We start from the raw sequence: 55,538 nt of genomic DNA, 5'->3' as shown, positions 1-55,538 counted from the left end.
GGTCCCGCCGTCCCGCAGGGCGGGCAGCAGCGGGGCGCCGATGAGCGCGGCGTCCAGGACGGCCGCGACCCCCTCCGGGACGTGGGCCCGCACCTTGGCGACGACGTCCGCCGGGTCGCCGCGCGGGACGAGTTCCTCGGCGCCGAGCTTCAGCAGCTCGTACCGGTCGTCCTCGTCGGCGAGGACGATCACCCGGTACCCCGCGGCGGCGGCGTGCTGGACGGCGAACCGGCCCACCACCCCGCCGGCCCCGCTGACCAGCACCGGGGAGCCTCCGGGAAGGTCCAGGAGGTCGACGGCCTGGTAGGCCGCGAGGGCGGAGAGCGGCACCGAGGCGGCCGTGGTGAACTCCATGTCCTCGGGGATCGGCGCCAGCCACTCGGGGTCGGCGCGGATCACCTCCGCGTACGAGCCCTCACCCGTCCCCTCCGTCACCCAGGGGATGAACCCGGCCACCCGGGTCCCCTCGGGGAGGCCGGGCGCGGCGTCCAGGAGCACGCCCGCGAAGTCGAAACCGAGGACGAAGGGCGGGGCCAGCTCGCCCAGGAAGGCGGCCCACCGCCCGGAGCGGATCCGCAGGTCCGCCTGGTGCACGGCGGCGGCCTTGAGCCGTACGCGCACCCGGCCCGGGACGTCACCGGCCTCCGGCTCGGGACGGTTGGCGATCCTGAGGACCTCGGGTCCGCCGTAGGAGATCACTTCGACGACGCGCATGGGGTGCTCCTGCACTGCTCGGTCCTGCCAGGTGGTGCCTGGTCCTGCTCGGCACTGCTCGTGTACTCCTCGTACGGAAGCCCCCTCGTGGCCATTACACAGAGGCTCCCCGGCCCCGGCAACCGCTGATGACCCGCCCGCGCGACACCTGAGGAGGGAGGCGCTCGCAGTCCGGCTTGCGGAAGGGAGAACTCCTGGTGACGGGCGGCGACGTCCCCCACCGACCCGCACACGCGTGCGTACCGTCGCGCGCGTGGAATGGCTCACCGCTGAGAACCTCATCGCCGTGTTCACCGCCCTCCTCGGCGTCCTCGTCTCGGCCGGCGCCGTCTGGTACGAGCGGCGGGTGCCGCACCAGCGGCGGATCGGCTACCGCGTCCAGCTCGACACGGCCATCGGCGGCGGCACGGCGCACAGCGCCGTCACGGGCGCGGGCCCCGGCGTGGCCGTGCGGCGCGGCTTCTTCAACGCGAGTCCCGACCTGGCGGACGCCACCCTCGTCCTGCTCAGGATCGAGAACGACGGGGCCCTGTCCGTCACCTCCGACCACTACACGGACGGCGACGACCACGGTCTGACCGTCGAGTTCGAGGGGCGGCACGTGAAGGCGGTCGTCGTCACCGCCCCCGACCACCCCCGCCTCCTCAGCCACTTCCCCGACACCTGGACGGGCCCCGCCGAGGGCGCCACCAGCGTCCTGCTGCCGAAGGTCCCGCTCAACCGGGGCGCCCACTACAAGCTGCTCGTCCTGCTCGGCGGCGGCCCGATCGGCAGCCCCGTCACGGTCGACGGGAACATCGCCGAGGGCCACGTCCACGTCAACCACAGCACCACCCCCGACGACGAGGCGCCCGTCTTCAGCGGGGTCGCGCGGACCGTCACCGTCGTCCTCACCGCCTGCGTGGTCGCCCTCGCCGCGATCATCGTCCGGGAGGAGGTCCCGCCGCCGATGGGCTGCGCCCGGGGCACCCTCACGGTCACCGGCTCGACGGCCTTCGCCCCCGTCGTACGGGAGCTGGCGAAGAAGTACGAGAAGGACTGCGCGGGCGCGACGGTGATCGTGGACGCGCACGGCTCGACCGCCGGGATACGGGAGCTGGCCGCCGCCGGCGCGAAGGGCGGGAAGGGCGGCAAGGGGTCCCCCGCCGTCGTCGCCCTCTCCGACGGGCGCAAGCCCGGCGGCTATCCGAAGCTGCGGGAGAGCATGGTCGCCGTCTCCCTCTTCACCCTCGTCGTCCACGCCGACGTCCCCGTGGACGACCTGAGCCTGGACCGGATCCGCCGGATCTACCGGGGCGAGATCACCGACTGGAGCGCGGTCGGCGGCCCCCGGCTGCCGATCCTGCTGGTGAGCCGGGACGCCAACTCCGGCACCAGGGAGGTCTTCCAGCGCCGGGTCCTCGGCCGCAACGAACCGGCCCACTCCTCCCGCGACTGCGAGCACCGCGACGACGCCGAGGCGAGGGTGATCCGGTGCGAACTCGACTCCACCGAACAGGTCCTGGACACCGTCGCCCGCCTCCCCGGCGCCCTCGGCTACAGCGAACTGCGCGCGGCCAGCGCCCTGAAGGGCGTGCGCCGGATCGCGATCGACGGACGCGCGGCGAACGTGGACGAGCTGGGCGCGTCCGGCTACCCGTACCGGGAGATCGAGTACGCCTACACCTGGGGCGAGCCGCCGATCGACTCCCTGACGGCCGGCTTCCTCGCCTACCTCACCCGGGGCGCCGGCCAGGACGTGGTCCGCGTCCACGGACACCTGCCCTGCGCCACCCCCAGGGGGCTGAGGATCTGCGGGGACGGGTGAGGGCCCGCACCCCGGTGGTGACCGGGGGCGGGCCCTCACCCGTACTCCCGTGACCGGAGGAAGGCCCCCGTGCCTACAGGAAGGAGTTGATCTCGATCGTCTCGGTGCGGCCGGGGCCGACGCCGATGGCGGAGATCGGGGCGCCCGACATCTCCTCCAGGGCCTTCACGTAGGCCTGCGCGTTCTTCGGCAGGTCGGCGAAGGTCTTGGCCTTGGTGATGTCCTCGGACCAGCCCGGCAGCATCTCGTAGACCGGCTTCGCGTGGTGGAAGTCGGTCTGCGAGTAGGGCAGCTCCTCGACGCGCTTGCCGTCGATCTCGTACGCGACGCAGACCGGGATCTGCTCCCAGCCGGTGAGCACGTCCAGCTTGGTGAGGAAGAAGTCGGTCAGGCCGTTGACGCGGGTGGCGTAGCGGGCGATGACCGCGTCGAACCAGCCGCAGCGGCGGTCGCGGCCGGTGGTGACGCCGCGCTCGCCGCCGATGCGGCGCAGGTCCTCGCCGTCCTGGTCGAACAGCTCGGTCGGGAACGGACCGGCGCCGACACGGGTCGTGTACGCCTTGAGGATGCCGATGACCCGGCTGATCTTCGTCGGGCCCACGCCGGTGCCGGTGCAGGCGCCGCCGGCGGTCGGGTTCGAGGAGGTGACGAAGGGGTACGTGCCGTGGTCGACGTCGAGCAGGGTGCCCTGGCCGCCCTCGAAGAGCACGACCTTGTCCTCGTCCAGCGCGTTGTTGAGGATCAGGGTGGTGTCGGCCACGAACGGCTTGATCTGCTCCGCGTACTGGAGCATCTCCTCGACGATCTGCTCGGCCTCGATGGCCCGCCGGTTGTACAGCTTGGCGAGGAGCTGGTTCTTCCCCTCCAGGGCCGCTTCGACCTTCTGGGTGAGGATCGACTCGTCGTACAGGTCCTGGACCCGGATGCCGACGCGGTTGATCTTGTCGGCGTAGGTCGGGCCGATGCCCCGGCCCGTGGTGCCGATCTTGCGCTTGCCGAGGAACCGTTCCGTCACCTTGTCGAGGGTGACGTTGTACGGGGTGATCAGGTGGGCGTTGCCGCTGATCAGGAGCTTCGACGTGTCGACGCCGCGCTCGTTCAGCCCACTCAGCTCGGAGAGCAGGACCGCCGGGTCGACGACGACACCGTTTCCGATCACCGGGGTGCACCCCGGCGAGAGGATTCCGGAAGGGAGAAGATGCAGCGCGTACTTCTGGTCGCCGACGACGACCGTGTGGCCGGCGTTGTTGCCGCCCTGGTAGCGCACCACATAGTCGACGGATCCACCGAGCAGGTCGGTGGCCTTTCCCTTGCCCTCGTCACCCCACTGAGCACCGAGCAGCACAAGTGCGGGCACAGGCGTACACCCCTTCCGGGTGGGGCATGTCCAAGGTCAGGGGGCGTACGCCGCCTCACCGGTGGTGCCCCGGAATAGACGAAGCCCCTGGCGCAATAGCGCAAGGGGCTCTTGCACAAAGATGCTACCCGAGGAAGGACCGAGGTGTCGGATCACGACCAGCTGCTGGTCATCGTCGACCCGGTCGCCCGCCGAAGCGACGGCGAGTCCGTACGGATCGCGAAGGATGTCCTGTCCGCCGGAGCGGAGGCGAAGATATGCCTGCCGGACGGCCCGGAGGAATTCTCCCGGGCCCTGGCCCGGCGCGGCTCCCGGCGCCCCGTGCTGCTCGGGGACGACCGCGCCCTGCTGCGCGCGGTGACGCTGCTGCACCGCGAGCGGGAGCTGGCGGAGGGGGCCCTCGCCCTGGTGCCGATCGGGGCTCCGGAGGCCGTGGAGGTGGCCCACGCGCTCGGCGTGCCGCGCTCCACGCCGGCGGCGGCGCGGGCGGCCCTGGGCGGGGCGGTGCGCCGCCTGGACCTGCTGGTGGACGACAGCGACGGCGTCGTCCTCGGGGACCTCCTGGTCCCGGCCGTCCCGGTCCCGGCCCCGGCGGCCCCGTCGGTCTGGGGCACCTGCCGCTCCCTGGTCCGCACCCTGGTGCCCCCGGCGGTCCGGCTCCACCCCCTGCGGGTGGAGGCCGACGGCGTCCTCCTCGCGGACGTGGACGCCCCCCTGGAGGCCCTGACGGCCCGCTCGGTCGCCGGCGCGGCCGAGGTGACCGTCCACCCTCCGTCGTCCCCGCCCCGCCGCGCGACCGCCCACACCCTCACCGTCTCGGGCCCCGACTTCCGCTACCGCGCGGACGGCCGCCTGTCGGGCCCGGTGCGACGGCGGACGTGGACGGTACGGGAGGGGGCGTGGGGGTTGAGGCTGCCGGGGGTGTGAGCACCGCTCTCCCAGAGCGGGTGCCGTCCGGTCCCGACGGTCGGGCTGCGGCGTTCGAGCAGGAGGACGTCGCGCCAGGTGCCGTGGTGACGGCCGAGGCGTTCGCGGGTGCCGACGGTGCGGAAGCCCGCCCGGTGGTGCAGGGCCAGGCCGGCGGTGTTCTCGGGGAAGATCCCGGACTGGACGGTCCAGACGCCGGCCGCGTCGGTGGAGGCGAGCAGGGCGGTGAGCAGGGTGAGGCCGACGCCCCGGCCGCGGGCGTCGGGGTGCACGTAGACGGAGTGCTCGACGACGCCCGCGTAGGCGCGGCGGTCCGAGACGGGGGTGACGGCGGTCCAGCCGACGACGTCGCCCGCCCGGTCCACGGCGACGATGCGGTGGTCCGGCAGGCGGGAGGCGTCGAACTCGGGCCAGGCGGGCGCGGCGGTCTCGAAGGTGGCGTGCCCGGTCGCGATGCCGAGCCGGTAGATCTCCAGGACCCGGTCGGCGTGCTCGCAGCCCATCGTGACGACCACGTCGGAGGTCCGTAAGTACGGCCGGCCTCCGGAGTACGGCCGAAGAGGGCGGTGGCCAGGACGACCGCGGCTCCGGCGCCCAGGAGCTGAGCCGTGACGAAGGGCGGTACGGAGGCGGGGGCGATGCCCGCGAAGGTGTCGGAGAAGGCGCGGCCGACGGTGACGGCCGGGTTGGCGAAACTGGTGGACGAGGTGAACCAGTAGGCCGCCCCGATGTAGGAGGCGACCAGCACCGGGCCGAGGTGCCGCTGTCCGGTGCGCCCGAGCCCGAGGACCAGGAGGACGAGCCCTCCGGTCGCGACGGTCTCGGCGAGCCACAGGTGGCCGGCGGACCGGTCGTGGGCGGAGAGGGAGACGAGGGGGCCGGCGAACATGGCGTTCGCCAGGACCACGCCGCCGACGGCTCCGGCCGTCTGCGCGGGCAGGTAGGCCGCGACGTCGCGCGGTGTCGGCCCGGTCCCGTCGCGGCGGCCGGCCCACCAGACGGCCAGGGTCACCGCCGGGTTGAAGTGGGCGCCGGACACCGGGCCGAGCAGGGCGATGAGCACGCCGAGGCCGAAGACGGTGGCGAGGGCGTTGGCGAGCAGCCGGACGGCGACGTCCTGGGTCAGCTCGGCAGCCTGGATCCCGGAGCCCACGACGACGGCCACGAGGGCGGCCGTGCCCACCAGTTCGGCGAGCGCGCGGCGCCGCAGCGGCGCTTCCATCAGGGCGTCCCGGCGGCGGCGGGCACGGCGTCGGAGGGGGCCCGCAGGAGCGAGGAGAGCCGGGCGAGGGCGGTGGGCAGGACCCAGTAGTAGACCCAGGTGCCCCGGCGCTCGGAGCCGACCAGGCCGGCGTCGCGCAGCACCTTCAGGTGGTGGGAGATCGTCGGCTGCGAGACGTCGAACGGGCCGGTGAGGTCGCAGACGCACGCCTCGCCGCCCTCGTGCGAGGCGATCAGCGAGAGCAGGCGCAGTCGCACCGGGTCGGACAGCGCCTTGAACGTCTTCGCCAGATCGACGGCGGACGCCTCGTCCAGCGGCTCCCGGACCATCGGCGAACAGCAGGCCGCCGTCTCGTCCTGCTCGGCCAGGGGCAGTTCCCATTTCGACATGCATCGATATTGACAGCCATCTATCCCGGTGACAACCTCGAACTCGCCCAGCTGCATCGATGAGAATCGAATCAAGGAGACAGCCATGTCCCGTGTCCAGCTCGCCCTGCGCGTCGCCGACCTGGAGGCCTCGGTCGCCTTCTACACGAAGCTCTTCGGCGTGGAACCCGCCAAGCGCCGCCCCGGATACGCGAACTTCGCCGTCGCCGAACCGCCGCTCAAGCTCGTCCTGATCGAGGGCGCCACCGGCGAGGACACCCGGCTCGACCACCTCGGCGTCGAGGTCGAGGACGCGGCCCGGGTCGCCGCGGCCGCCACCCGCCTGAAGGACGCCGGCCTGACCACCGCCGAGGAGAACGACACGTCCTGCTGCTACGCGCTCCAGGACAAGGTCTGGGTCACGGGCCCCGGCAAGGAGCCCTGGGAGGTCTACGTGGTGAAGGCCGACGCCGGCACCCTCACCAGGTCCACGGACGCGGCTCCCGCCTGCTGCGCCCCGAGCCAGGTGTCACCTCACACCTCCACCACCAGCTCCTCGAACCCCCTGATCGCATATCCCGGCTTCCGCGCCGGCTCCGAGACCAGTCGCATTCCCGGGGCCCGGCGCAGGAGTTCGTCGAAGAGCGTCGTCAGTTCCAGGCGGGCCAGGGGGGCGCCCAGGCAGTAGTGGATGCCCGCGCCGAAGGTGAGGTGGGGGTTGTCGGGGCGGGTGAGGTCGAGGGTGTCGGCGGTGGGGCCGAAGCGGGACGGGTCGCGGTTGGCCGAGCCGAGGAGGAGGGCGACCTCCGAGCCCCGGGGGACGGTCAGGCCGTCGAGTTCGATGTCGTCCAGGACCCAGCGCTCGAACATCTGGAGCGGGGTGTCGTGGCGCAGGATTTCTTCCACAGCTGTGGACAAGTTTTCGAGGCACGGACGGACGCCTTCCCGGAGGAGGATCCGCCAGCCGTTGACCGTGGTGTTCACCGTCGCCTCGTGGCCCGCGTTCAGGAGGAGGACGCAGGTCGAGATCATCTCCTGTTCCGTCAGTTCCGGGACGGCGAGGAGGGCCGTGATCAGGTGCTCCCCGGGCGTCCTGCGGCGCCTCGCGATCAGGTCGCGGAGGTAGGCCGAGAATTCGAGCGACGCCTCCACCGCCCGCCCCGCCGTCTCCTCCGACGGGTTCAGCTCGAACATCCCGCAGATCGCCGCCGACCAGGGCCGCAGCCGGTCCCGCCCCTCGTCCTCCTCCGGGATCCCCAGCATCTCCGCGATCACCGCGACCGGCAGGGGTTCCGCCACCAGCGCCTGGAGGTCGCCGCCGCCCGCCGCCACCAGGTCCCCGACCAGGCCGGCGGCCAGGCGCCGTACCGTCGGGGCCAGGTTCTCCACCGTCCTCGGCGTGAACGCCTTCGAGACCAGGCGGCGGATCCGGGCGTGGTCCGCGCCCTCCAGGTCCAGGAGCCCGTGGTCGTTCAGGGTGTGGAAGGGCTCGTGCGCCGGGTCCGGGGCCTCCCGGCCGAACTCCTCGTGCGTGAAGCGGTGCGTGTACGTACGGCCCAGGCGCCGGTCCCGGAGGAGGGCCGAGACGTCCTCGTGGCGCGGGATCAGCCACTGGCCCGTCGGCTCGTGCCAGTGGGCCCGGCCCGCCGCCCGCAGTGCGGCGTAGGCGGGGTAGGGGTCGGCGACGAACTCCGGGGACCGGGGGTCGTACGCGGCGGCATCCACGGGAGCGTCCATGAACGGACGCTACCCGCCGACCCGTACCAGCCCCGCCTCGTACGCGAACACCGCCGCCTGCGTCCGGTCCCGCAGCCCCAGTTTCACCAGGATCCGGCTCACATGCGTCTTGATCGTGGACTCCGCGACGACCAGGTGGTCCGCGATCTCCGAGTTCGACAGGCCCTGCGCGATCAGCACCAGGACCTCCGTCTCGCGCTCGGTCAGCTCCCCGATCCGCGCCATCGCCGGCGGGCGCGGGGAGGACCCCGGCGCCTTCGCGAACTCGGTGATCAGGCGCTTGGTGACGGTCGGCGCGAGCAGCGCCTCGCCCGCCGCGACGACCCGGACGCCGTCCGCGAGCTGCCGGGCCGAGGCGTCCTTGAGCAGGAAGCCGGAGGCCCCGGCCCGCAGTGCCTGGTACACGTACTCGTCCAGGTCGAACGTGGTCAGGACCAGCACCTTCGCGTCCGCGTCGGCCGCGACGATCTCCCGCGTGGCCTCGATGCCGTTCAGCTCCGGCATCCGGATGTCCATCAGGACCACGTCCGGGCGCAGGACCGCCACCTGGGCGATCGCCTCCCGGCCGTTGACCGCCTCCCCCACGACCTCGATGTCCGGCATCGCGCCGAGCAGGACCGAGAAGCCCTCCCGGACCATCATCTGGTCGTCGACGATCAGCACCCGGATCACGACACCGCCTCCTCACGGCTCACGGGGACGAAGGCCGCCACCTCGTAGCCACCGTCGTCGGTCGCCCCGGCCGTCATCTCACCGCCCAGCATCGTCACACGCTCCCGCATGCCCGTGATCCCGTGGCCCGCCCCCGGCGACGGCTTCGCCAGGCCGCGCGCCGGGCCGTTGGCGATGCGCAGGCCCAGACCGCCGAGGACGTACGACACCTCGACCTTCGCCGCCGCGCCCGGCGCGTGCCGCAGCACGTTCGACAGGGCCTCCTGGACGATCCGGTACGCGGACAGCTCCACGCCCTGCGGCAGCTCGCGCACCGCGCCGGTCACCGTCTTCTCCACGTCCAGGCCGGCCTCGCGCACGTTGGCGACCAGCGCGTCCAGGTCGGCCAGGGTCGGCTGCGGGGCGTCGGGCGCCTCGTAGTCCTCGGCCCGGACGACCCCGAGGATGCGGCGCAGCTCGGTCAGGGCGGCGACCGCGTTCTCCCGGATGGTGAGGAAGGCCTGCTCCAGCTCCGGCGGCGGGTTCTCGACCCGGTACGGCGCGGCCTCCGCCTGGATCGCGACCACCGACATGTGGTGGGCGACGACGTCGTGCAGCTCGCGGGCGATCGTGGTCCGCTCCTCCAGGAGCGTCCGCTTCGAGCGCTCCTGCGCGGTGACCGTCTGCTGGGCGGTGACCTCGCGGCGGGCCTGGCGGCGGATCTGGAAGACGGTGACGGTGAGCAGGACGAGGGCCGAGACGAAGAGCATCGGGAAGGAGTTGGAGCCGCGTCCGATGCCGAGGAACACCTCGGTGAAGAGGCAGAAGCCCGCCGTCACCACCCACATCCACGCCGCCGCGCGGGGCCGGGTGCGGGCGGCGACCACGGCGAGGACCACCAGATGGGTGAAGAACGTCGCCACCGACCAGGGCCAGCCGCCGTCGTAGTCGGTGGCGGCGCCGAGGAAGGGCGCGGAGCCGAGCGAGACCCAGAAGGCGAGGACCGGCCGGACCAGGGTGAGCAGGACGATCGCGGCCGGGGCGAAGGTGACCGCGAGTTGCAGCGGTATGAAGGAGGTCCCGGCCCGGTCGACCCCGCCGGCGAAGGCGATCAGGGCGCAGAACGCGACGACCGCGTGCGGGAAGTACCCCGCACGCGCCCGTATCCGCTTCGGCAGGAAGCGGGCGATCCTGGCGTTCACCTGTACGGGTGACAGCGGGCGGTAGGCGAGGGCGTCGTCGAGGAGTTCCCGCCGCAGCCCGCCGAGAGCCTCCTGGGCGAAGCGGAACTCGGGGGCCCGGCTCGTCCCGGGGGTCTGTGTCTGAGTCACGCCGTTCACGGTACGGGGGCCGCCGGAGCGGGTCGTCCCGCTCCGTACGGATCCTTCCCCGTCCGTCCTGAGTACTACGAAGGGTCCCGTCACCAGGCCAGCTGGGCGATCTCCTCCGCCGCCACCGCGCACGCGTCCGTCGCCGGGTCGATCGGCGGGAAGTGGCCGGTCTCCTCCAGGAGCGTCAGGCCGACCGTCTCGCCCGCCTGCGCCGCCGCCTCCGCGTACGCGTCGGCCACCGCGTACGGCACGACCACGTCCTCGCGGCCCTGCACGACGGTGGTCGCGATCCCGGTCGGAAGGAGGGCGGCCGGGTCGGCGGAGGCCGCCCGCTCCCCGTACGCCTCCGGCCCGCCGAGGAGTTCGGTGACCGCGCCGCCGCACACCCCCAGCTCGACCGCCCGCGCGAAGTGGGCGATCGGGGCGAGGGCGACGACCCCGCGCAGCGGCGGCGGTCCGGGCAGCCGCCAGGGCGAGCCGGCGGGCAGGACGTGCCGGGCGGCGGCCCACAGGGCCAGGTGCCCGCCGGCCGAGTGCCCGGTGAGCACGATCCGGTCCGTGTCGGCCTGCGGCAGGTGCGCGGCGGCGAGCTCCGGTACGGCGTCCAGGGCGGCGGCCACGTCGTCGAAGGTCTCGGGCCAGCGCCCGGCGACCGGGGCCGCGCCGCCCCGGTGGGGCAGGCCGCCGCCGCGCCGGTACTCGACGCTGGCGACGGCGAAGCCGCGCCGGGCCAGGAAGTCCGCGAACGGCGACAGGTGCGCCCGGTCGTACGGCGCCCGCCAGGCGCCGCCGTGCAGGGCGACGACCAGCGGGGCCCGGACGCGCCCGTCGCGCGGGGCGAAGAAGTCGACCACCTGGTCGGGGTGGTCGCCGTACGCCGCGGTGGCGTCCGGGGCGACGGCCGGGTGCGAGAAGGCCGACGCCTCTTCGGCGGCGTCGCGCGCGGCGGGATCCATGGCTGTTCCAACCTCTCGGGTACGGGGCCGAATTGGCCTGACCTGCGGGGACGGTACCAGGACCGGAACCCCGCGGATCAGGTGATCGTCGGACCGTACGACCGACCGGAGGCCGCGCACCCCCTACTCGGCGGGAACGCCGGCGGGCACGTCCGCGAGGACCTCCGCCAGGACCCGCGCCGCGCGCTCCGCGTCCGCGAACCCGACGTACAGCGGCGTGAAGCCGAACCGCAGGACGTCCGGGCGGCGCAGGTCGCCCACGATCCCGCGCCGGATCAGCTCGGCCATCACCGCCGGGGCCTCCGCGCAGCGCAGCGCGACCTGGCTGCCGCGCTCGCCGTGCGCCTCCGGCGTGACCGGCTCGACCCGGCCCCCGGGGGCGTACGCCCGGACGCACTCCAGGAAGAAGTCCGTCAGGGCGAGGGACTTGGCCCGCACGTCCTCGATCGCGACCCCGTCCCACACGTCCAGCGCCGCTTCGAGCGCGAGGAGGGAGAGGATGTCGGGGGTGCCGACCCGGCCCCGCACGGCGCCCGCCGCCGCCTCGTACCCGGGGGTCATGGCGAACGGGTCGGCGTGCGAGGTCCAGCCGGGCAGCGGTGAGTCGAAGGCGGCCTGGTGGCGCCCGGCGACGTACAGGTAGGCGGGCGAACCGGGGCCGCCGTTCAGGTACTTGTACGTGCAGCCGACGGCCAGGTCGACCCCGTGGGCGTCCAGGCCGACGGGCAGGGCGCCCGCGCTGTGGCACAGGTCCCAGACGGCGAGCGCGCCCGCCGCGTGCAGGGCGGCCGTGATGCCGGGCAGGTCGTGGAGCCGGCCGCTGCGGAAGTCCACGTGGTTGACGAGGGCGGCGGCCGTGCGCGGGCCCGCCGCCTCCGCCATCGCGGCCGGGGCGAGGGGCACGATCCGGTGACCCGTCATCCGCGCGGCCGACTCCGCGATGTACCCGTCCGTGGGAAAGGTCGTGGCGTCCACCAGGATCTCGTCGCGTCCGTCGCCCGCCAGCCGGGCGGCGGCGACGACCGCCTTGAAGACGTTGACGCTGGTCGAGTCGCCGACCACGATCTGCCCGGGACCGGCGCCGACGATCGGTGCGATCCGCTCGCCGACCCGCTCGGGGGCGGTCCACCAGCCGGACTCGTCCCAGGAGCGGATGCGCAGCTCGCCCCACTCGCGGGTGATGACGTCGGCCATGCGGGCCGGGACGTGGGCGGGCAGCGCGCCGAGCGAGTTGCCGTCGAGGTAGACGGTGTCCGGGTCGAGGGCGAACCTCTCGCGGTGCCCGGCCAGTTCGTCGGCCGCGTCGAGGTCCCGGGCCCGGGTTTCGAGGTGGTTCTCGCGACGGCTCTTGAGGCGGTCCTTGAGCTGGTCCTTGAGACGGCCCTTGAGGAGATCAGACATGGCTGCGGGCCGTCCAGAGCTCGGGGAACACGTTCTTCCGGGCCCGCTTCTCCAGCCAGGCCACGCCGGCCGAACCGCCGGTGCCGGTCTTGGCGCCCATCGCGCGCCGGGTCGCCACCAGGTGGTCGTTGCGCCAGCGCCAGACCAGCTCGGCCACGTCGCTGAGGGCCTCGCCGAGCCGGACCAGCTCGGCGTTCTGGTCGGGGTCCGCGTAGATCCCGGCCCAGACCGCCTCGACCTCGGGCGAGGGCTCGTACCGCCCCGAGAGGTCGCGGTTCAGGACGGCGGCCGGGACGGGCAGGCCGCGCCGGGCGAGCAGGCCGAGGACCTCGTCGTACAGGCTCGGCTCGTGGAGCGCTTTCTCCAGCTCGGCGTGGACGCGGGGCGCGCCCCGGTGCGGGACGAGCATGGACGCGGACTTGTCGCCGAGCAGGAACTCCATCCGCCGGTACATCGCGGACTGGAAGCCGGAGCCCTCGCCCAGGGAGCCCCGGTAGGAGTTGAACTGGGCGGGGGTGAGCTGGGCGAGCGGGTGCCAGGAGTGGTTCAGGGCCTCCAGCTCGCGCACGGAGCGCTTGAGCGCGTCCATCGCGATGGGGATCCGGTCCTCGCGCAGGGCGCGGCTCGCGGTCTCCCACTCGTGGACGATCACCGTGAACCACAGCTCCATGACCTGGGTGGTGACCAGGAAGACCATCTCTCCGGGGTCGTCCGAACGGAGTTCCTGGAGATGGGTGAGGACGTCCGCCCGGACGTAGTCCTCGTACGGCGTCGTGCCCGCGAAGTCGAGGTTCGGGTCGTCGGCGACCGAACCGCCTCCGGAGGTGTCGGAGGCATCGGGAGAACCCGGGAAGGTGGACATTTCTGTCTCCTCGGTACGTTCTACCGGGTAGCGGTCCGCTCGCACCGTGCGGCACCTCGTGCGGCACGGGAGCTCCGGTCCCCTCGGGAGGCGCGCTCCGTCGCGCACCGTCCCACACGCATCATGGCACGATCGGCCCCGTGATGTAGCTCCCGTCTTCGGCGTACGGATAAGCGTTCGAAAGGCAGCCGTCCAGGCCCTTGATCTGCTGCATCATCGCGGGCGCGAGCTTTCCCGGCCCCGGGCAGGCCATGTGCTGCCGGATGCCGATCTCGTGGCCGACCTCGTGGTTGATGATCAGGTGCCGGTACTCGGCGGGCTCCCCCGTGAAGGTCGGCGAGCCGAGCATCCACCGCCGGAGGTTCACGACGACGCCGTCGGTCGTCTCGCAGTTCAGCTCGCCGCCGGTGTCGAGGCCCTCGCGCAGGCAGAGCGCGTCCGCCGTGTCGGGGGTGGCGATCCGGACGACGAAGTCGGCCTCCTCCTGGGCGGAGACCAGCTGGAAGCGGCCCCGGCCGTGCGCGGCCCAGCCGCGCGGATGGGCCAGGATCCGCTGGATCTCGGCGGCCGCCCCGTCCGCCTCCACGCCGATGCCGTCCTCGACCTGGACACGGTAGAGGCGCAGGACGCCGCTCGCGCCGGTGGGGGCGCCGGAGGCCTGCGCGGTGGTGAAGGTCCCGGGGCCGGACTTCGGCACGACGGGCCTCTCCGAGAGGGCACCGGGCTTCGGCGTCGGCGTCGGCGTCGGCGTCGGCACCGGTTTCGGCACCGCCTTCGGCGTCGGCGTCGGTGTCCGTGTCGGCGCGGGCGTCCGCTCCGGTCCCGGCGTCCGCGTCGTCGGCGGGGCCGGTCTCGCCGTGGCGGGCCGGGGCGCGGGCGGAGCGGTCGCGGGTTCCGCGTCGGCGGCCTCGGGGTCGGGCACGGGCAGCGCCGGGGCGGCCCTGCCGTCGGTCGCCGCCCCGCCGTTGAAGTGGGCGAGGGCCGCGCCGCCGCCGAGCGCGAGGGACGCCAGGAGCAGGGCGGGGAGGACGAGCCGGCGCACGGGACCGCGTCCGCCCCCGTCCCGCCGGCGGCTCCGCGCTCGTCGCCGTCCTGCGGATGCGGCACGTTTGCCCACGACGGACTTCTCCCCTGGTGCGGCCGGTGTGGGGGGAAGAGGAAGCGAGACCTCGTACCGGCGTGGTCGGTGCTGCGGTTCCGGGGATCGTACCGGTCCCGTTCGAACAGACTCGAAAGGCGCGGGGACGGTTCCCCGAAAAGTCACCGGGGAACGGTCGGGGAACGGTTCCGGAAGAACATCCGGGGCCGTACGGCTCCGGAAGAGCGGCGGGGGGGGGGGGGGGGGCCCCCCCCCCCCCCCCCCCCCCGCCCGGGGGACCCGAGGGATCCGCCGGTGTCGACCGGTGTCAGCCGAGCGTCTCCGCCGCCGTCTCCGAGGAGTCGCGCAGGAAGGTCGTGCAGCGCTCGTACTCCTCCTTCTCGCCGATCTCGCCGGCCGCCCGGGCCAGGGCGTGCAGCGCGCGCAGGAAGCCGCGGTTCGGCTCGTGCTCCCACGGGACCGGGCCGTGGCCCTTCCAGCCGCTGCGGCGCAGGGCGTCCAGGCCCCGGTGGTAGCCGGTGCGGGCGTAGGCGTACGACTCGACGACCCGGCCGCCCTCGAAGGCGTCGTCGGCGAGGCGCGCCCAGGCGAGCGAGGAGGTCGGGTACTTCGCGGCGACCTCCGCCGGAGCCGTGCCGCTCGCGAGCAGCTCGCGCGGACCCGGTTCGTCGGGCAGGTGGGTGGGGGCGGGTCCCCCCAGGAGGTTCTCGTGGATGGCCATGGGCCCAGTCTGCCTCAGTGCGGGTGCCCCGAACCGCCCCCGGGTCGGTGCTCCGCGGCGTTCCGGCCGCCCGGGTCGAGGGGCGGGGCCTGCACCCCGCAGTGCACCCGGCACTCCGGATGGCAGCGGGCCTCCGCACCGGTCTCCGCTCCGGTCCCGGAACCCGCGCCCCCACCGGCCCCGGCCCCGGCCCCCGGGCCCCGCATCGTCGTCCAGGCCAGGACCGCGCCCGCCACCAGGATCCCCGCGCACATCGGCATCGCGCGCCGGAAGGTCTCGCCGAACTCGGCCGCCGAGCGGTACGCCTCCGGGCCCATCCCGGCCAGCAACGGCAGCGCGGCCACGGCGAGCAGCCCGGCCGCCCGCGCCGCCGCGTTGTTGATCCCGCTCGCCAGGCCCGCCCGGGCCACGTCCACCGAGGCGAGGACGGTCGCGGTCAGCGGGGCGACCAGGGCCGTCATGCCGAGCCCGAGCACGAGCAGGGCGGGCAGCACGTCCCGTACGTACGAGGCGTCCTCCCCCACCCGCAGCATCAGCAGCATCCCGGCGGCGCAGAGGAGCGGCCCGACCGTGAGCGGGATCCGGGGGCCGATCCGCTCCCCCAGCTCCCCGGACCTCGCCGAGAGGAGCAGCATGAGCACGGTCGTCGGCAGCAGGGCCGTGCCGGCGGCGAGCGCCGAGTAGCCGGCGACCACCTGGAGCTGGAGGGCCGCCAGGAAGAAGAACCCGCCGAAGGCCGCGTACACGCAGAGGGTGACGAGGTTGACGGCCGTGAAGGTCTTCGAGCGGAAGATCGACGGCGGCACCATCGCCGCTTCCCCTCGCCGCCGCTCCACCCCCACGAAGCAGGCCCCGGCCACGATCCCGGCCGCCCCCGCCCACCAGGCCGCCCCGATCAGCGCGTACGTCACGAGCGCGAGCGCCGCCGCGCCCAGGGCCGCACCGAGCACGTCGAAGCGGCCGTGCGCCGCCTCGTCCCGCGACTCCGGCACGTGCCGGAGGGCGACCGGCACGCAGACGAGGGCGAGCGGCACGTTCAGGAGGAACACCCACCGCCAGCCCGGCCCGTCCACCAGCCAGCCGCCGACGAACGGCCCGATCGCCGCGCCCACCCCGCCGAAGCCCGACCAGAGCCCGACGGCCCTGGCCCGGTCGTCCTCGTGGAAGCTCGCCTGGATCAGCGCGAGCGACCCGGGCGTGAGCAGCGCCCCGCCCACGCCCTGGAGGGCGCGGGCCGCGATCAGCACCCCGGCGTCCGGGGCGAGGCCGCAGAGCAGCGAGGCGGCGGCGAACCACACCACCCCGGTCACGAAGACCCGGCGCCGTCCGAACCGGTCGCCGAGCGATCCGCCGAGCAGGATGAGCCCGGCCAGGGTCAGCATGTAGGCGTTGACCGTCCACTGGAGGACGGCCAGGTCGGCACCGAGGTCCGCGCCGATGTGCGGCAGGGCGACGTTGACGACGGTGGAGTCGAGCAGCGCCATCCCCGAGCCCAGGACGGTGGTGAAGACGATCCAGCGACCGGTCCCGGAGGACATCCGTACGTTCCGCTCGCCCGTGCCCGCCGTACCCGTCATGTCCGCATGGTCCCGCGAAACGCGCCGCCCCGCGCGACGGTCTCAGGCGGTCCGCAGCCGCCCGGCCGCCCTGACCAGGGCCTCCACGCCCCGTTCCGCCTTCTTCCGGGGGCAGCCCACGTTCAGCCGGACGAAGCCCGGCGTGCCGTACGTCCCGCCCGGCATGATCGCGACCTTCTCCGCCGTCACCAGCTCCTCCTGGAGCCGGGTCTCCTCGATCCCGAGGGGCCGCAGGTCGATCCAGGCCAGGTAACCGGCCTGCGGGGGCTCCCAGACCACCCCGGGAAGCCCCTCGGCCAGCCGCTCCCGGACCAGCTCCATCGTGCCCGCGACATAGCCGCGCAGCTCGTCCAGCCAGGCCGCGCCGTGCCGGTACGCGGCGATGTGGGCGGTCAGCGAGAGCACGGCGGGCGAGGCGAGCCCCTCGCCGGTCTCCATGCGCCGCACGAACGCCTCGCGCTCGTCGGGGTCGCCCACGATCCCGTACGAGCCGGAGAGCGCGGGGAAGTTGAAGGCCTTGGTGCCCGAGGTGACCAGCGCCCAGCGGCGCCCCCGGCCCCGCTCCGCGATCCGGGTCCACGGCACGTGCCGGTGACCCTCGCCGGTCAGGTCCGCGTGGATCTCGTCGCTGACGACGCTCGCGCCGTGCCGCTCGGCCAGCTCCGCGAAGGCGGTCAGCTCCGCCTCCGTCCACACCCGGCCGGTCGGGTTGTGCGGGGAGCAGAGCAGCAGCATCCGGCTGTCCGGCCGGGCCAGCTCGCGCTCCAGGGCCTCCGCGTCCCCGGCCGGCACCCCGCGCAGCTCGCGCCCGAGCCCGGTCACGGCCTTGCGGAAGCCGTCGTACGTGGGGGTGTGGACGACGACGCCGTCCCCGGGCGCGGTCCACATCCGCAGGAGCTGCGAGAGCTGGTTGAGCACGGAGGGCGCGTACACCAGGGAGTCCGGGTCGATCGCGGTGTCGTACCGGCTCGCGTACCAGTGGCGTACCGCCTCGCGGAAGTCGCCGAGCCGCCAGTCCGTGTAGCCGAAGACCCCGTGGCCGACGCGCTCGCGGAGGGCGGCGAGGACCTCCGGAGGGGAGGCGAAGTCCATGTCGGAGATGGTGAAGGGCAGCAGGTCGGGCACGCCGAAGCGGTCCGCGATCCCGTCCCACTGGACGGACCAGGTGCCGCGCCGGTCGATCTCCCGGTCGAAGTCGTACATCGGGCCCTCTCACCCCTCTCGTCGGCATGCGAAGGGCCCGGCACCCCGCTCCCGGGGTGCCGGGCCCTTCGCCCCTGACGTGCTTACTTCAGCTTGGTGCCGGTCGAGCGCAGCGCGGCGCACGCCTCGGTCACGCGGACGGCCATGCCCGCCTCGGCCAGCTTGCCCCAGGTGCGCGGGTCGTAGGTGGACTTCTTGCCGACCTCGCCGTCGACCTTCAGGACGCCGTCGTAGTTGCGGAACATGTGGTCCACGACCGGACGGGTGAAGGCGTACTGGGTGTCGGTGTCGAGGTTCATCTTCACGACGCCGTTCTCCAGCGCGGTGGCGATCTCCTCGGCCGTGGAGCCCGAGCCGCCGTGGAAGACGAAGTCGAACGGGTCGGCCTTGCCGAACTTCGCGGCGACACCGGCCTGGAGGTCCTTGAGCAGCTCGGGGCGGAGCACGACGTTGCCCGGCTTGTAGACGCCGTGCACGTTGCCGAAGGACGCGGCGAGCAGGTAGCGGCCCTTCTCGCCCAGGCCCAGGGCCTCGGCGGTGCGGATCGCGTCGTCGACGGTGGTGTACAGCTCGTCGTTGATCTCGTGGGTGACGCCGTCCTCCTCGCCGCCGGTCGGGGTGATCTCGACCTCAAGGATGATCTTGGCGGCGGCGGCCTTCGCGAGCAGCTCCTGACCGATGGCCAGGTTGTCCGCGAGGGTCTCGGCGGAGCCGTCCCACATGTGCGACTGGAACAGCGGGTTGTCGCCCCGGGCGACGCGCTCGGCGGAGACGTCGAGCAGCGGACGGACGTAGCCGTCCAGCTTGTCCTTCGGGCAGTGGTCGGTGTGCAGGGCGACCGTGATGTCGTACTTCGCGGCGACGATGTGCGCGAACTCGGCCAGGGCGACGGCGCCCGTGACCATGTCCTTGTTGTACTGACCGCCCAGGAACTCGGCACCGCCGGTCGAGATCTGGATGATGCCGTCGCTCTCGGCCTCCGCGAAGCCGCGCAGAGCAGCGTGCAGGGTCTGGGACGAGGTCACGTTGATGGCCGGGTAGGCGAACTTGCCTGCCTTCGCCCGGTCGAGCATCTCGTTGTAGACCTCGGGGGTTGCGATGGGCATTCGTCCGCTCCTTGTGATGTGCGGGGTGTGTGCTGTTGCTGTCCCTGACCTGGGGGCGACGTCATCGTCGCCCCCATCCTTCCAGACTCTTGTCCGGGCTCCCATGGGCCCGGCACACCGAGGGGCGGGGTGTTTCACGTGAAACACCCCGCCCCTGGGGAAAAGCGCAGGTCAGAGCGGTTCTGCCCCCGACCCGGGTCCTACGTCACGACTTCGCGGCAGTTACGCCAGGCCGAGGTCGCCCAGCTGGTAGCCGGTGAGGTACGGCAGCCCCGCCTCGGCGATGGCACCGGAGGCGCCCCGGTCCACGATCGTCGCCACGGCGACGACCTCGCCGCCCGCCTCGCGGACGGCCTCGACGGCGGTCAACGGCGAGCCGCCGGTGGTCGAGGTGTCCTCGACGACGAGGCAGCGGCGGCCCTTGACGTCCGTGCCCTCGATGCGGCGCTGCATGCCGTGCGCCTTCTGCGCCTTCCGCACGACGAAGGCGTCCAGACGCTGTCCGCGCGCGGCGGAGGCGTGCAGCATCGAGGTGGCGACCGGGTCGGCGCCCAGGGTCAGACCGCCGACGCAGTCGAAGTCCAGGTCGGCCGTGAGGTCGAGCATGACCTGCCCCACCAGCGGGGCGGCCTCGCCGTCCAGCGTGATCCGGCGCAGGTCGATGTAGTAGTCGGCTTCCAGACCCGAGGAGAGGGTCACCTTGCCGTGCACCACGGCCTTGTCCTTGATCTGCTGGAGCAGCTCAGCGCGTACGTCAGTCATGGTCCTGAGCTTAGGGCCTGACCCGCCGGCCAGGCCCTGGGGTCCCGCTGGTCAGAGGCGATGCCAGCTCCAGGTGCTCTCGATCTCCAGGGGGTCGATCGGGGTGACCAGGCGCGGATGGGTGTTGAGGCCGTTCGGGGGGCCGGACTGCGGCTCGACGCAGACCGCCTCCGCCTGCTCGTCGTAGAGCACGACCCACTCGGTGCGGCTGGTGACCCTCAGCTCCAGCTCCTCCGGCCAGGTGAGGGTCACGTCGACGCCGTCGGGCATGCCGAAGCAGTCGTCCCACGGGCCGGGGAGGGGGTCGATGCGGCGGCCGGTGGGGAGGTGGTTCGCGCCGCGCTCCTCCTGCCAGGCGGGCGCGAAGTCGACCCGTACGTCCTGACCGCCCCGGCCGAGGTTGCGCAGGAACCACGGGTGCCAGCCGGCCTGGGCCGGGAACGAGGCGTCGTAGGCCTCGACGCCGAAGCGGAGCGTGAGGGAGTCCTCGGCCAGCTCGAAGACCTGGGTGACCCGGCCCCCGTACGGCCAGGGATCGCCCAGCTCGCAGACGAGAACGGCCTCGGTCGCCGAGGTGCGGGCGGTCTTCCAGGCGAGGTCGCGGACGGTGCCGTGGATGGCGTGCGGAGGCGCGTTGACCGGGAGTTGGTGGGTGGTGGCGCCGTTGCGGAAGAGCCCGTTCTCGGTCCGCCCGCACCAGGGCACCATCGGGAAGCTTCCGTACCGCTCGCCCTGGCGCAGCACCTCGGTGCCGCCGATGCGCAGGCCCTCGATCCGGCAGCCGTTGTCGGGGTTGATGGTCAACTCGGCGTCGCCCGCCGTCAGTCGCGTCTGCATGCTCACGCTTCGACCCTAAGCCCGTGACGCACGGAACGCGGCCGACCGGTTCGACGGCGCTCCCGGGGGTGTCGCGGAGGGGGCCCTCGGCGGCACCGCCACGCGTTTCTCAGCGGCGTCGCCGCAGGGCCCGGCCCACGACGACGGCGGAGGCGAGTGCGAGGGCCGCCGCCGGGGCGATCCAGCGCAGGGTGTCCCCGGCGCTGCTCGTCTCCGGAGCGGGGACGGGGGCGTACCGACCGCGCGGCGGGGCGTGGTCGACCTCCTCGGCGCTCCGCCCGATCATCGTCCGGCGCGCGTGGGCGGCCTCGGCGGCGGGCTGCGGGGCGGGGAACTCGATCGGCTCGTCCCCGAGGCCCTCGCCGGGGAGGGGGCCCAGGGCGGGGGGCGGCCCCGGCGCGTCGAAGACGGAGCCGTGGCCGGCGGGCTCCTCCACACCGTCGTCGACACCGTCACCGGCACCTTCGCCGTCGATGCCCTCGATGCCCTCGATGCCTTCGAGGCCGTCGACCTCGGCACCGGCCCCGGCGCCCCCGTCACGTACGGAGTCGGCGTCGGCACCGGCGCTCTCCTCCGGGACCTCTCCCGCCGCCCCCGCCGCCACCAGCGCCTCCACGAACCGGTCGAGCAGGCGGGCGCCCGTCGCGGCGCGGGCCGCGTCCGTCTCGTCGGCCAGTCGGCCGGTCGCCGACAGGGCGCCCGTGAAGCTCAGGTTCGTTCCCTCGGCCACCGGGGTGAGGACCACGGTGAGCGACAGCTCCGCCTCGCCCTTGCCCCGGGCCTCGGCGCCCTCGCCCTCGTAGGTGATGGCGCCGTCCCGCTCGACGATCCGCAGCGCGCCCCGATAGGTGATGGTGCGGCCGCCGATCCGGACCTTGAGCCGGCCCGCGAGGGGGTCCCCCTCAGCGTCGGCGTCGCGCTGGAGACCGGGCACGCAGCGCACCACACGGGCCGGGTCCGTGAGCGTCGCGCGCAGGGCCTCGGCGGTTACCGGGACGAACACCTCATGCTCCATGGGAGCCGAGCCTACTCAGAGCGGGGCCCCGCGTCGCCTGTTCGCCCCGTGCCGGGCGCCCCCGCCTCCCCCGGACGCCCCCGCTCCCCTCCCTCAGTCGCCGTACCGCGGGTGCACCAGCGTCGAGGAGGGCGGGGCCCCTGCGCCCCGGGTCCGTTCGGCGCGGCGGGCGTCGGCCGCCAGCGTCTCCGCGTCGAGCGAGCGCGGCCGGGGCCCGTCGGGAGCGAGGCCGAGGACGGGCGGCCGGCCGCCCCGGACGGCCAGGAGGAAACCCCAGTCGCAGGGCCCCGGGCCCGTACCGGCGGCGCGGTCGGCGCGGTCGGGGCCCGCGGCGAAACCGGGGGTGCGGCCGCTCGCGCTGTAGGGCCGGGTCGCGAAACCGGCGGCGCGCAGGGTGGAGTCGACCGTCCAGTAGGTGTGGGGCCGGTCGGTGACCGAGCCGGCGTGGACGGCGAACCGCCCGGACGGGGCGAGGACCCGGGCCACGAGCCCGTGGAACTCCTCCGAGTACAGCTTGGTGCTGGAGGTGATCCCGGGGTCGGGCAGGTCGGAGATCACCACGTCGTAACGTTCCCGCACCCGGTCGGCGGCCCCCCGCAGCCAGTGGAAGGCGTCCTCGTGGACGACCCGGACGCGCGGGTCGCGGAACGCCCGCGCGTTGAGCCGGGCGAGCGCCGGGTCGGTGCGGGCGAGGCGGACGACCCCGGGGTCGAGCTCCACGACGGTCAGGGACCGGACGCCGGGGTGGCGCAGCACCTCGCGGGCGGCCATCCCGTCCCCGCCGCCGACGATCAGGACGCGCGCGTGCGGACCGTTCATCGCGGGGTGGACGAGCGCCTCGTGGTAGCGGTACTCGTCCGCCCCCGAGACCCGGAGCCGGCCGTCGAGGAACAGGTCGGGCGGCTCCTCCGGGCCCCCGGTGACCACGACCTCCTGGAGGTCGGTGTGGAGGGCGACCCGCACGTGCTCCCCGTACACGGCCCGGCGCGCGGCCTGCTCGAAGTCGTCGACGAGGACGGTCGCGGTGGCGAGGACGGCCAGGACGCCCAGGTTCACGGCGAGGAGCAGGGCCCGGGAGCGGGCGGTCAGGTCGCGGCGGAACACCCAGAGGACGAGCCCGCCGCCCGCGACGGCGTTCACCGCGCCGGTGACGAGCGCCCCGGTGAGCTGGCCGAGCCAGGGGAGCAGCAGGAACGGGAAGGCGAGGCCGCCGACCAGCGCGCCGACGTAGTCGGCGGCGAAGAGGTCGGCGACCGTCCCGGCCGCGTCGTCCGGCTCCCCGGACGCCCCCTTCCGTCCGGTCCGCTGCAACAGCGACATCAGGAGGGGGATCTCCGCGCCGATGAGCACCCCGATCGCGAGCGAGAACGCCACGACCACGTACCGCGACTCGCCGAACCAGGCGAAGGCCGCGTACAGCGTCATCGCCGAGCAGCCGCCGACCAGCGCGAGCGCGGCCTCGACCAGGCCGAAGCCGACGGCGGCGCGGCAGCGCAGCCGCTTGGCGAGGAGCGAGCCCACCCCCATCGCGAACACCATCACGGAGAGCACGACGGAGGCCTGGGTGACCGAGTCCCCGATCAAGTACGAGGAGAGGGCCACCAGTTCGAGCTCGTAGACCAGGCCGCAGGCGGCGCAGACGAAGACCACCGCCAGGACCGGGAGCCGCACCGCCTCGCGCGGCCGGACGGGCGGCCGCGCGGGCGCCCGCCGCACCCGCTCCTGGGGTCGCATGGTCACGGTCGGCTCGATCATGCGGTAACGCTACGTCACTCTCCGGGCACCCCTCGTCACTCGCACGGGTACACAGGGGGCTTTCGGGGGGGCGCATCAGAGCGTGGCGGGCATACGTACGCCGACCCTGGTCCTGGTCACCACCAACTGCCCTTCCTGCGGGTAGGCGTGCCAGGTCCGCCACCGCACCTGGCCCTCGTGGCGCTGGACCAGCAGGGCCGTGAAGGCGTGCGGGGAGCCCGGGAAGGTGCCGGCGAGTCCGTGCGGGTGGTCGGCGACGAGCGCGAGCAACTCCTGCGCGCGGCCCGCGAAGCAGCCGTCCGAGAGCGTCTCGACGCGCGCGGCGAATTCGTACTCCCGGCCGTCGACGCGCTTGGAGACGCCGAGCGGGAGGGGGGTGCTGCTGCCGGGCATGCACGCCACGGTCTCCGAACAGGTGCGTCCCTCCTCTTCGAGGAGGACCTGGTGGGAGGCGCCGAGCAGCCTCAACTGGATTTTGGCGCCGGAGAGTTCGAGGTCGAGGACGGCGAGGGCGGGCAGCGGCTCGCGCCCGAGCGCCCAGGCCAGGTCGGCCGCGCGCGTGTCGGTGTAGGAGGTCTTCAGGGTGGTGAGCATGGGTCGGCTCCGCAAACACGGTTTGACGGGTGGGCCGGGGGCGCCCCGGTGAAGGATTTCAACGGGAGTGGGGAATCGCCGGCTCGGGTCCACACACGGTCCGAGGGCTGTCTTGTCAGGAGCGAGAGAACCACGGACGCCGGACGACTCGCAGCGTTTTTACCCAACTTGCCGTGGTTTCCAACCCCTTCGGGGACCCCACAGTTCACTTGTTCAATCGGAATCGTCCGCCGGGGCGCACGCCGGCGGACGGCCCCGTGTGCCCGGGACGGCCGCCGGCCGAAAACCGGCGGCCCCCGTCCACCCGCACGCCCGTACCGGCGGGCCGCCGACACCCCCGTGGCCGGCGGCCCGCCCGCTCAGCTGCCGCCGCCGCAGCCGCCCCCGCCTCCGCAGCTGGAGCTGCTGGAGCCGCAGGAGCTGCTCGACCCGCAGGAACTGCCGGAGCCGCAGGAACTGCCGGTGCCGATCCAGCCACCACTGCTGCTGCTGTCGCCGCCGTCGCTCCTCCGCCGCCCGCTCCGCCTCGTCCCCCGGGCGGGGGCGCGGGCGGCCGCGACGCGGTACGCGGTGAGGGCCCTGCGGACGGCGGTGCGCCGGGCGGCGGCCTGGCGCCGCTTCTCGGCGGTGGCGACGAGCCCGATGACGATCACGGCCGCCACCGTGAGGAAGGTGCCGAAGAGTGCCATGAGTACTACCCCCGTTCTTCTGTGCGAGGGAGATTCCCATGCCGTTCCCGGCCCAAAGCACACTTGAGCAAGTCCAGAGCTTGGCCGCAGGATGGCGGGCATGACACGACCGCCGCTCAACCGCCGCCTCGCCGAGTTCGGCACGACGATCTTCGCCGAGATGTCCGCGCTCGCCGCGCGCACGGGAGCGATCAACCTCGGCCAGGGCTTCCCCGACACCGACGGCCCGGAGGAGATCCGGGAGGCGGCGGTGCGCGCCCTGCGGGAAGGCCGGGGCAACCAGTACCCGCCGGGCCCGGGCGTCCCCGAACTGCGGACGGCGATCACGGACCACCAGCGGGAGCGGTACGGCCTGGAGTACGACCCCGACACGGAGGTCCTCGTCACGGCGGGCGCCACCGAGGCCATCGCGGCCGCGCTCCTCGCCCTGGTCGAGCCGGGCGACGAGGTGATCGCCCTGGAGCCGTACTACGACTCGTACGCGGCCTGCGTCGCCATGGCCGGCGGCACCCGCGTCCCCGTCACGCTCCGCCCCCACGAGGGTTCCTACGTCCTCGACCTGGACGAGCTGCGGGCCGCCGTCACCGACCGGACGCGACTGCTCCTGCTCAACACCCCGCACAACCCCACCGGCACCGTCCTGACCCGGGCCGAGCTGACCGCCATCGCCGAACTGGCGGTCGAACGCGACCTGTTGGTCGTCACGGACGAGGTCTACGAGCACCTGGTCTTCGACGGCGCCGAGCACGTGCCGCTCGCGAGCCTGCCGGGCATGCGGGAGCGCACGGTCACCATCTCCTCGGCCGGCAAGACGTTCTCGTTCACCGGCTGGAAGGTCGGCTGGATCACCGCGAGCCCCGAGCTGACCTCGGCCGTCCGCGCGGCCAAGCAGTTCCTGACGTACGTCTCCGCCGGGCCGTTCCAGTACGCGGTCGCCGAGGCGCTCCGGCTCCCCGCCTCGTACTTCGACGGCCTGCGCGCCGACCTGGCGGCCAAGCGGGACCTGCTGAGCGAGGGCCTCGCGCAGGCGGGCTTCGAGGTCTACCGCCCCTCCGGCACCTACTTCGTCACCACCGACATCCGCCCCCTCGGCACCACCGACGGCTTCGCCTTCTGCCGCTCCCTGCCCGAGCGGGCCGGCGTGGTCGCCATCCCCAACGCCGTCTTCTACGACCACCGCGACGCGGGCGCCCCCTTCGTCCGGTTCGCCTTCTGCAAGAGGACCGAGGTCCTGGAGGACGCGGTCTCCCGCCTCAAGCGGCTGGCCTGAGGCCACGAAGGAAGGAGCCCGGCCCCCCGGTGACCGGGGGGCCGGGCTCCTTCACGCACGGACGGGGCTCAGGCCTCGTCGCCCTCGGCCTTGTCCTCCGGGGACTCCAGGCCGAACTGCTCCACCATCCACTTGTCGAACTCGATGGAGGCGCGGACCCAGCTCACCGTGGAGGACACGAAGTGCTCCAGGGAGACGCCGGTGCCGATCAGCATCTGGGCCTCGCCGATGAGACGGAGGGTGGCGGAGCCGTCCTCCTCCTCGTGCAGGTGGGTGTAGACCTTGGGCCACAGGGTGCGGCGGTTCCAGTCGTCGATCGCGTCGAGGACCTTCGCGCGGTCGTCGGCCGAGTGCGGGCGGTCGTAGAACGTCCGGACCGAGAAGACCTGCTGCTCGTCCTCGCCGCGGAACATGAAGTAGGTGCGGAACTCCTCCCACGGCGCCGCGAGGTCACCCTCGTCGTCGACGACGTACTTCAGCTCCATCTGGTCGAGGAGCTGCTTGACGAGGTCCTGGTCGGGGACGACGGGGCCCGCCGGTCCTGCGGCCTGAGGCTGGGGCTGGCCCCCGAAATTCGGAATCGAGGACGGGTCGATGCTCACCGTGTATTTCCCTTCGTACGGATGCTCGCCATCCTCTCCCATCCCGGGGCTGTTGTGGCAACCCCGGGCCGTCAGAAGAGGCCGAGCTTGAGCATGAGGGCCCGGTCGAGGTCCCTCAGCTCGTCGGCGTCGAGCGCGCCCTTGAAGGCACCGAAGCGGGCGGCCGGGTCGACGGAGTAGATCTGGTCGGTGAGGATCCGTGCCGTCCGGCCGTCGAACTCGATCTCCGGCCGGTAGACCGTCGGCGCGGCGCCGGTCGACGTCATCGCGACCGTCACCGTCGAGGTCGCGAACTGGTCCGACTGGATCACGACGGCGTGGCGGTTGCCCTGCCGCTCGTGCCCCCGGGCGCCGGGGAGCTGCCGGATCTCGGCGATCGCCCCCCGGAAGATCACTCGGCGACCCCCATGAAGCGCTGGATCGCCAGCATCTCGGCCTGGTCGTCGGGGTCCGCGGCCACGCGGGCCGCGTCGGACTTCGCCTGCTCGATCAGCCGCTCCTTGTAGGTGCGCAGGAGGGCGTAGCGCACGGCCTCGCTGCGCGAGCCGAACTCCTCCGCGAGCGCCCTCATGGCCGCCTCCATGGACGCGTCCGTGCGGACGTTCAGAGTTCCCACGGAGGCAGCGCAACGCAAAACGTGTTACAGGGTCTCGCCGGTGCTCGGCCCCACGATCAGACCGTCCTCGAACCGGTCCACCCGGACCGTGTCGCCGTCGCGGACCTCGCCCGCCAGGATCTCCCGGGCGAGCCGGTCGCCGATCGCCGTCTGGATCAGGCGGCGCAGCGGGCGGGCGCCGTACGCCGGGTCGTTGCCCTCGTCGGCCAGCCACTCCAGGGCCTCCGGGGTGACGTCCAGGGTGAGGCGCCGCTCGGCGAGCCGCTTGGCGAGGCGGTCGATCTGGAGCCGCGCGATCCGGCCCAGCTCGGCCCGGTCGAGGGCCGAGAAGACCACCAGGTCGTCCAGCCGGTTGAGGAACTCCGGCTTGAAACTGGCCCGCACGACCTCCAGGACCTGCTGCTTCTTCACGTCCTCCGAGGTTGCCGGATCGACCAGGTACTGGCTGCCCAGGTTCGAGGTCAGGATCAGGATGGTGTTGCGGAAGTCCACCGTCCGGCCCTGTCCGTCGGTCAGCCGGCCGTCGTCCAGGACCTGGAGCAGGACGTCGAAGACCTCCGGGTGCGCCTTCTCCACCTCGTCGAGCAGGACCACGCTGTACGGGCGGCGGCGGACCGCCTCCGTGAGCTGGCCGCCCTCCTCGTAGCCGACGTAGCCGGGGGGCGCGCCGACGAGCCGGGCGACGGAGTGCTTCTCGCCGTACTCCGACATGTCGATGCGGACCATGGCCCGCTCGTCGTCGAAGAGGAAGTCCGCGAGCGCCTTCGCCAGCTCGGTCTTGCCGACGCCGGTCGGGCCGAGGAAGAGGAAGGAGCCGGTGGGCCGGTCGGGGTCGGCGATCCCGGCGCGGGTGCGGCGCACCGCGTCGGAGACGGCCCGGACGGCCTCGGACTGGCCGATGAGCCGCTTGCCGAGCTCGTCCTCCATGCGGAGCAGCTTCTGCGTCTCGCCCTCCAGGAGGCGGCCGGCGGGGATGCCGGTCCAGGAGCCGACCACGTCCGCGATGTCGTCGGGGCCGACCTCCTCCTTGACCATCGTGTCCTTGGCCGATTCCTGCTGGGCCTCGGCCTCGGACGCCTCCTCCAGCTCCCGCTCCAGGGCCGGGATCTCGCCGTACAGCAGCTTGGAGGCGGTGTCGAAGTCGCCGTCGCGCTGGGCGCGCTCGGCGCGGCCGCGGGCCTCGTCCAGGCGCTCCTTCAGCTCGCCGACCCGGTTGAGGGACTGCTTCTCCTTCTCCCAGCGGGCGGTGAGGCCGCGCAGCTCCTCCTCGCGGTCCGCGAGGTCGCGCCGCAGCTTCTCCAGACGCTGCTTGCTCGCCGCGTCCGTCTCGTTCTTCAGGGCCAGCTCCTCCATGCGGAGCCGGTCCACGGAGCGCTGGAGCTCGTCGATCTCGACCGGGGACGAGTCGATCTCCATGCGGAGCCGGGAGGCGGCCTCGTCCACGAGGTCGATGGCCTTGTCGGGCAGGAAGCGGGAGGTGATGTACCGGTCGGAGAGGGTCGCGGCGGCCACCAGGGCGGAGTCGTTGATCTGCACCTTGTGGTGGGCCTCGTACCGGCCCTTGAGGCCGCGCAGGATCGCGACGGTGTCCTCGACGGTCGGCTCGGCGACCAGGACCTGCTGGAAGCGGCGCTCCAGGGCGGGGTCCTTCTCGATCCGCTCGCGGTACTCGTCCAGGGTGGTGGCGCCGACCATCCGCAGCTCGCCGCGGGCCAGCATCGGCTTGAGCATGTTGCCCGCGTCCATGGCGGAGTCGCCGCCGGCGCCCGCGCCGACGACCGTGTGCAGCTCGTCGATGAAGGTGATGATCCGGCCGTCGCTCTCCTTGATCTCGGAGAGGACGGTCTTCAGGCGCTCCTCGAACTCGCCGCGGTACTTCGCGCCGGCGACCATCGCGCCGAGGTCGAGCGAGACCAGCCGCTTGTTCTTGAGGGACTCGGGGACGTCGCCCTTCACGATCCGCTGGGCGAGGCCCTCGACGACGGCGGTCTTGCCGACGCCGGGCTCGCCGATGAGGACCGGGTTGTTCTTGGTGCGGCGGGAGAGCACCTGGACCACGCGCCGGATCTCGTGGTCGCGGCCGATGACCGGGTCCAGCTTGCCCTCGCGCGCGGCGGCGGTGAAGTCCGTGCCGAACTTCTCCAGCGCCTTGTACTGCCCTTCCGGGTCGGGTGTGGTCACCCGGCGTCCTCCCCTGATCGTCTCGAAGGCGTCCAGCAGCCTCTTGGCGCCCGCGCCCTGCCGGTCGAGGATCTCACCGGCCCGGCCGCCCTCGGCGGCGACACCGACGAGGAGGTGCTCGGTGGAGACGAAGTCGTCCCCGAGCTCCTCGGCCCGCCGCGCCGCGTCCGCGACCACCGCGAGCAGCTCGCGGTCGGGCTGCGGGGGCGCGACCGTGGAGCCGGCGACGCTCGGCTGGGCGGCCAGGAGCCGCTCGGCCTCGGAACGCACGGCCGCCTGGTCGGCCTCGACGGCGGCGAGCAGGTCGGTGATGTTCTCGTTGTCCTGACCGGCGAGGAGGGCGAGCAGCAGATGGGCCGGGGTCAGGTCCGGGTGCCCCCCGGACACGGCCCGGCCGGTGGCCGCGTTGATCGCGTCCCGGCTCCTGTTGGTCAGTTCGGCGTCCATGTGCGGTGCTCCTCCTCGGCGTACGGGTGCCTCGTGGATCCCGTACGGATCCACTCCACGACTTCTGTGACTCCTCAAGAGTACACAAAGTTGAGTCGATACCGCTCAAGTCGGGGGACGGAGTTCTCCCGGGGTAGTTTCCGGGCATGGCAACGGATCCCAGGAACCCCGGCGACGCGTATCTCCGCTTCTGGCGCGAGTACCACATGTGCACCCTGACCACCCCGCGGCCGGACGGCACCCCGCACGTGGTCGCGGTCGGCGTCACGTACGACCCCGAGGGCGGGTACGCGCGCGTGATCACCAACAGGAACAGCCGGAAGGTCGCCAACGTCCTGGCGGCGGGCGGCGGGGGCGCGCGGGTCGCGGTCTGCCAGGTCGACAAGGGGCGCTGGGCCACCCTGGAGGGCGTCGCCCGGATCCGTACGGAGCCGGAGGCCGTCGCGGACGCCGTCGCCCGCTACGCGGAGCGCTACGGCCGCACGCCGACCCCGAACCCGGACCGGGTCGTGATCGAGATCGCCCTCACCCGGGCGATGGGCCGCGCCTGACGCGGGGGGGGGGGAGGCCCGGAGAGAAGCACGGGCGCAGCACAGCGGCGCCATCGCGTTTCAGGTCCGCGATGGCGCCGCTGTGTGGGGGAAGTACCTGGGCGACCTACAACGACGGGGGGATCGCTCAGGCACTGCGGGGGGTGGCGGTGATGGTCTCGGGTTCGATCAGCTGGTGGTCCCGCTGGTCGAGGTTGACGAAGATCATGCCGTACCGGATGGCACAGCGGATGGGCTGCGGCGCTCCGCGCGGGCGGCGCAGGCACCGGTAGGCGCGGACGTCCTCGTCCTGCTCCCGTGCGACGACGATCGGCTCTCCGAAGAGGGTGACCTTCAGCGAGTCACCACGGTGGGGGATGGCCGTGGCGAGATCGACGAAGTGCCAGCCGGACCGGTAGGCCGAAGCCATCTCTCGCCGGAACCTGGGGTCATCGGGAACGTTCATGATCCCGCTTAACTCCAGCCGGGATCGGCGGCGAGGGCCACGTGCCAGCCCGGGTCGCTCGCGAGGGCCGGCTCGGCGTGCCAGCCCGGGTCGTTCACGGCGGCCCGGACGCCGGCCGGCTCCGTGTTCCAACCGGGATCCGGGGTCACTCCCACGGCCCCCACTGCGACAGCCGCGATGAAGGCGACTCCGGCCACCGCACTTATGAGCTTCTTCATCATCACCGAGCAACCTCACTTGAAGGCAACGTCTCTTTCCAACCCCCGCGAGAAAGACGATGGCTTACTCTCTCCGCTTCCACCACCAAACCCATGCATCATGTTCCTGAGATGCAGGAGCCTGGGGGTGTACATATGGGGAAACAAGCGGACGAGACGGGTCACCCTCATTCGCACGCGGAGCTCTGCGCGGCAGGCTCCGAGCTGTACGCGTCCGCACTGCGGGCGGGGCGAATACCCCGGTCAGAGGCGGTCGGGGCGCCCTGCCTCCTCGATCTCTCGCTGCTCCACCCCGATCCCGACGACGCCCAGTGGCTGCGTCCGGTTCCGCCCTCCGCCGCCCTCGCCCAGCTCCTCCAGCCGATCGAGCGCGAGATCCTCGACCGGCGCCGGCGCACCGTCGCCCTGTCGGACGCTTTCGAGCCTTTCATGGCCATCAGCGCCCACGACTCACCGACCACGCACGCCATCACCGTGCTCGAGGGCATCGACCGCATCAACGCGACCCTCGACCGGGTCGTCGCCGACTGCCGCAGCGAACTGCTGACCGTCCAGCCCGGCGGCGGCCGCCCCGCCCAGGCCCTGACCGCGGCCCTCCACCGCGTCTCGCCGCTCCTGGGCCGCGGCATCAGCATGCGCACCCTCTACCAGCACACGGCGCGCCACACCGAGCTCACCCTGGCCTATCTGGAGCACGTCGGCCCCGAGGTCCAGGTCCGCACCCTGGAGGAGATCATCGACCGGCTGATCATCGTGGACCGCGAGGTCGCGCTGATCCCGGCCCGCAGCGACCGGCAGATCGCCCTGGAGCTGCGCCACCCCGGCCTGGTCGCCTACCTCTGCGGCGTCTTCGACCAGTTCTGGCGCCTGGCGGTGCCGATCCGGGAGGAGATCCCGTACGACGTCAAGACCGACGGCATCGGCGGCGTCCAGCGCTCCATCGCCCGGCTCCTCGTCGAGGGGCACGTGGACGAGGCCATCGCCCGCCGGCTCGGGATGAACGTGCGCACCTGCCGGGCCCACATCGCCAAGCTCGCCGCCACCCTCGGCAGCGGCAGCCGGGCCCAGCTCGGCTACCTCATCGCCCAGTCCGGCATCCTCGACCAGGACGACTAGGGCCTGTCCGGCGGCACGCGTGAGGCCCCCTCCACGGGTGCGGAGGGGGCCTCACGGGGTTTCGGGAACGGCGGGGCTACTCCCCGCGCTTGGGGCGCCAGACCACCAGCGCGCTCGCCTGCTGCACGTCCTGGTACGGCACGAGGTCGCGCCGGTACGAGGCGTGCACCTGGGCCTCGCGCTGCCGCATCGCCGCCGCCGCGCCGTCCACGGCCGCCGACAGCTCGGCGATCCGGCTCTGGAGCGCCGCGACCTGGTTCTCCAGTTCGATGATGCGCTTGATCCCGGCCAGATTGATGCCCTCGTCCTGCGACAGCTGCTGCACCTGGCGGAGCAGCTCGATGTCACGGGCCGAGTAGCGCCGTCCCCGGCCCGCCGTGCGGTCCGGGGAGACCAGGCCGAGCCGGTCGTACTGACGCAGGGTCTGGGGGTGCAGACCGGAGAGCTGGGCCGCCACCGAGATGACGTACACCGGCGACTCGTCGGTCAGTTCGAACGGATTGCGTCGGCGTCCGTCCACGGGTCACGCTCCCTTCGCGGCCTGGAACAGCTCGGCCCGGGGGTCCTCGGAGGCGGTCGCCTCGCGGTAGGTCTCCAGGGCCTCGCGTGCCTTGTCGTCCAGTTCCTCCGGCACGGCGACCTCGACCGTGACGAGGAGGTCGCCGCGCGTGCCGTCCTTGCGGACCGCGCCCTTGCCCCGGGCGCGCATGGTCCGGCCGTTCGGCGTGCCCGCGGGCAGCTTGAGGGTGACCGCGGGGCCGCCGAGGGTCGGCACCTTGATCTCGCCGCCGAGCGCCGCCTCCGTGAAGGAGACCGGCACCGTGACGGTGAGGTTGTCGTCCTTGCGGCCGAAGACCGGGTGGGCGTCGACGTGCACCACGACGTACAGGTCGCCGTTGGGCCCGCCGCGTTCGCCCGGCGCGCCCTTGCCGCGCAGCCGGATCTTCTGGTCGTCGCTCACGCCGGCCGGGATGCGGACCTGCATGGTGCGCGAGGACTTGGCCCGGCCGCTGCCCTTGCAGACGTCGCAGGGGGTCTCGGCGATGAGGCCGCGCCCCTTGCAGTCCACGCAGGGGTCGGTGAGCGAGAAGCCGCCGCCGCTGCCGCGCGAGACCTGCCCGGTGCCGACGCAGGTCGGGCACACCCGGGGCGTGCCGTTCTTGTCGCCGGTGCCCGAACACGCCGTGCACGGCTGTTGGCTGGACATCCGCAGCGGTACGGTCGCGCCCTCGATGGCCTCGGTGAAGCTGAGCGTCACCTCGGACTCGACGTCCTGACCGCGCCGCGGCTGGGTGCGGGGGCCGCCCCCGCCGCGGTTGAACAGGCCGCCGAAGACGTCCCCGATGCCGCCGCCACCGCCGAAGCCGCCGGCCCCGCCCTGGGCGCCTCCGAAGAGGTCGCCCAGGTCGAAGTTGAACGAGCCGCCGCCCCCGGGGCCGCCGGCCCGGAGGCCGCCGTTCCCGAAGAGCGCGCGGGCCTCGTCGTACTCCTTGCGCCGCTTGGGGTCACCGAGGACGTCGTTCGCCTCGGAGATCTCCTTGAAGCGCTCCTCGGCCCTGGTGTCGCCCTTGTTGGCGTCCGGGTGGTTCTCGCGGGCGAGCTTCCGGTACGCCTTCTTGATCTCGGCCTCGGTGGCGTCCTTGGGGACGCCGAGGACCTTGTAGTAGTCCTTCTCGACGAAGTCCTTCGTGCTCATCGACGTCCCTCCTTCCGGACGATCGTTGCGTCACCCCTCCTCGGGGGCACCGCTCTCCTCGTCGGCCGACTTCTTCTCGTCCTTGGCCGGGGCCGCGCCCGGCTGGGGCTCGGCGACGGCCACGCGCGCGGGCCGGATGGTCCGCTCGCCGATCCGGTACCCGGGCTGCAGGATCGCCACGCAGGTCGTCTCGGTGACGTCCGGCGCGTACGAGTGCATCAGGGCCTCGTGGATCGTCGGGTCGAAGGGCTCGCCCTCCTTGCCGAACTGCTGCAGACCCATCTTGGCGACGACGGTCTCCAGCGATTCGGCCACCGACTTGAACCCGCCCACGAGCTCGCCGTGGTCCCGGGCCCGGCCGACGTCGTCGAGCACGGGGAGGAGCTCGGACAGGAGGCTCGCGACGGCGATCTCCTTGACCGTGACCCGGTCCCGCTCCACGCGGCGGCGGTAGTTCTGGTACTCGGCCTGGAGCCGCTGGAGGTCCGCGGTGCGCTCGTCGAGCGCGGAGCGCACCTGGTCCAGCTGGGCCGTGAGGCCCGCGTCGGAGGCCGGCTTCTGGCTGCTTGCGTCCCCGGCCGGGGCCGTCGTGTCCTCCTGGGCGGAGTCCTCGACGGCCTCGGCGGCGTCGTCAGGGGTGGCGCCGGAGGGGACGTCGGGCTTCTCCTCGAAGCCCGGGGTCTCCTCGGTCACGCCTGGCCACCCTTCTTGGGCTCGTCGTCCACGATCTCGGCGTCGACGACGTCGTCGTCGGCCTTCGCCTGGCCGGCGCCGGCACCGGCGTCGCCGCCTGCGGCCTGCGCGGCCTGGGCGTCGGCGTACAGCGCCTGGCCGAGCTTCTGCGAGACGGCCGCGACCTTCTCGGTGGCGGTGCGGATCTCGGTGGTGTCCTCGCCCTTGAGCTTCTGCTTCAGCTCGGCGACGGCCTCCTCGACCTCGGCCTTGACGTCACCGGGGACCTTGTCCTCGTTGTCCTTGAGGAACTTCTCCGTCTGGTAGACGAGCTGCTCGCCCTGGTTGCGGGACTCGGCGGCCTCGCGGCGGCGGTGGTCCTCCTCCGCGTACTGCTCGGCCTCCTGGCGCATCCGGTCGACCTCGTCCTTCGGCAGCGAGGAGCCGCCGGTGACGGTCATCTTCTGCTCCTTGCCCGTGCCCAGGTCCTTCGCGGTCACGTGCATGATGCCGTTGGCGTCGATGTCGAAGGCGACCTCGATCTGCGGGACGCCGCGCGGGGCCGGCGGGAGGCCGGTCAGCTCGAACATGCCGAGCTTCTTGTTGTACGCCGCGATCTCGCGCTCGCCCTGGTAGACCTGGATCTGCACGGACGGCTGGTTGTCCTCGGCCGTCGTGAAGATCTCGGACCGCTTGGTCGGGATCGTGGTGTTGCGCTCGATGAGCTTGGTCATGATGCCGCCCTTGGTCTCGATGCCGAGGGACAGCGGGGTGACGTCGAGGAGCAGGACGTCCTTGACCTCGCCCTTGAGGACACCGGCCTGGAGGGCGGCGCCGATGGCGACGACCTCGTCCGGGTTCACGCCCTTGTTGGCCTCCCGGCCACCGGTCAGCTCCTTGACCAGCTCGGCGACGGCCGGCATGCGGGTCGAGCCGCCGACGAGGACGACGTGGTCGATCTCGGAGAGGGCGATGCCCGCGTCCTTGATGACGTTGTGGAACGGGACCTTGCAGCGCTCCAGGAGGTCCGAGGTCAGCTGCTGGAACTGGGCGCGCGTGAGCTTCTCGTCCAGGTGCAGCGGGCCCTCGGCGGAGGCCGTGATGTAGGGCAGGTTGATCGTGGTCTCGGTCGAGGACGAGAGCTCGATCTTCGCCTTCTCGGCCGCCTCGCGCAGACGCTGGAGGGCCATCTTGTCCTTGGCCAGGTCCACGCCGTGACCGTTCTGGAACTGGGTCACCAGGTAGTCGACGACGCGCTGGTCCCAGTCGTCGCCACCGAGGTGGTTGTCACCGTTGGTGGCCTTCACCTCGACGACGCCGTCGCCGATCTCCAGGAGGGACACGTCGAAGGTGCCGCCACCGAGGTCGAAGACGAGGATCGTCTGGTCGTCCTTGTCCAGGCCGTAGGCCAGGGCGGCCGCGGTCGGCTCGTTGACGATGCGCAGGACGTTGAGGCCCGCGATCTCACCGGCCTCCTTGGTGGCCTGGCGCTCGGAGTCGTTGAAGTACGCCGGGACGGTGATGACCGCGTCGACGACCTTCTCGCCCAGGTAGGCCTCGGCGTCCCGCTTCAGCTTCTGCAGGATGAAGGCGCTCATCTGCTGCGGGTTGAAGTTCTTGCCGTCGATCTCGATCTTCCAGTCGGTGCCCATGTGGCGCTTGACCGACCGGATGGTCCTGTCGACGTTGGTGACGGCCTGACGCTTGGCCACCTCGCCGACGAGCACCTCGCCGTTCTTCGCGAAGGCGACGACGGACGGCGTGGTCCTGGCGCCCTCGGCGTTGGTGATGACGGTGGGCTCGCCGCCTTCCAGAACGCTGACGACGGAGTTAGTCGTGCCCAGGTCGATGCCGACCGCACGTGCCATTTCGATTCCTCCAGCTGACTGACTTGAGTGGTACTGGCTCAAGGATGCACGACTCCCCCTGTCGAGTCAACAGACCTGAGTCGGATCGACTCAACTCTTCGTCCGCCCATCCGCTCAAAGGGCCGCTCCGGAGGGGTGGCGGAGCGCGTCATTCCCCCTCCCGGAAGGGCGACCCGTGAGAGAGTCCGGGTACCCCTTCCCGGGCAAAGCAGGCATATCCCACGAATATCCCATGATTCTTTCGCGGAAGGATGTGAGGGAATGGCGGTCGGCAGAGGCACGACGGCCAAGCGCGCCTTCGACGTCCTGGGCGGGCTCGCCCTCCTCGCCGTCCTCTCCCCGCTGTTCGCCGCCGTCACCCTCTCGGTCGCGCTCGGCTCACCGGCCCCCGGCCGCGGGGTGCTGCGCCGCCGGACGGTGGCGGGCCTGGCGGGGCGCCCCTTCACGATGCTGACCTTCCGCACCAGGAGCCCGCTGGCCGCGCTGCCCCTGCTGCTGCACGTCGTGGCGGGCCGGATGTCGCTCGTCGGGCCGTGCCCGCTGACCCCGGGCCACCGGGAGTGCGCGGGCGACGGGAGCCGCCGGCTCTCCGTACGGCCGGGGCTCACCGGACCGTGGCAGATCAGCGGACGCTCGGACCTGCCGTGGGAGGAGCGGGAGCTGCTCGACCTCCACTATGTGGACCACCACTGGCTGGGGACGGACCTGCTCGTCCTGGCGCGTACGCTTCCAGCAGTGCGAAGACGCCGTGCGGCGGGCCGCGCGGTGGTGCGCCCGGCGAGGATCGCCTGAACCCGGGCAGGGGCCACTCCGGCTCCGGCGGGAGTCGCTCGCATCCCGGCGGGGGCCGTCCCGGCTCCGGCAGGGGGTCGCCCGAGCTCCGGCAAGGGTTGCCTGAGCGACACAGATCACCGCGAGGGCCCCTGCATCACCGGGCCGCGAACGGGTAATCTCAGCACGGACTAAATAAGTTACCGCTTAGTAGGCTCAGCTCAGGCACTGAGCGGGCCCGCTCGAGGAGCCCGTCATGCAACTCGCCGCGATCATTGTGTCGCTGACGCTGACCGTGGTCGGCGTTGCCCTGCTGGCTCGTGCCATCGGCCAGTTCGTCCGGTACTTCAAGCTCGGCCAGCCCGTCCCGGCCGGGACCCGGACCGACAACCCGTACCAGCGCAGCGTGACCCTGGTCAGGGAGTTCCTCGGCCACACGCGCATGAACCGCTGGGGCGTCGTCGGCTTCGCCCACTGGTTCGTCGCGGTCGGCTTCCTGACCCTGCCGCCCACCCTGGCGCAGGCCTTCGGCCAGCTCTTCCAGGCGGACTGGACGCTGCCGGTGATCGGCGGCTTCCTGCCGTTCGAGCTGTACATCGAGTTCATCGGCGTCATGACGATCCTCGGCATCGCGGCCCTGATCGTGATCCGCCTCCTCAGCCTCCCGGGCCGGGCCGGGCGCAAGTCGCGCTTCGCCGGCTCCAAGGCGGGCCAGGCCTACTTCGTCGAGTACGTCATCCTCACCATCGGCCTGGCGATCTACGTGCTCCGCGGCCTGGAGGGCGCGATCCACCACGTCGAGCACTACGAGGCCGCGTACTTCGCCTCGTACCCGCTCGTCCTGGCCTTCAAGGGCCTGAGCCTCGGGGCGCTCCAGAACCTCATCTACTTCACCGCCATGGTGAAGATCAGCACCTCGTTCATCTGGATGATCGTCGTCTCGCTGAACACCAACATGGGCGTGGCCTGGCACCGCTTCCTGGCCTTCCCGAACATCTGGTTCAAGCGGAAGGCCGACGGCTCCACCGCGCTCGGCGCGCTCCGGCCGATGACCACCGGCGGCAAGGAGATCGACTGGGAGGACCCGGCCGAGGACGCCGTCTTCGGCGTCTCCCAGGTCGAGCAGTTCTCCTGGAAGGGCCTCCTGGACTTCTCCACCTGCACCGAGTGCGGCCGCTGCCAGTCGCAGTGCCCCGCCTGGAACACCGGCAAGCCCCTCTCCCCCAAGCTCCTCATCATGTCGCTGCGCGACCACGCGCACGCCAAGGCGCCGTACCTGCTCGCGGGCGGCGGCAAGACCATGGAGGGCGACGAGAAGGCCACCGAGGAGCAGCTCAAGGACGTCCCGGCGTCGGCCCTGGCCGAGGCCGAGCGCCCGCTGATCGGCACCGTCGAGGAGAACGGCGTCATCGACCCGGACGTCCTGTGGTCCTGCACCACCTGCGGCGCCTGCGTCGAGCAGTGCCCGGTCGACATCGAGCACATCGACCACATCGTCGACATGCGCCGCTACCAGGTGATGATCGAGTCCGCGTTCCCGTCCGAGGCGGGCACGATGCTCAAGAACCTGGAGAAGAAGGGCAACCCCTGGGGCCTGGCGAAGAAGCAGCGCGTCGAGTGGACCAAGGAGGTCGACTTCGAGGTCCCGATCGTCGGCAAGGACGTCGAGGACCTCACCGAGGTCGACTACCTGTACTGGGTCGGCTGCGCGGGCGCCCTCGAGGACCGCGCCAAGAAGACGACGAAGGCCTTCGCCGAGCTGCTCCACATCGCGGGCGTCAAGTTCGCGATCATGGGCGGCGAGGAGAAGTGCACGGGTGACTCCCCCCGCCGCCTGGGCAACGAGCCGCTGTTCCAGCAGCTCGGCCAGGAGAACGTCGCGATGCTGAACATGGCGTTCGGCGAGGACGACGAGGACGAGTCGACGAAGAAGCCGAAGTCGGCGAAGAAGATCGTCTCGACCTGCCCGCACTGCTTCAACACCATCGCCAACGAGTACCCGCAGCTCGGCGGCGACTACGAGGTCATCCACCACACCCAGCTGCTCCAGCACCTCATCGACGAGGGCAAGCTGATCCCGGTGACCCCGGTCGAGGGCCTCATCACCTACCACGACCCGTGCTACCTGGGCCGGCACAACAAGGTCTACACGCCGCCGCGCGAGATCATGTCCGCCGTCCCCGGCCTGCGCCAGCAGGAGATGCACCGCCACAAGGAGCGCGGCTTCTGCTGCGGCGCCGGCGGCGCCCGGATGTGGATGGAGGAGCGGATCGGCAAGCGCATCAACAACGAGCGCGTCGAGGAGGCCCTGTCCCTGAACCCGGACATCGTCTCCACCGCCTGCCCCTTCTGCCTCGTCATGCTGACCGACTCGGTCAACGGCAAGAAGAACGACGGCAAGGCCAAGGAGTCCGTCACGGTCGTGGACGTGGCCCAGCTCCTGCTCGATTCGGTGAAGACCCCGGCCGACCCGGAACCGGCGGAGGAGCCGGCGCCGGAGCCGGAGCCCGCCGCGTAGGCACCCGATCAGCAGAACGGCCGTCCCGCTTCGCGCGGGGCGGCCGTTCCCGTACGTACCGTCCCTTAGGGGATGTCACAGGTCAGCCGCAAAGGAGCGCCCGACCGGCGGAAGCGGGTACGTTCAATGACGTGGCTGGATTCAGGAACGGACGCGGCCGGGACAACCGCCCCCCGCAACGACGACCGCAGCAGGCGCCGTACGGGCACGACGCGGCCCCGCCGCCAGGAGCACGGCAGCAGTGGCCCCAGCAGGACCGGGACCGGGCGCCGTACGGGCAGCAGGGACACGGACAGGGGCACGGACAGGGGCACGGGCACGGGCACGGTCAGCAGCAGCCGTACGGCGAGCCGGAGTACTTCGGCGACCCGTACGGGCAGCAGCAGCACCCGCACGCGGTCACGGCGAACAACCCGGGTCACACGCAGGTGTTCAGCGTGGACGACCCGTACGGCCCGGCCACGCCCCACCACGCCGGCGCGGCTCCCGCCCCCATGGGCCCCCGGCTCCCCTGGAAGGCGCTCCTGAGCGGCATCGTGCTGCGCCCCGCGGACACGTTCCTGCGGACGCGGGACCACGCCGTCTGGGGCCCGGCGCTGATCGTCACCTTCCTCTACGGCCTGCTCGCGATCTTCGGCTTCGACACGGCCCGCGAAGAGGCGATCAACGCGACCCTGTCGACGGCGATCCCGTACGTCCTGATGACCGCCCTCGGCTTCGTCGTCGGCGGACTGATCCTGGGCGCGGTCACCCACACCCTGGCCCGCCAGCTGGGCGGCGACGGGTCCTGGCAGCCGACCGTCGGCCTGTCGATGCTGATCACGTCGATCACGGACGCGCCCCGCCTGGTCTTCGCCCTCTTCCTGGGCGGCGAGAACGGCCTGGTCCAGGTCATCGGCTGGCTGACCTGGCTGGCGGCGGGCGCCCTCCTCACCGTGATGGTGAGCCGCTCGCACGACCTCCCGTGGCCGAAGGCCCTGGGAGCGTCGGCGATCCAGCTGGTGGCGCTGCTGAGCCTGATCAAGCTGGGCACGCTGTAACGCGTACGGAAATGAGGAAAGGCCCCCGCCGACGCCCGGCGGGGGCCTTCTCCACGTCCCGGTGTCTCAGGCGTCGAGAACCTGACCCTCACGCCGTACGACGGGCGGCTCGACGCTCCAGGGGAAGTTGATCCACTCGTCGGTCTTCTTCCACACGTACTCGCACTTCACGAGGGAGTGGGACTTCTCGTAGATGACGGCCGAGCGGACCTCGGCGACGTGGTCGACGCAGAAGTCGTGGACGAGCTTGAGGGTCTTGCCGGTGTCCGCGACGTCGTCGGCGATGAGCACCTTCTTGTCGCTGAAGTCGATCGCGTTGGGGACGGGCGCCAGCATGACCGGCATCTCCAGGGTGGTGCCGACGCCGGTGTAGAACTCCACGTTCACGAGGTGGATGTTCTTGCAGTCCAGGGCGTAGGCCAGGCCGCCGGCGACGAAGACGCCGCCACGGGCGATGGAGAGCACGACGTCGGGCTCGTAGCCGTCGTCGGCGATGGTCTGCGCCAGCTCGCGGACGGCCAGACCGAACCCCTCGTACGTCAGGTTCTCGCGTACTTCACTCATGACTGCGACCGCCTCACACCTGGGTCCGATGGAAGTTCATGTACGAACGGGAGGCCGTCGGCCCCCGCTGGCCCTGGTACCGGGAGCCGTACCGCTCGCTCCCGTACGGGAACTCGGCGGGCGAGCTCAGCCGGAACATGCACAGCTGGCCGATCTTCATCCCCGGCCAGAGCTTGATCGGCAGGGTGGCGAGGTTCGACAGCTCCAGGGTGACGTGCCCGGAGAAACCGGGGTCGATGAACCCGGCGGTCGAGTGCGTCACGAGCCCGAGCCGCCCGAGGGAGCTCTTTCCTTCGAGCCGGGACGCGATGTCGTCCGGGAGGGTGATGACCTCGTAGGTGGAGGCGAGCACGAACTCACCCGGGTGGAGGATGAACGCCTCGTCGCCCTCCGGCTCGACCTCGCGCGTCAGGTCGAGCTGCTCGACGGCGGGGTCGATGTGCGGGTAGCGGTGGTTCTCGAACACCCGGAAGAAGCGGTCAAGCCTCACGTCGATGCTCGAGGGCTGCACCATGGATTCGTCGTACGGGTCGATGCGCACCCGTCCGGCATCGATCTCGGCCCGGATGTCCTTGTCTGAGAGAAGCACGCCCCCACGATACGCAGGGGGCGCGGACCTGCCCCAATCGGCAGGGCACCGCGCCCCGGCGCTCCCGGCCCGGCGGCGGGCCCCCGGCTCAGCGCCGCTCGAGCTCCACCGGCACCGCGTGCCGCAGCCGCGCACACCGCGGACACCGGATGAGCCGCCCGGGCCCGATCCGCCCGGCCCCGAGCTGCTGGAGCGGGAACGAGGCGGTACTGAACACGTGCCCTTCGGCACAACGGACGACGGTGCGCTCCACGGAACCCATCAAGTCGCTTCTCCTGCACATGCGATGGACGAGAAAGCCACCTTAGGCGACCGCGGGCCCCTCCCCGGGACGGCACTCCGCACACACCCGGCGAGAGCGCCGGCTTCGCCTCAACTGACGCATGGGGTACAGTGTGCAACGATGCGGCACCGGTCATCCGGCCGCTGTGCGGATGTAGTTTAATGGTAGAACATGAGCTTCCCAAGCTTATAGCGCGGGTTCGATTCCCGTCATCCGCTCCACAGCAAAGCCCCAGGTCGGAGACCTGGGGCTCGTTTGTCGTCTAGACCTCTCGGAGCTGGCGTGCCATTCGCGTGCCATGAGCGCCCTGACGAGGCATCAGAATGGGGCGCCGCATGGCCACTCGCGGCGACCTGTCGCCGCGGCCGTCCCGGAGACCGGGACCCGCTTCAAGTGACCTGCACCACACGGGTCAGTCGTGCCGGGCAAGCTTGACTGCCGAGACGAGAAGGATCACCGTCAGCACGGGGATGAGGACCGCGTCCGGGAAGACGCCGAGCAGCAGCCCGCCGAGAACCGCGCCGACGATCGACCCTGTGGCCATGGTGATGGTGAAGCGGCGGTTGGCGCCGAGGACCGCGAAACTGCCGTCGCGGCTGTAGCGGGCGAAGGCGACCAGCATGGTCGGCAGGGAGACCAGGAGGGAAAGGCTTCCCGCGGTCTTGACGTCCTCCCCGAAGAGCAACGCAATCGTCGGAATCAGCAGTTCGCCGCCGGCCACGCCCATGATCGCGGCGACCACCCCGATCCCGAACCCGGCCACGACTCCGCACGGCACCTGTGCCCACAGCGGCATCGCGAGCGGGTCCACGGTGGTGGTGTGTGTGAGCACCAGGGCTGCGGCCATGAGCACCATCAACGCGGCGAGGACCTTGTAGAGGGCGGAGGAGCCCATCCGTACCGCCCAGGCGGCCCCGGCCCAGGCGCCCAGCAGGCTGCCGGCCAGCAGGTTGACCACCACCGGCCAGCGCGCGGCGACGTCCGCGGCCGGGACCGCCGCGAGGCGGGCGGGCAGGGCGATCAGAACCACGACCAGGCTCATCGCCTTGTTCAGGATGACGGCCGAGAGCGCGGCGAACCCGAAGAGGCCGATCAGCAGCGGCAGGCGGAACTCCGCGCCGCCCAACCCGATCATCCCGCCAAGAACCCCGATCGCCGCTCCGGCACCGAACACCACGGGTGCCGAGTGCGTCGAGCGGAGGGAGGCAAGGCTCTGGTCGGTGCGCATGACGGGCATCCTCGCCGGTCGCAGACTCGCCCGCTACGGCCCGACCCCACCTTCGGGGAATGCCACCGGATCCCCGACCAGGATTCGTCAGGACATCCGACCGCTGAACTCGAACCCCGGGAGAGTCACAGGGGTGCGGGCCCCGGCACTGGCTGCCGGGGCCGCACCCCTGCGTCACCTCCGCCGAGCCGCTCCAGCGGGAGTCGGGAGCGGCGGAGTGATCACGTGGACGGTGGCGGTCGCATCCGTACCCGGGTGTATCGACGCGCGCTTGCTGCGGACGGTGGCGTCGATGGCGTCGGCGAGCTTGCGCTGGTGCGCCTGGGTGGAGTGCTGGTAGATCAGCTGCGCCCGCTCCGAGGACTGGCCGGCGCGGACCATCAGGTCCTTGAGCTTGGCGCCGGTGTCGGCGGCGAGGGTGTTGCCGGTGTGCCGGAGGTCGTAGAAGCGGAACTCCTTCGCCAGGCCGACCGCGTCGCGGGCCTTGCACCACTTCCGGCCGAAGGCAGTGCCACGGAGAGCGGCGCCCCTCTCCCCTACGAAGACGAGGCCGTCCGGACCGTCCTGGGCGAACCACTCCAGGTGGCGGCGGATGTCGAGGAGGATGAAGCCGGGCAGCATGATCTCCCGTTTGCTCGCTCGGGACTTGGGGTCGCCGATCACCCTGCGCCCGGTGTTCAGCTCCGGAGCGGCCCGCCGCACCCGTACGGATCCCGCGTCGAGTCCGACGTCGGAGCGGCGCAGCTCGGCCGGCTCCTCCGGGCGCATGGAGGCGGAGGCGCCGAGCAGAACCATCAGCCGCCAGCGGATGCCGATGGCCTCGGCGAGCGCGAAGACCTGCTCGACAGTAGCCACGGGCCGCTCGTCGGCGTCCTCGCGGCCGGCCCCGCGGATGAAGCACGGGTTCCGGCGGAGAAGGTCGTCCTCGACGGCCGTCTGCATGATGGCCTTGAGGAGGCGGTACGACTTGGCGGTCGTGGTGGTGCCTGTCGCCTGTCGCCGTTCCGCGCGCCAGGTCCTGACTCTGGCGGGGTTGATGGCGTTGACGTACTGGTCGCCGAAGGCCGGCTCCAGGTGGAGGCGGAGCAGTCGCCGGTACAGCTCCTCGGTGGTGGGCGCGACGCCGCGCTCGTCGATCCAACGCTTGGCGTACTCGGCGAACAGGACCTCGCCGGCGACCGCGTCGAGGTCCGCTCCGCGGGCTCCATCCCGGCCGGCCAGGGCGTCGAGGCCGTCCGCCCCGTCCGTGACGAGATCAAGGTCCTCATCGAGGGCCTCATCGCCGAGATCGACGCGAAGCAGGAGGCGTGACCACAGTGACCGAGCCCACCGCCTCTGGTGACGACGTCCGCGAGGTCATCGTCATAGGGTCCGGCCCCGCCGGGTACACCGCCGCCCTCTACACCGCCCGCGCCCAGCTCAAGCCGCTGCTCTTCGGCAGCTCGATCTTCGTCGGCGGCTCGCCGACCACCACGACCGAGGTCGAGAACTTCCCCGGCTTCCCCACCGGCATCGACGGCCCGGACCTCATGGAGAACATGAGGGCCCCGGCCGAGCGGTTCGGCGCCGAGATGATCGACGACGACATCGTCTCCGTCGACCTCACCGGCGACATCAAGCTCCTCACGGACTCGGAAGGCACCGTCCACCGCGCGAAGACGGTGATCATCGCCACCGGCTCCGGCTACCGCAAGCTCGGCCTCCCGAACGAGGACGAACTCTCCGGTCGCGGCGTTTCCTGGTGCGCCACCTGCGACGGCTTCTTCTTCCGCGACCGCGACATCGTCGTGGTCGGCGGCGGCGACACCGCCATGGAGGAAGCCGCCTTCCTCACCCGCTTCGCCCGCTCCGTGACCGTCGTCCACCGCCGCTCGACCCTGCGCGACGTCCTCACCGGCGCCACCCGCGAGCTCGACGTGACGGGCCTGTTCATCGCCATCGGCCACGACCCGCGCACCGAACTCTTCACCGGCCAGATCGACCTCGACGACGAGGGCTACATCAAGGTGGAGTCCCCCTCCACCCGCACCAACATCCCCGGCGTCTTCGCCGCCGGCGACGTCGCCGACCACACCTGCCGCCAGGCCATCACCGCCGCCAGCGGCTGCCAGGCGGCCCTGGGCACCGAACGCCATCTGGCGGCGCTCGCACACGAGGCCGTGGTGCCGACAACTGTCTGACGCCCGGCGGGGAGGCCGTGCCACAGCGTGCCAGAAGGGACGGTAAAACACGGTCAACAAGGGTGATCAGGGAGCGGCCAAGAAGTCGCTCCCTGCGAGCGTTCCCGCATGTCAGAAGCTGTGCGTACGTCCAAGTGCCGGGTAATTCCCAAGCTTATAGCGCGGGTTCGATTCCCGTCAGCCGCTCGTGAGCGAAGCCCCAGGCCAGCGACCTGGGGTTTCCTCGCGCCTAAACCTCTTGAGGGTCGGGGTCGGTGCCGCAAGTGCCATGCCGAGACGCCGGATTGGACTTCCAACGGTCGCTCGCGGCCGCCGGCCGTCGCACCCGTCCTACCCGTGGCGTGCTGTGTCCCGCAGGCCGGTGCCCTGGGCTCTCGTCGTCCCGGTCGCTCACGTGGTGAGGCCGCTGATCGCGTCACCGACGTACTTCGCGCCGAGGACGACGAGAACGGTGGTCATGATCGCGGCGTTGTGGGCGGTCATCCACGCCTTCCACTCGCCGAGGACCTTCGCGGACCTGGCACCGCCGAAGAGGTAGACGGCGAGCGGGAGGAGGGTGCAGAGGGAGGCGATCAGGACCATCAGGGCGGCCGCGACGGTCTTGCCTCCGGGGGAGGCCGTGCTGGAGGCGATGGAGACGGCGCCGCCGACCGCCAGGACGAGGTTCTTGGGGTTGGCGACGGCCAGGGCGGCGGCGAGGCCGGCGGCCTTGGCGGGGGTGAAGCGGTCGATGGCCTTCATCCAGCCGGGCGGCTCGCTCGTACGGCCTTCCCTGGGACGGTCCTTCCACTGTCTGACGCCCATGAGCAGGAAGAGGACACCGAGAGCGAGTCTGAGCCACAGGGTCCACGTGGCGGGACCTTCGTCGCCCCGGGAGGCATCGGCGCCGGAGCCGGCCAGAACGATCACCGTGACCAGGGCGGCAAGGGACAGGACCCAGCCGGCAGTGAAGGCGAGGCCGTTGCTGCGGCCCTTCGGCGTGGCCAGCATCAGGATGACGGCGATGAGGGGGAGCGGGCTGATCGCGATGCCGACGGCCGAGGCCAGCATCTGGCCGATGGCATCGCCCATGGCACACCTCCAGGACTCGTACGGTTGTTCAAAACTCGCACCTCACCAGGGTGTCGGCACCCTGGCCGACGGCTCTGCGGCGCCGTTCGCCCGTTCGGACCAGTCGCGGTGGTCGGGGTCCCGCCGCCGGGTTTGCCTAGGTGCGGACGGACGGAGAGGGGTGGTGGCGGATGGCGGCCGGTCGGCGCGCGTGTCTCACGCCGAGGCTGCGGAGGCTGGGGCGTCCGCGGCCCGCCGATGCCACCTCGGGCGCCGTCACCGGGCTGTTCTCGATCCCGGAGGGGATGGCGTACGCGGCGATCGCCGGGTTCAACCCGGTCGCCGGCCTGTACGCGGGCGTGGTGCCCGCGATCGTGGGCTCGCTGACCTCCCGTACCGTCCTCATGGTCACGACGCTGACCAGCGCGATCGCCCTGACCTCGCAGAGCGTGCTGTCGGACGCGGGGCTCGACCCGAAGGACGCCGGGAACGTGGCCGTGCTGACGGTGATGGTCGGCGCGGTGATGCTGCTGATGGGCGTGCTCCGGCTCGGCGCCGTCATGAGCTTCGTGTCGAACGCGGTCATGACCGGGTTCTCCACCGGCATCGCGCTGCAGATCATCACGGGCGTGCTGAAGGACGCGACCGGCTACGAGCCGCAGGGGCACAACAAGCTGTACCAGCTCGGCGACTGGCTGGTGCACGCCGGTGACTGGAAGGGGGCCACGACCCTCGTCGCCGTCGTCACCCTGGGCGTCTGGGCAGCGGCCCGGGCCGTGAAGCGGCTCGAACCGGTGGCCCTGCTGATCGCCATGGTCGTCGCGAGCGTCGGGGTGACGGCCCTGTCCGTCGACGTGGAACTGGTGAAGGGCATCGCCTCGATCCCCGCCGCCCTGCCCTCCTTCACCGCCCCCGACCTGTCAGCCGTCCCCGCACTGATCGGCGGCGCGTTCTCCGTGGCGCTCGTCGCCCTCGCGCAGGCCGCCGGGATCTCGCCGTCCATGCCCAACCCCGACGGCTCGCGCTCCGACGTCAACGGCGACTTCCGCTCCCAGGGGTACGCGAACCTCCTCGGCGGCCTGTTCCAGGCACTGCCCTCCGGCGGCTCGATGTCCCGCACCGGCGTCGCGGTCTCCGCCGGGGCCCGCACCCGCTGGGCCGGGGTGTTCTCCGGCGGCATCCTCGCCCTCGTCGTCCTGCTGTGCGGGTCGCTCGCCGAGCGCATCCCCATGCCCGTCATCGGCGGCCTGATCCTCGTCGTCGGTGGCGAGCTGATCTGGGGCAAGCGCCACGACATCCGCCTCGTCCTGCGCACCTCCCGGATGTCGTCGGCGGCGATGGTCCTCACCTTCCTCGCCACCACCCGGCTCCCCCTCCAGCGGGCCATCGTCCTGGGCGCCGTCCTGTCCCTGCTGCTGTACTGCGCCCAGGCCGCCCGCCAGGCCAAGGTCGTCGCCCTGGACCGGGGCGGGGACGGGACCTGGCACACCGCCGACCCGCCGGGACGGCTGCCGCCCGGTGAGGTCACCGTCCTGGACTACGCCGGCGTGTCCTTCTTCGCCGAGCTCCCCCGCATCGAGGCCCAGCTGCCCGATCCCGCCGGGGCCCGCGATGCCGTCCTCGTCCTCGTCGTACGGACCGTGCCGGACGTGCCGTCCTCGGCCGTGATCAAGCTCCTCGACCGGTACGCCCGGGCGCTCTCCGACGCCGGAGGCCGGCTCGTCCTGGCCGGGGCCACGCCCCCGCTCGTACGGGCCCTGGATGCGTCCGGGCTGAGCGAGCGGCTCGGCGAGGGAGGAGTCGTACCGGCCCGGCCCGAACTGTTCGGGGCCCTGCACACGGCGGTCACCGACGGGCACGCCTGGATCGCCGCGCGGCAGCGGGCGGACACCGGCCCTGACAGCGAGCCGACCGGACATTCATAACAAAGTGCGCATACCACCATCCGGTGTTGAGATGAACCGGACCGCACCGCCGCAGAACGGAGCAAGAGATGAGCGCCCTCCCCTTCGAGGACACCACCGACTTCGAGAACGCCGACCGCGGTTTCATCGGCGCGCTGGTCCCCGGCGTGGTCGAGTCGGCGGACGGCCGCGTCGTGTGGGACAACGACGCCTACGACTTCCTCAAGGGAGACTGCCCCGACACGGCCAGCCCCAGCCTGTGGCGACAGGCGCAACTCGCCTCGAAGCAGGGCCTGTACGAGGTCACCGAGGGCATCTACCAGGTCCGCGGCCTCGACCTGTCCAACATGACGCTCGTCGAGGGCGAGCGCGGTGTGGTCGTCATCGACCCGCTCATCTCCGCCGAGACCGCCGCCGCCGCGCTCGCCCTCTACCGCGAGCACCGCGGCGACCGCCCGGTCACCGGCCTGATCTACACCCACTCGCACGGTGACCACTTCGGCGGCGCCCGCGGCGTGCTGCCGCGCGGCACCGAGGAGGGCGTGCCGATCCTCGCCCCCGCCGGCTTCCTGGAGCACGCGGTCAGCGAGAACGTCTACGCCGGCAACGCCATGACCCGCCGCGCGGTCTTCATGTACGGCGACCGGCTGCCCAAGGCCCCCGACGGCCAGATCGGCGCCGGCCTCGGCATGACCACCTCCACCGGCACCATCACGCTCATCCCGCCCACCGTGGACATCACCGAGACCGGGCAGGAAGAGACGGTCGACGGCGTCCGCATCGTCTTCCAGCTCACCCCCGGCACCGAGGCGCCGTCGGAGATGAACTTCCTCTTCCCCGACCACCGCGCCCTGTGCCTGGCGGAGAACGCCACGCACAACATGCACAACATCCTGACCCTGCGCGGCGCCGTCGTCCGCGACTCCCGCATCTGGTCGCGCTACCTCGACGAGGCCCTCGAGTTGTTCGACGGGCAGTACGACGTCGCCTTCGCCTCCCACCACTGGCCCACCTGGGGCCATGACAACGTCGTGCGCTTCCTCTCCGAGCAGCGCGACCTCTACGCGTACATGCACGACCAGACCCTGCGCCTGCTCAACAGCGGCCTGACCGGACCCGAGATCGCCGAGGAGATCCAGCTCCCGCCCGCCCTGGAGAACTCCTGGCACGCGCGTGGCTACTACGGATCCCTGAACCACAACGTCAAGGCGATCTACCAGCGTTACCTGGGCTGGTTCAACGGCAACGTCGCCACCCTGTGGGAGCACCCGCCCGTCGAGCTGGCCAAGCGGTACGTCGACCTCGCCGGCGGCCCCGGCCAGGCCCTCGCCAAGGCCCGCGACTACATCGAGCGGGGCGACCTCCGCTTCGCCGCCACCCTCCTCAACCACGTCGTCTTCGCCGACCCCGGCGACACCGAGGCCAAGGAGACCCTCGCGCAGGTCTACGACCGGCTCGGCCACGGCGCCGAGAACGGCACCTGGCGCAACTTCTACCTCACCTCCGCGATGGAGCTGCGCCACGGCGAGAACGCGGCCCTGCTCGACACCGCCAACCCCGAGATGGCGATGGCGCTGACCACCGACATGCTCCTCGACTCGATCGCCGTCCGCATCGACGGCCCGCGCGCCTGGCACGAGGACCTCACCCTCGACCTCGTCCTCACCGACGAGGACGCCCGCCACCGACTCACCCTCCACAACGGCGCCCTCACCCACCGCACCCTCAGCGGCGCGCCCCGCACTCCCGCCGGGCTCACCCTCACCCTCACCAAGCCGCAGCTCCTGGGCGTCCTCACGGGCAAGGGCCCCGACGGCATCACCACCGACGGCGACCCGGCCCTGCTGACCCGCCTCTTCTCGTACGTCACCCAGCCCGACCCGGGCTTCCCGATCGTCACCCCCTGAACACCGCACCCCGCAAAGGGGCCTCGCGAGGCCCTTCCGGCCGGCAGCGCCGAGCCGATCCTCGAGGCCTGACGCCCCACGGCGGCGCGTGCCACAACGTGCCAGTAGGGACGGTGACCAGCGGACGACAGGGGAGATGGCGAGGCGCCGAGAAGCCGACCCAGAACGAGCGTTCCCGCAGGTCAGAGGGCGCGCAAGGGCTCAAGTGCTGGTTGATTCCCAAGCTCATAGCACGGGTTCGATTCCCGTCATCCGCTCGTGAACGAAGTCCCAGGTCAGCGACCTGGGACTTCATCACTGCCCGAGTCCGCCCAGGAGTCGCGCACCACGCGTGCACCACACGCTCTCCGTCGCGGCCACCCTGCGGCCTTCTCGCGGACCGTCCGCGTCGCCCCGTCAAGGTTGGCCGCCGCTCCCCCCGTCCCCCGCGATCCGGGCCCGGCCCCGCGCGGCGCCGTCCGCGGTGGCGGGCGTCAGCGCCGTGTGGCGCCGTCACCGATTACCTCGCCGCCGGACTCACGAAAATCTGTCATCGCCACGGTAGACATTTGATGTGAGCGTGGGTATGTTTTCTCTCGTAGCCGAGAAAGACAGCAGGCCTGGCAGAGACGAACTGCCGGCAAGCGGTATCAGCGGTACACGCAGTCGCAGGACGGTACGGCGGTGGAGTTCCGAAGCCAGGGTTGTCGCAGGACGGCGACGGGACTGACGGCCGGACCGGGTGGCCCGCAGTGATCAGGGGCCGCCGGTGCGAGACCGCGGTCATGGCAGACGCGGTCCTCGTGAACGCAGCACGCAGCAGTGAAGTCAGTGAGCAGTTGATCACCGAGGAGAGAACGGAGGGGCGAAGCGCCATCGGGATCGCCCGGGCGGAAGTGTCGAGCCCGGGTACCGCAGGACATCGTCAGTGAGGTGGTCTCCGGTCAAGCAACCGCGATCCCCGCATCCCTGGTAGCAGTCGGGCCGGGTCTGCGGACACAGAAGGCCGGCGCAGTGTCAGGGCCGGCAGGTGGTGTAGTAGTTCCTTCGGGGCCCTGGTGCCGTACGGCACCAGGGCCCCCCGACGTGTTTCAGGGAGAGGTGCAGATGACGGCAGACGACACGCGCGGGCGTCTCGACGACGACGACTACCCCGCCTACACCATGGGCCGGGCCGCCGAGATGCTCGGCACCACCCCCGCCTTCCTGCGGGCCCTGGGCGAACACCGCCTGATCACCCCGCTGCGCTCCGAGGGCGGCCACCGCCGCTACTCCCGCTACCAGCTGCGCATCGCCGCACGCGCCCGCGAACTCGTCGACCAGGGCACCGCCGTCGAGGCCGCCTGCCGCATCGTCGTCCTCGAGGACCAGCTCGAAGAAGCCCAGCGCATCAACGCCGAATTCCGCCGCGCCGCCGGATCGGCCGCGCCGCCGGCCTCCGTCTGAGGCGGGTTCACCCGTCGCCCCCACCGACCCGTGGAGGCGGCCGGGGCCCACGGGCGAAATCGGGCTCCCGGCAGAGCGTCATGACCGGTGGACCGCGAGGAAGACGGCTGTGCAGTGGGAGGCGAAGGCCGCCACGGTCAGCGCGTGGAAGACCTCGTGGAAGCCGAACCAGCGGGGCGAGGGGTCGGGGCGCCGGAGGGCGTAGACGACCGCGCCCGCGCTGTAGAGGAGGCCGCCGGTCACGATCAGGGAGACCACGGCCGCCCCGCCGCCCCGCAGGAAGCCGGGCAGGTACCCCACGGGTGCCCAGCCCAGGGCCAGGTAGCAGGGGGTGTAGAGCCAACGGGGAGCCCCGACCCACAGGACACGGAAGGCGATGCCGGCCATCGCGCCCGTCCACACGGTCCACAACAGGACGGACCGCTGGTCGGGAGAGAGCAGGAGGACGGCGAGCGGGGTGCACGTGCCGGCGATGATCAGGAAGATGTTGGCGTGGTCGAGGCGACGCAGAACGGCCTCGCCGAGCGGCCCCCAGGTGCCGAGGTGGTAGACGGCACTGGTCCCGAACAACAGCCAGGCCGTGGCGGAGTACACGGTGCAGGCCAGCACGGCCCGCGGCTCCCCCGCACGGCAGATGAGGACGATGCCCGCCACCAGCGACACGGGGACCATGCCGGCGTGGAGCCGGCCGCGCAGCCTCGGCTTGACCTGTTCCGCCAGCCCGGCGGCCAGTTCGGCCGGACCGGCGGCGGGACGGGCGTCCTCGGCGGCACCGTCGTGTCGCGGTCCGGGGGCGGGACCGGCCGGCCCGTCCCCCACGACCGCCGGCGCGGAAGGGCCGCTGCCGGCTTCGGCGTCGTCCCGGGACACCGCCTCCTCCGGTCCCGAACCGGTCCGTCGGGGATCGCGGGCAACCATGTGCACATCGTAGGAACCCGCCCGGAGGAGATCCCGGAACCCCGCCCCGTCGCACTCCGCGTGACGAGCTCCGGCCCCGCGGGCGGCTCCCCGTCGTCGAAACGCGTCGGGCCGACCGGCCGGGTCGGGGCGGACGCCCGGGAGCCGCCCGGCGGAAACCCTTTCGCCGGGAACCCCTCGTCCGGCCGCGGGGAGCGGTAGGCTGGGATTACCGGAAGTAACTCGTACACCCGCCGCCACGCGGACGTCGTTTCCGGCGATCAAGACACTGGGCCGCTCCGCGGAGCGGCCCGGGAATGGGTCCGCGATCATGACCACCATCGCTCCGCCCCTCCCGGCACGTCTGACCCTGACGCCGGGGACCACCCCCGCCGGCTTGTTGGACGGCGCCTGGTGGCCCCGCTCACGCGATCTCGCGGTCGGGCTTCCGTCACTGGTCGACGCGCTGGAGAGCCGCTTCGGGCGCATCACGCGCGTCACGGTGAACCCCGCCCGCTGGCCCGTCGTCCCCCACAAGGTCCCCGCCACCGGGCACACCGTGCACGTGGGCTGGTTCACCGAACAGGATCCCGACAAGATGATCCTGCTCTCCTACGCCGTCGGCCGCTGCGACCTGCTGGTGATCCCGCCCGGGACCGAACCCGCCGCGGCAGCCCGGCTCATGGCCGCCGCCGCCGTCCCCGGCGGCGTCCTCACCGCCGGCGCACTGCTGTCCGGCGAAGCCGCGGCCGGCCGCGGCGCGCGGGACGCCCGAAGCCGCGAGGACTCCTGGGAGACCGATGGCGGGGCCGCCCCGCCGGCCCTCCGGCACCCGGTCGCCGGGGCACGGATGATCTCCTTGCCGGGGAACGTGCGGAGGTGACGACGTGGAGACCCTGATCACGCTCGCGGCGGGAGCCGTCCTGATCGTGCTCGGCCTGTTGCTGATCCACCGGCTCAACGCCCAGCACGACGCGCGCATCGCGACCCACCGCTTCAGCGACCCCTTCCCGGCCGTCGCCCGGCCACCGGGTCACAGCACCCGCAGTTCGTCGGGACAGGCGCCCGGCCGCAAGCGCACGGGCATCCGGTCCTGACCCTCGAACCACTCCTCCGGCCGAAGGCCGCGGGCGGTGCGCCCGGCGCCCGGGACGCCCCGCCCGGCGGCCCGCTCCACCTTTCGGCACCAACCGGCCCGGAGTCGTACAATGGAACCAGGATCGAGCACTCTCACGTGCGGCGATCCGGAAGGGCGGCCCTGGCGGAGTGAATGCGCCGGGGCCGTTGTGACGACCGCCGCCGTGAGGTTTCCGCATCCGCGAACCGAGGCACACCATGGTCCTCCTCTCTCTCCTGCTGATCGCCGCGATCACGCTGATCGTCATCGGCGCGGCCGTCGACGGCATGCTGTACCTGGCATCCGTCGGCACGCTCCTCCTCGTCGCGGGCGTCCTCTGCCTCGCCGTGAGGTCGGTACTGCACCGCCGACGCCCGGCGCACTGAGGTCCCTTCCCCTACCGCCGGCCCTCCCGGACCGAGCGCGACGCGCGGCCGGGCCGACGGGCACGCGCACCGGTCACGTCCCCCCTCGTCCGCTCTCGCCCTCGTCCGCTCTCGCACGAGGCCCCGGGTCGGCGGCCCGGGGCCTCGGCCCTCGTCCGGACCTCTCCCACCGTCACCGGGCCGCGTGACGGCAGGCGGAGCGGCGGGAGCACAGGGCCAGGTTTCCCTTCGCGGTCCGGGTCATGACGGTTCCTCGGACCCGGTCGTCGGGGAGGGCAGGACGGCGACGAGGATCTCGGCGGCCCGCGTCACGTTGTCGGCACGGACCGCACGGGCCATGGCCGTGCGCGCGGCCTCGGGCTCGGTGTCCGGCGGCACCACCATCAGCGCGAAGTGGTCCTCGTCGCCGCGGGTGACGAGGACGGTGTCGTCGCCGACGGGGAAGGAGTCGACGTGGACGACCCGGCCGTCGACGGTCAGACGGGTCGGGATGCCCTTCCAGGCGGAGGCGTCGAGACCGACCCGGCTGAGCGGGCCGAGGTGCTCGGTCAGGGCGGTGACCAGGGGCGGGAACTCCCGTTCGACGTCGCGCGTGCGCGGCCACCACGCGCCGTCGAGGAGACCCTGCCGGGACCGCGTCGTCTCCAGGCGGAGCAGGGCGGTGCCCGGCCGGACGGCGTGATGGACCTCGTCGGGCAGGAGGAGCGGGGAGGTGGGGGAAGTGCCTGCGTCGGTCATGACCGGTCCGCCTGTCTGCAGGGAGCGGCTGCCGCACGGGGCGCGGTCACAGCGGGTGCCGGGCCGGCGGGCGGTGCGGGGGCTCGTTCCTTCACCGTACTCCGCGGGTTCCGCGCGTGCGCCGCTCCGTCGACGCACGAGGCCGGCGTCACCGGACGTACGGTGGACGTACCGGGAAGCGCGCCGGGCCCGCTCCGGGCGCCCGCGAACGCGTCCCGGGTGAAAGGACGGTGCCCGCCGTGGAGCACAACGATCCCGAAGCCCTGCCGACACCCGGACACGCCGAGGTGCGCATCGTCGCCGCCACCCCGGAAGCCGCCCGCGCGGTGGCGGAGGTCCTCCGCCGCTGCTTCGCCGGCGGCGAGCAGCGCAGCTACCCCGCTCCGGGCGGGGGCTCCCGTCTCCACCTCACCGTCGACACCGCCCGCACCGCCGGGCCGGCACGGTCCTGGCTGGCCGCCAGCAGGCCCCCGAGCGGCGCCGGACCCCACACCGAGGAACCCTGACCGGTCTCCCACGGCAGGACGGCACGGCGTCCTCCGCCCCGGCGGGGCACGCGTGGCGTCCC

At 72.3% G+C, this 55,538-nt stretch carries 53 protein-coding genes, 1 tRNA gene and 3 pseudogenes (1 of these 57 cut by a window edge); 18 read left to right on the top strand and 39 right to left on the bottom strand.

All coding sequences use genetic code 11. The annotated features are described in order from the left end of the window. A protein-coding gene (locus ACFY7E_RS10685; RefSeq protein WP_389482980.1) for an NADP-dependent oxidoreductase crosses the window boundary here: on the bottom strand, positions 1 to 714 show its 5' portion. Its footprint begins 228 nt before the window's first position; the window shows 714 of its 942 coding nt (coding positions 1-714); the start codon lies at positions 712 to 714; the stop codon falls past the left edge of the window. A gap of 253 nt (positions 715 to 967) precedes the next feature. Here ACFY7E_RS10685 and ACFY7E_RS10680 point away from each other — a divergent pair, with 253 nt between their 5' ends. Next, positions 968 to 2,521 carry a substrate-binding domain-containing protein gene (locus ACFY7E_RS10680; protein ID WP_389482978.1) on the top strand — a complete coding sequence of 518 codons (1,554 nt, stop codon included), beginning with the start codon at positions 968 to 970 and terminating at the stop codon, positions 2,519 to 2,521. A gap of 73 nt (positions 2,522 to 2,594) precedes the next feature. On the opposite strand, the gene ACFY7E_RS10675 is transcribed toward ACFY7E_RS10680, so the two are convergent. After that, positions 2,595 to 3,878, bottom strand: coding sequence for an adenylosuccinate synthase (locus tag ACFY7E_RS10675; RefSeq protein WP_356539291.1), 1,284 nt, complete (start codon positions 3,876 to 3,878; stop codon positions 2,595 to 2,597). Positions 3,879 to 4,022: 144 nt separating this feature from the next. Here ACFY7E_RS10675 and ACFY7E_RS10670 point away from each other — a divergent pair, with 144 nt between their 5' ends. Continuing rightward, positions 4,023 to 4,805, top strand: coding sequence for a diacylglycerol kinase (locus tag ACFY7E_RS10670; RefSeq protein ID WP_389482976.1), 783 nt, complete (start codon positions 4,023 to 4,025; stop codon positions 4,803 to 4,805). 35 nt (positions 4,806 to 4,840) lie between these two features. On the opposite strand, the pseudogene ACFY7E_RS10665 reads toward ACFY7E_RS10670, so the two are convergent. The 3 genes and pseudogenes from ACFY7E_RS10665 to ACFY7E_RS10655 all read right to left on the bottom strand — a co-directional run. Next, positions 4,841 to 5,308 (bottom strand): annotated as a pseudogene (locus ACFY7E_RS10665) (GNAT family N-acetyltransferase); the annotation flags it as partial. A gap of 275 nt (positions 5,309 to 5,583) precedes the next feature. After that, a pseudogene (locus ACFY7E_RS10660) lies at positions 5,584 to 6,027 on the bottom strand (aquaporin); the annotation flags it as partial. Then, positions 6,027 to 6,416, bottom strand: a complete 390-nt coding sequence (locus ACFY7E_RS10655; protein WP_389482974.1) for an ArsR/SmtB family transcription factor — start codon at positions 6,414 to 6,416, stop codon at positions 6,027 to 6,029. The pseudogene ACFY7E_RS10660 and the gene ACFY7E_RS10655, both read right to left, overlap by 1 nt. Positions 6,417 to 6,501: 85 nt before the next feature. Here ACFY7E_RS10655 and ACFY7E_RS10650 point away from each other — a divergent pair. After that, positions 6,502 to 6,909 (top strand): annotated as a pseudogene (locus ACFY7E_RS10650) (ArsI/CadI family heavy metal resistance metalloenzyme); the annotation flags it as partial. 20 nt (positions 6,910 to 6,929) lie between these two features. On the opposite strand, the gene ACFY7E_RS10645 reads toward ACFY7E_RS10650, so the two are convergent. The 17 genes from ACFY7E_RS10645 to ACFY7E_RS10565 form a co-directional block, all read right to left on the bottom strand. Then, positions 6,930 to 8,132 (bottom strand): cytochrome P450, encoded by a 1,203-nt coding sequence (locus ACFY7E_RS10645; RefSeq protein WP_389482972.1) that lies wholly within the window; start codon positions 8,130 to 8,132, stop codon positions 6,930 to 6,932. A 9-nt stretch (positions 8,133 to 8,141) separates the two neighbouring features. After that, positions 8,142 to 8,804: a response regulator gene (locus tag ACFY7E_RS10640; protein ID WP_389482971.1), complete on the bottom strand. Its 663-nt coding sequence runs from the start codon at positions 8,802 to 8,804 to the stop codon at positions 8,142 to 8,144. Further along, positions 8,801 to 10,123: a sensor histidine kinase gene (locus tag ACFY7E_RS10635; protein ID WP_389482969.1), complete on the bottom strand. Its 1,323-nt coding sequence runs from the start codon at positions 10,121 to 10,123 to the stop codon at positions 8,801 to 8,803. Before ACFY7E_RS10635 ends, ACFY7E_RS10640 begins: the two co-directional genes overlap by 4 nt. Positions 10,124 to 10,203: 80 nt before the next feature. Further along, entirely contained in the window at positions 10,204 to 11,070 is an 867-nt protein-coding gene (locus tag ACFY7E_RS10630; protein ID WP_389482967.1) for an alpha/beta hydrolase family protein, read from the bottom strand. A 123-nt stretch (positions 11,071 to 11,193) separates the two neighbouring features. Then, positions 11,194 to 12,471 (bottom strand): kynureninase, encoded by a 1,278-nt coding sequence (gene kynU / locus ACFY7E_RS10625; protein ID WP_389482965.1) that lies wholly within the window; start codon positions 12,469 to 12,471, stop codon positions 11,194 to 11,196. After that, positions 12,464 to 13,333, bottom strand: a complete 870-nt coding sequence (locus ACFY7E_RS10620) for a tryptophan 2,3-dioxygenase family protein (protein ID WP_389482962.1) — start codon at positions 13,331 to 13,333, stop codon at positions 12,464 to 12,466. Before ACFY7E_RS10620 ends, kynU begins: the two co-directional genes overlap by 8 nt. A 121-nt stretch (positions 13,334 to 13,454) precedes the next feature. Further along, on the bottom strand, positions 13,455 to 14,450 hold the full coding sequence (locus ACFY7E_RS10615; protein ID WP_389482959.1) for a DUF3152 domain-containing protein: 996 nt from the start codon (positions 14,448 to 14,450) through the stop codon (positions 13,455 to 13,457). Positions 14,451 to 14,739: 289 nt separating this feature from the next. Further along, positions 14,740 to 15,153, bottom strand: coding sequence for a DUF3151 domain-containing protein (locus ACFY7E_RS10610; protein WP_356539314.1), 414 nt, complete (start codon positions 15,151 to 15,153; stop codon positions 14,740 to 14,742). 14 nt (positions 15,154 to 15,167) lie between these two features. Continuing rightward, the gene (locus ACFY7E_RS10605; protein WP_389482956.1) at positions 15,168 to 16,730 is read right to left on the bottom strand and encodes an MFS transporter; all 1,563 of its coding nucleotides are present in this window, start codon (positions 16,728 to 16,730) and stop codon (positions 15,168 to 15,170) included. Positions 16,731 to 16,772: 42 nt separating this feature from the next. After that, positions 16,773 to 17,933: a MalY/PatB family protein gene (locus ACFY7E_RS10600; RefSeq protein WP_389482954.1), complete on the bottom strand. Its 1,161-nt coding sequence runs from the start codon at positions 17,931 to 17,933 to the stop codon at positions 16,773 to 16,775. Between the two features lie 83 nt (positions 17,934 to 18,016). Further along, a complete protein-coding gene (gene fbaA / locus ACFY7E_RS10595) occupies positions 18,017 to 19,039 on the bottom strand; it encodes a class II fructose-bisphosphate aldolase (protein ID WP_125667890.1) in 1,023 nt (340 codons plus the stop codon). A gap of 222 nt (positions 19,040 to 19,261) precedes the next feature. After that, a complete protein-coding gene (gene pyrE / locus ACFY7E_RS10590) occupies positions 19,262 to 19,801 on the bottom strand; it encodes an orotate phosphoribosyltransferase (RefSeq protein ID WP_389482952.1) in 540 nt (179 codons plus the stop codon). 51 nt (positions 19,802 to 19,852) lie between these two features. Next, entirely contained in the window at positions 19,853 to 20,638 is a 786-nt protein-coding gene (locus ACFY7E_RS10585; RefSeq protein ID WP_389483371.1) for an aldose 1-epimerase, read from the bottom strand. 109 nt (positions 20,639 to 20,747) lie between these two features. Next, positions 20,748 to 21,653, bottom strand: coding sequence for an SRPBCC family protein (locus ACFY7E_RS10580; protein WP_389482949.1), 906 nt, complete (start codon positions 21,651 to 21,653; stop codon positions 20,748 to 20,750). A 93-nt stretch (positions 21,654 to 21,746) separates the two neighbouring features. Next, positions 21,747 to 23,408 (bottom strand): polyamine aminopropyltransferase, encoded by a 1,662-nt coding sequence (locus ACFY7E_RS10575; protein ID WP_389482948.1) that lies wholly within the window; start codon positions 23,406 to 23,408, stop codon positions 21,747 to 21,749. Between the two features lie 75 nt (positions 23,409 to 23,483). Continuing rightward, positions 23,484 to 24,002: a DUF2617 family protein gene (locus ACFY7E_RS10570; protein WP_389482946.1), complete on the bottom strand. Its 519-nt coding sequence runs from the start codon at positions 24,000 to 24,002 to the stop codon at positions 23,484 to 23,486. Between the two features lie 359 nt (positions 24,003 to 24,361). Beyond that, positions 24,362 to 24,691: a hypothetical protein gene (locus ACFY7E_RS10565; RefSeq protein ID WP_389482944.1), complete on the bottom strand. Its 330-nt coding sequence runs from the start codon at positions 24,689 to 24,691 to the stop codon at positions 24,362 to 24,364. A gap of 100 nt (positions 24,692 to 24,791) precedes the next feature. Between ACFY7E_RS10565 and ACFY7E_RS10560 the strand changes: the two genes are divergently transcribed. Next, a complete protein-coding gene (locus ACFY7E_RS10560; protein ID WP_389482942.1) occupies positions 24,792 to 25,961 on the top strand; it encodes a pyridoxal phosphate-dependent aminotransferase in 1,170 nt (389 codons plus the stop codon). 68 nt (positions 25,962 to 26,029) lie between these two features. On the opposite strand, the gene ACFY7E_RS10555 is transcribed toward ACFY7E_RS10560, so the two are convergent. The 4 genes from ACFY7E_RS10555 to clpB form a co-directional block, all read right to left on the bottom strand. Continuing rightward, entirely contained in the window at positions 26,030 to 26,563 is a 534-nt protein-coding gene (locus ACFY7E_RS10555) for a YbjN domain-containing protein (RefSeq protein ID WP_383438535.1), read from the bottom strand. Between the two features lie 71 nt (positions 26,564 to 26,634). Then, a complete protein-coding gene (locus tag ACFY7E_RS10550) occupies positions 26,635 to 26,958 on the bottom strand; it encodes a type II toxin-antitoxin system PemK/MazF family toxin (protein WP_389482940.1) in 324 nt (107 codons plus the stop codon). Further along, positions 26,955 to 27,179, bottom strand: a complete 225-nt coding sequence (locus tag ACFY7E_RS10545; RefSeq protein WP_389482938.1) for a hypothetical protein — start codon at positions 27,177 to 27,179, stop codon at positions 26,955 to 26,957. Before ACFY7E_RS10545 ends, ACFY7E_RS10550 begins: the two co-directional genes overlap by 4 nt. A 24-nt stretch (positions 27,180 to 27,203) precedes the next feature. Further along, on the bottom strand, positions 27,204 to 29,807 hold the full coding sequence (gene clpB / locus ACFY7E_RS10540; protein ID WP_389482936.1) for an ATP-dependent chaperone ClpB: 2,604 nt from the start codon (positions 29,805 to 29,807) through the stop codon (positions 27,204 to 27,206). A 146-nt stretch (positions 29,808 to 29,953) separates the two neighbouring features. Between clpB and ACFY7E_RS10535 the strand changes: the two genes are divergently transcribed. Next, positions 29,954 to 30,358, top strand: a complete 405-nt coding sequence (locus tag ACFY7E_RS10535) for a pyridoxamine 5'-phosphate oxidase family protein (RefSeq protein ID WP_389482934.1) — start codon at positions 29,954 to 29,956, stop codon at positions 30,356 to 30,358. A 127-nt stretch (positions 30,359 to 30,485) separates the two neighbouring features. On the opposite strand, the gene ACFY7E_RS10530 is transcribed toward ACFY7E_RS10535, so the two are convergent. Then, positions 30,486 to 30,803, bottom strand: a complete 318-nt coding sequence (locus tag ACFY7E_RS10530) for a (2Fe-2S)-binding protein (protein ID WP_053649837.1) — start codon at positions 30,801 to 30,803, stop codon at positions 30,486 to 30,488. Between the two features lie 8 nt (positions 30,804 to 30,811). Next, positions 30,812 to 31,024, bottom strand: a complete 213-nt coding sequence (locus tag ACFY7E_RS10525) for a hypothetical protein (protein ID WP_389482932.1) — start codon at positions 31,022 to 31,024, stop codon at positions 30,812 to 30,814. 132 nt (positions 31,025 to 31,156) lie between these two features. On the opposite strand from ACFY7E_RS10525, the gene ACFY7E_RS10520 reads away from it, so the two are divergent. Next, positions 31,157 to 32,137 carry a helix-turn-helix transcriptional regulator gene (locus ACFY7E_RS10520; protein ID WP_383438552.1) on the top strand — a complete coding sequence of 327 codons (981 nt, stop codon included), beginning with the start codon at positions 31,157 to 31,159 and terminating at the stop codon, positions 32,135 to 32,137. Between the two features lie 76 nt (positions 32,138 to 32,213). Here the strand turns inward: ACFY7E_RS10520 and ACFY7E_RS10515 are convergent, their stop codons facing one another. The 4 genes from ACFY7E_RS10515 to dnaK are packed head-to-tail and all read right to left on the bottom strand — an operon-like array spanning position 32,214 to position 36,373. Beyond that, a complete protein-coding gene (locus ACFY7E_RS10515; protein WP_383438555.1) occupies positions 32,214 to 32,657 on the bottom strand; it encodes a heat shock protein transcriptional repressor HspR in 444 nt (147 codons plus the stop codon). A gap of 3 nt (positions 32,658 to 32,660) precedes the next feature. Continuing rightward, complete coding sequence (gene dnaJ / locus ACFY7E_RS10510; RefSeq protein WP_389482929.1) at positions 32,661 to 33,833, bottom strand: molecular chaperone DnaJ; 1,173 nt, start codon at positions 33,831 to 33,833, stop codon at positions 32,661 to 32,663. A gap of 30 nt (positions 33,834 to 33,863) precedes the next feature. Then, a complete protein-coding gene (gene grpE, locus ACFY7E_RS10505) occupies positions 33,864 to 34,526 on the bottom strand; it encodes a nucleotide exchange factor GrpE (protein ID WP_383438560.1) in 663 nt (220 codons plus the stop codon). After that, the gene (gene dnaK / locus ACFY7E_RS10500) at positions 34,523 to 36,373 is read right to left on the bottom strand and encodes a molecular chaperone DnaK (protein ID WP_389482926.1); all 1,851 of its coding nucleotides are present in this window, start codon (positions 36,371 to 36,373) and stop codon (positions 34,523 to 34,525) included. Before dnaK ends, grpE begins: the two co-directional genes overlap by 4 nt. Positions 36,374 to 36,634: 261 nt before the next feature. Between dnaK and ACFY7E_RS10495 the strand changes: the two genes are divergently transcribed. The 3 genes from ACFY7E_RS10495 to ACFY7E_RS10485 all read left to right on the top strand — a co-directional run bounded on the left by ACFY7E_RS10495 (position 36,635) and on the right by ACFY7E_RS10485 (position 40,702). Then, on the top strand, positions 36,635 to 37,165 hold the full coding sequence (locus tag ACFY7E_RS10495; RefSeq protein WP_389482923.1) for a sugar transferase: 531 nt from the start codon (positions 36,635 to 36,637) through the stop codon (positions 37,163 to 37,165). Positions 37,166 to 37,400: 235 nt separating this feature from the next. After that, the gene (locus ACFY7E_RS10490; protein ID WP_389482921.1) at positions 37,401 to 39,662 is read left to right on the top strand and encodes a (Fe-S)-binding protein; all 2,262 of its coding nucleotides are present in this window, start codon (positions 37,401 to 37,403) and stop codon (positions 39,660 to 39,662) included. Positions 39,663 to 39,793: 131 nt separating this feature from the next. After that, entirely contained in the window at positions 39,794 to 40,702 is a 909-nt protein-coding gene (locus ACFY7E_RS10485; protein ID WP_389482919.1) for a Yip1 family protein, read from the top strand. Positions 40,703 to 40,768: 66 nt separating this feature from the next. On the opposite strand, the gene ACFY7E_RS10480 is transcribed toward ACFY7E_RS10485, so the two are convergent. Together ACFY7E_RS10480 and dcd are read right to left on the bottom strand one after the other, a co-directional pair. Beyond that, positions 40,769 to 41,266 (bottom strand): phosphoribosyltransferase, encoded by a 498-nt coding sequence (locus tag ACFY7E_RS10480; protein ID WP_062754055.1) that lies wholly within the window; start codon positions 41,264 to 41,266, stop codon positions 40,769 to 40,771. Positions 41,267 to 41,279: 13 nt separating this feature from the next. Continuing rightward, entirely contained in the window at positions 41,280 to 41,855 is a 576-nt protein-coding gene (gene dcd / locus ACFY7E_RS10475) for a dCTP deaminase (RefSeq protein ID WP_030690788.1), read from the bottom strand. A gap of 430 nt (positions 41,856 to 42,285) precedes the next feature. Here dcd and ACFY7E_RS10470 point away from each other — a divergent pair. Beyond that, a tRNA-Gly gene (locus ACFY7E_RS10470) sits at positions 42,286 to 42,359 on the top strand. Positions 42,360 to 42,550: 191 nt separating this feature from the next. On the opposite strand, the gene ACFY7E_RS10465 is transcribed toward ACFY7E_RS10470, so the two are convergent. Further along, positions 42,551 to 43,366, bottom strand: a complete 816-nt coding sequence (locus ACFY7E_RS10465; protein ID WP_389482915.1) for a TSUP family transporter — start codon at positions 43,364 to 43,366, stop codon at positions 42,551 to 42,553. Positions 43,367 to 43,540: 174 nt separating this feature from the next. Further along, a complete protein-coding gene (locus ACFY7E_RS10460) occupies positions 43,541 to 44,683 on the bottom strand; it encodes a tyrosine-type recombinase/integrase (protein ID WP_389483369.1) in 1,143 nt (380 codons plus the stop codon). On the opposite strand from ACFY7E_RS10460, the gene ACFY7E_RS10455 reads away from it, so the two are divergent. Further along, complete coding sequence (locus tag ACFY7E_RS10455; RefSeq protein WP_389483367.1) at positions 44,683 to 45,546, top strand: NAD(P)/FAD-dependent oxidoreductase; 864 nt, start codon at positions 44,683 to 44,685, stop codon at positions 45,544 to 45,546. The genes ACFY7E_RS10460 and ACFY7E_RS10455 overlap by 1 nt on opposite strands. A gap of 390 nt (positions 45,547 to 45,936) precedes the next feature. Here the strand turns inward: ACFY7E_RS10455 and ACFY7E_RS10450 are convergent, their stop codons facing one another. Further along, a complete protein-coding gene (locus tag ACFY7E_RS10450) occupies positions 45,937 to 46,617 on the bottom strand; it encodes a GAP family protein (protein WP_389482913.1) in 681 nt (226 codons plus the stop codon). 170 nt (positions 46,618 to 46,787) lie between these two features. Here ACFY7E_RS10450 and ACFY7E_RS10445 point away from each other — a divergent pair, with 170 nt between their 5' ends. From ACFY7E_RS10445 to ACFY7E_RS10435, 3 genes are all read left to right on the top strand, one after another. Next, complete coding sequence (locus tag ACFY7E_RS10445) at positions 46,788 to 48,521, top strand: SulP family inorganic anion transporter (RefSeq protein WP_389483364.1); 1,734 nt, start codon at positions 46,788 to 46,790, stop codon at positions 48,519 to 48,521. A 68-nt stretch (positions 48,522 to 48,589) separates the two neighbouring features. Beyond that, positions 48,590 to 50,407: an alkyl/aryl-sulfatase gene (locus ACFY7E_RS10440; protein WP_389482911.1), complete on the top strand. Its 1,818-nt coding sequence runs from the start codon at positions 48,590 to 48,592 to the stop codon at positions 50,405 to 50,407. A gap of 1,086 nt (positions 50,408 to 51,493) precedes the next feature. After that, the gene (locus ACFY7E_RS10435; RefSeq protein ID WP_389482909.1) at positions 51,494 to 51,832 is read left to right on the top strand and encodes a MerR family transcriptional regulator; all 339 of its coding nucleotides are present in this window, start codon (positions 51,494 to 51,496) and stop codon (positions 51,830 to 51,832) included. A gap of 78 nt (positions 51,833 to 51,910) precedes the next feature. Here the strand turns inward: ACFY7E_RS10435 and ACFY7E_RS10430 are convergent, their stop codons facing one another. Beyond that, entirely contained in the window at positions 51,911 to 52,750 is an 840-nt protein-coding gene (locus ACFY7E_RS10430; protein ID WP_389482907.1) for a hemolysin III family protein, read from the bottom strand. A 310-nt stretch (positions 52,751 to 53,060) separates the two neighbouring features. Here ACFY7E_RS10430 and ACFY7E_RS10425 point away from each other — a divergent pair, with 310 nt between their 5' ends. From ACFY7E_RS10425 to ACFY7E_RS10415, 3 genes are all read left to right on the top strand, one after another. Further along, positions 53,061 to 53,612, top strand: coding sequence for a DUF5994 family protein (locus ACFY7E_RS10425; RefSeq protein WP_389482905.1), 552 nt, complete (start codon positions 53,061 to 53,063; stop codon positions 53,610 to 53,612). Positions 53,613 to 53,616: 4 nt separating this feature from the next. Further along, a complete protein-coding gene (locus ACFY7E_RS10420) occupies positions 53,617 to 53,826 on the top strand; it encodes a hypothetical protein (protein WP_389482903.1) in 210 nt (69 codons plus the stop codon). 238 nt (positions 53,827 to 54,064) lie between these two features. After that, positions 54,065 to 54,232 carry a hypothetical protein gene (locus tag ACFY7E_RS10415; protein ID WP_389482901.1) on the top strand — a complete coding sequence of 56 codons (168 nt, stop codon included), beginning with the start codon at positions 54,065 to 54,067 and terminating at the stop codon, positions 54,230 to 54,232. Positions 54,233 to 54,472: 240 nt separating this feature from the next. Here ACFY7E_RS10415 and ACFY7E_RS10410 read toward each other — a convergent pair whose 3' ends face one another. Beyond that, on the bottom strand, positions 54,473 to 54,970 hold the full coding sequence (locus ACFY7E_RS10410) for a DUF5994 family protein (protein WP_389482899.1): 498 nt from the start codon (positions 54,968 to 54,970) through the stop codon (positions 54,473 to 54,475). A 239-nt stretch (positions 54,971 to 55,209) separates the two neighbouring features. Here ACFY7E_RS10410 and ACFY7E_RS10405 point away from each other — a divergent pair, with 239 nt between their 5' ends. After that, entirely contained in the window at positions 55,210 to 55,476 is a 267-nt protein-coding gene (locus ACFY7E_RS10405; protein ID WP_389482897.1) for a hypothetical protein, read from the top strand. Positions 55,477 to 55,538: the final 62 nt, after the last annotated feature.

This window comes from Streptomyces sp. NPDC012825 (genome assembly GCF_042900925.1).
Lineage (GTDB): Bacteria > Actinomycetota > Actinomycetes > Streptomycetales > Streptomycetaceae > Streptomyces.
This window is presented reverse-complemented; position numbering and strand designations above follow the sequence as displayed.

Excerpts from the sequence above, each read along its gene's own strand:
- dnaJ (WP_389482929.1), bottom strand. The coding sequence starts at position 33,833 with ATGAGCACGAAGGACTTCGTCGAGAAGGACTACTACAAGGTCCTCGGC.
- ACFY7E_RS10490 (WP_389482921.1), top strand. The coding sequence starts at position 37,401 with ATGCAACTCGCCGCGATCATTGTGTCGCTGACGCTGACCGTGGTCGGC.
- pyrE (WP_389482952.1), bottom strand. The coding sequence starts at position 19,801 with ATGACTGACGTACGCGCTGAGCTGCTCCAGCAGATCAAGGACAAGGCC.
- ACFY7E_RS10610 (WP_356539314.1), bottom strand. The coding sequence starts at position 15,153 with ATGGCCATCCACGAGAACCTCCTGGGGGGACCCGCCCCCACCCACCTG.
- ACFY7E_RS10450 (WP_389482913.1), bottom strand. The coding sequence starts at position 46,617 with ATGGGCGATGCCATCGGCCAGATGCTGGCCTCGGCCGTCGGCATCGCG.
- ACFY7E_RS10575 (WP_389482948.1), bottom strand. The coding sequence starts at position 23,408 with ATGATCGAGCCGACCGTGACCATGCGACCCCAGGAGCGGGTGCGGCGG.
- ACFY7E_RS10600 (WP_389482954.1), bottom strand. The coding sequence starts at position 17,933 with ATGTACGACTTCGACCGGGAGATCGACCGGCGCGGCACCTGGTCCGTC.
- ACFY7E_RS10620 (WP_389482962.1), bottom strand. The coding sequence starts at position 13,333 with ATGTCCACCTTCCCGGGTTCTCCCGATGCCTCCGACACCTCCGGAGGC.
- ACFY7E_RS10445 (WP_389483364.1), top strand. The coding sequence starts at position 46,788 with ATGGCGGCCGGTCGGCGCGCGTGTCTCACGCCGAGGCTGCGGAGGCTG.
- kynU (WP_389482965.1), bottom strand. The coding sequence starts at position 12,471 with ATGTCTGATCTCCTCAAGGGCCGTCTCAAGGACCAGCTCAAGGACCGC.
- ACFY7E_RS10495 (WP_389482923.1), top strand. The coding sequence starts at position 36,635 with ATGGCGGTCGGCAGAGGCACGACGGCCAAGCGCGCCTTCGACGTCCTG.
- ACFY7E_RS10605 (WP_389482956.1), bottom strand. The coding sequence starts at position 16,730 with ATGACGGGTACGGCGGGCACGGGCGAGCGGAACGTACGGATGTCCTCC.
- ACFY7E_RS10655 (WP_389482974.1), bottom strand. The coding sequence starts at position 6,416 with ATGTCGAAATGGGAACTGCCCCTGGCCGAGCAGGACGAGACGGCGGCC.
- ACFY7E_RS10580 (WP_389482949.1), bottom strand. The coding sequence starts at position 21,653 with ATGGAGCATGAGGTGTTCGTCCCGGTAACCGCCGAGGCCCTGCGCGCG.
- ACFY7E_RS10435 (WP_389482909.1), top strand. The coding sequence starts at position 51,494 with ATGACGGCAGACGACACGCGCGGGCGTCTCGACGACGACGACTACCCC.
- ACFY7E_RS10560 (WP_389482942.1), top strand. The coding sequence starts at position 24,792 with ATGACACGACCGCCGCTCAACCGCCGCCTCGCCGAGTTCGGCACGACG.
- ACFY7E_RS10480 (WP_062754055.1), bottom strand. The coding sequence starts at position 41,266 with ATGAGTGAAGTACGCGAGAACCTGACGTACGAGGGGTTCGGTCTGGCC.
- ACFY7E_RS10630 (WP_389482967.1), bottom strand. The coding sequence starts at position 11,070 with ATGGATCCCGCCGCGCGCGACGCCGCCGAAGAGGCGTCGGCCTTCTCG.
- ACFY7E_RS10430 (WP_389482907.1), bottom strand. The coding sequence starts at position 52,750 with ATGGTTGCCCGCGATCCCCGACGGACCGGTTCGGGACCGGAGGAGGCG.
- ACFY7E_RS10465 (WP_389482915.1), bottom strand. The coding sequence starts at position 43,366 with ATGCGCACCGACCAGAGCCTTGCCTCCCTCCGCTCGACGCACTCGGCA.
- dnaK (WP_389482926.1), bottom strand. The coding sequence starts at position 36,373 with ATGGCACGTGCGGTCGGCATCGACCTGGGCACGACTAACTCCGTCGTC.
- clpB (WP_389482936.1), bottom strand. The coding sequence starts at position 29,807 with ATGGACGCCGAACTGACCAACAGGAGCCGGGACGCGATCAACGCGGCC.
- ACFY7E_RS10585 (WP_389483371.1), bottom strand. The coding sequence starts at position 20,638 with ATGCAGACGCGACTGACGGCGGGCGACGCCGAGTTGACCATCAACCCC.
- ACFY7E_RS10520 (WP_383438552.1), top strand. The coding sequence starts at position 31,157 with ATGGGGAAACAAGCGGACGAGACGGGTCACCCTCATTCGCACGCGGAG.
- fbaA (WP_125667890.1), bottom strand. The coding sequence starts at position 19,039 with ATGCCCATCGCAACCCCCGAGGTCTACAACGAGATGCTCGACCGGGCG.
- ACFY7E_RS10530 (WP_053649837.1), bottom strand. The coding sequence starts at position 30,803 with ATGAACGTTCCCGATGACCCCAGGTTCCGGCGAGAGATGGCTTCGGCC.
- ACFY7E_RS10425 (WP_389482905.1), top strand. The coding sequence starts at position 53,061 with ATGACCACCATCGCTCCGCCCCTCCCGGCACGTCTGACCCTGACGCCG.
- ACFY7E_RS10645 (WP_389482972.1), bottom strand. The coding sequence starts at position 8,132 with ATGGACGCTCCCGTGGATGCCGCCGCGTACGACCCCCGGTCCCCGGAG.
- ACFY7E_RS10535 (WP_389482934.1), top strand. The coding sequence starts at position 29,954 with ATGGCAACGGATCCCAGGAACCCCGGCGACGCGTATCTCCGCTTCTGG.
- ACFY7E_RS10570 (WP_389482946.1), bottom strand. The coding sequence starts at position 24,002 with ATGCTCACCACCCTGAAGACCTCCTACACCGACACGCGCGCGGCCGAC.
- ACFY7E_RS10415 (WP_389482901.1), top strand. The coding sequence starts at position 54,065 with ATGGTCCTCCTCTCTCTCCTGCTGATCGCCGCGATCACGCTGATCGTC.
- ACFY7E_RS10410 (WP_389482899.1), bottom strand. The coding sequence starts at position 54,970 with ATGACCGACGCAGGCACTTCCCCCACCTCCCCGCTCCTCCTGCCCGAC.
- ACFY7E_RS10565 (WP_389482944.1), bottom strand. The coding sequence starts at position 24,691 with ATGGCACTCTTCGGCACCTTCCTCACGGTGGCGGCCGTGATCGTCATC.
- ACFY7E_RS10525 (WP_389482932.1), bottom strand. The coding sequence starts at position 31,024 with ATGATGAAGAAGCTCATAAGTGCGGTGGCCGGAGTCGCCTTCATCGCG.
- ACFY7E_RS10440 (WP_389482911.1), top strand. The coding sequence starts at position 48,590 with ATGAGCGCCCTCCCCTTCGAGGACACCACCGACTTCGAGAACGCCGAC.